Raw genomic sequence first — 57,671 nt, forward strand, 5'->3', positions numbered from 1 at the left:
AATTGGCTACGTGCACATCTGTGTGGTACAGCTGCTGAAGTGCGTGCGTGTTGATCCGGAACAGACCGCTGTCTTCTAGCAATTCAATGGTTTCGTAGCTCACCGCTTGCTCAGTATAGCCGCGAATAGAGACTAGTACTGCACCTACTGAGGAAAACCAGAAGGTCACTTCCCGATCTGCCCGCCGGGCGAAGGCCCGGGCAAGCCCCCGCTGCACCACGTAGATGTGCTGAGCAAGTTGGTCATCACGGAATAAGGTGGTGCCCTGCGGCAATTCTACATATTCTGCCAAGGCCAATACTTTGTCGAGAGAGGCAACCGGCAACGGATACGTGGTTTGCAGGATTTCTGAGAGGGTCATGGGCTGCAGTGCAAGGGCAAAAATTACCGAATATCCCACGAACAAGAGTGCCATTGGCAATTTACCCGATGAGTGTAGCTCAACTTCCTACCAGAACATATCATAACAACATGGAACATGTCTCCCTGCGAAAAGCCTCTCTGTGCGACGTTATTTCATTGCAACAGATTGGCCGTCAAACCTTCCAGGAAACATTTGCCGCCAGCAATTCAGAAGATAATATGAGGGCATATCTGGAAGAAGGATTTTCAGCCGCAAAGCTGACGGCCGAGCTGCAGAACCCTGAGTCAACGTTTTATCTAGCTGAGTTGAACAGCACGGTTATTGGCTACTTGAAAGTCAATACTGGGGCGGCGCAAACGGAGCAGCAAAGCGCTGCTAGCCTGGAAATTGAGCGTATTTATGTATTGCAGGCCTACCACGGCAAAAAGGTAGGGCAGGTGCTGTATGAGCAAGCAATGCAACTAGCTACGCAAGCCCAAGTTGACTTCGTGTGGTTGGGCGTGTGGGAGCAAAACGCACAAGCCATTCGGTTTTACCAGAAAAATGGTTTCGACGAGTTTGATAAGCACGTATTTCAGCTGGGTGACGACGCACAGATCGATATCTTAATGAAAAGAACCTTGACAAGTGCTGCTTGAGTAACCAGCCGGCAATTTCATGGCTCAACTCCGTTTTGCGCCCACCTCTACGGCACTACAAGCTTTCTTAAACCCCAGTTACTTAGCAATATACTGTAGCGCTACAATTCTAGGCTTATCCCTATCTTGAATAGGCATCAAGCCCAATCGTGGTGTTTCTCAGCTCAATATCCTTCAATGCCTCAGCAACCTACCTCCTGGCCAGCCTTGCCCGCGTCTGAATGGGCCGACACGATGGCTACTTTACACATGTGGACGCAGATTGTAGGCAAGATTCGGCTGGCGCAAACGCCGCTGGTAAACCATTGGTGGAACGTACCGCTCTACGTTACGGCCCGGGGCCTCACCACTTCGGCCATGCCATATGAGGAGCGCAGCTTTCAGATAGACTTCGACTTTCTCGCCCACGAGCTTGTCATCAGCTGCAGCGACGGCGCCGAGCGTCGTTTGGCCTTGCAGCCACGTTCCGTGGCGGCGTTCTATCGGGAGGTGATGGAGCTGCTAAGCCAGTTGGGTATCACTGTCAAGATTTGGCCCGTGCCGGTGGAGCTAGAACACCCCATTCCATTTTTGGAGGATGAGCAGCATGCCAGCTACGCCCCCGAGGCTGCTCAGCGGTTTTGGCGCAGCCTTACCCTGATTGCCCCAGTTTTGGAGTCGTTTCGGGCGCAGTTCATGGGCAAGTGCAGCCCCGTTCATTTCTTCTGGGGCAGCTTCGACTTAGCGGTTACGCGCTTTTCCGGCCGCTCTGCTCCACCCCGCGAGGGCGCCGATTCTATTACCCTAGAGGCCTACTCGCATGAGGTCATCAGCCACGGCTTTTGGCCGGGCGGCAATGGGCAGGAAGCCGCTTTCTATGCGTACTCGGCACCTGCCCCAGCTGGCTTCGCAGAAGCGCCGGTGCAGCCCGCGGAGGCCTATTATAGCCCGGAGCTGGGGGAGTTTTTACTGCCCTACGCTGCAGTACGCCAAGCGCCAGACCCGGCAGCATATCTCCGCCAGTTCCTGCAAAGCACATATGACGCCGGCGCCACGCTAGGTCACTGGAATCGGGCTGAGCTGGAGAGGCACTCGGCGTAAGGCTCGCCCTCGCTCCGGTTAAGAACTTGGGGCTGGCAGCGACTAGGAAATCAGGGCAATTGGCTGCAGGTTCTGTGCTAAAAAGTTTGCAACTAGCAGCCTAATCCTATCTATCCTTTCATGACCAAAGCTTTCCTGCTAGGCCTAGGCCTGCTGGGCGCAGTTCCGGCCTTTGCCCAAAGCCCGGCGGCCCGCCCCGACTCGGCTGCTCTGCTCCCCTACCGCGAATCAGCCCGTAAAATCAACGCCTTGGTGCACACCAAACTCGATGTGCGCTTTGACTACGCCAAGCGCTACCTCTACGGCCGCGAGTGGGTAACCCTGCAGCCAGTGGCCTACGCCACCGACTCTCTGCGCCTCGATGCCAAGGGCATGGATATTAAGTCGGTGACGATGGTAAATGGCAACGATGCCAAGACCCTGCGTTTCGACTATAACCAGGAGCAGATGCTCGTGCATCTGGACAAGCTTTACGCACCCGGCCAGCAGTACACCGTGTACATTGAGTACACGGCCAAGCCCGACGAGCTGAAAGTGAAAGGCAGCGCCGCCATCTCGGATGCCAAGGGCCTGTACTTCATCAACCCCGATAGCACGGAGGCCGGCAAGCCCCGCCAGATCTGGACCCAGGGCGAGACGGAAGGCTCATCGGCTTGGTTTCCGACCATTGACCGGCCCAACCAGAAAACCACGGCGGAAATTAGCATGACGGTGCCTGCGCGCTATGTCACGCTCAGCAACGGTCGCCTCGACTCGCAGAAGCCTAACAACGACGGCACCCGCACCGATACCTGGAAGCAGGAGCTGCCCCACTCGCCCTACCTGTTTATGATGGCGGTGGGCGATTTTAAAATTGCCAAAGACACGTGGCGCGGCAAGGAAGTGAGCTACTATCTCGAGCCCAAGTACGCCCCCTTCGCCAAGCAGATTTTCGGCAACACACCCGAAATGCTGGAGTTCTTCTCCCAGCGACTCGGTGTAGACTACGCCTGGAACAAGTACGCTCAAATTGTGGTGCGCGATTACGTGAGCGGCGCCATGGAGAACACCTCGGCTACGCTGCACGGCGACTTCCTGCAGAAGGACGCCCGTGAACTGCTAGATGCCGAGTACGCCAACGGAGAATCGGTTATTGCGCACGAGCTGTTTCACCAATGGTTTGGTGATTTGGTAACGGCCGAAAGCTGGAGCAACCTCACGGTGAACGAGTCATTCGCCGACTTCAGCGAGGCGCTCTGGGCCGAGCACAAATACGGTCAGGATGCTGCCGATGCGCACGCCTATATGAACATGCGCAACTACCTGCGCAGCCCGGCTGATGCGCAGAAAACCCTGGTGCGCTTCCATTATGCCGATAAGGAAGACATGTTCGATCTGGTAAGCTACCAGAAAGGTGGTCAGATTTTGAACATGCTCCGCAGCTACCTTGGCGACGACGTATTCTTCGCGGGCCTGAAAAAGTATCTCACCGATAACCGCTTTGGCAATGGTGAAGCGCACCAGCTACGCCTAGCATTAGAAGCCACCTCGGGCCAAGACCTGAACTGGTTCTTCAACCAGTGGTACTTCAGCCCGGGCCACCCAGTGGTAAGCATTGATTACGGTTGGGATGCCGCCCGCAAGGAGCAAACCGTAACCATCAAGCAAAACCAGCCCGGCCAGGTATTCCAGTTGCCGCTGACCGTTGATCTGTACGTGAACGGCAAGCCGCAGCGCCACACCGCCATGCTGCGCCAGCGCACCGAAACGCTCCGCTTTGCTGCGGCCAGCAAGCCTACTCTAGTGAACGTAGATGCTGAGAAGGTGCTGCTGTGGCAGAAAACAGATAATAAGCCTTTTGAGGAGTTCGTGTACCAGTACAAGAACGCGCCCCGCTTCGTTGACCGCCGCGAAGCAGTGGCTGCTGCCGCTACTCGCCCGACTACGGATGCTGCCGCTCGGGCCCTGCTTATTTCTGCCCTCAATGACAAGTACAGTGGCCTACGCCAGACGGCAATAGCGGGTCTTAAACTAGATGACAAAGCCGTGCAGAAAGCCGCCGCGCCGGTGCTTCGGCGTCAGCTAGCTCAAGAGAAGAACACCAATACGCAGGCCGCTATCCTGACTGCTCTCGCTCAGATGAAGGACAAGAAGGACGAGAAGCTGTTTACACAGTCACTCAACAGCCAGTCGTACTCGGTGCAGGGTGCTGCGCTGCGCGGCTTGGCCTCGGTGCAGCCTGCCAAGGCTCTGGCCCGCGCCAAAGCACTACAGAACGATACCCACGGCGCTATCAGCAACGCCGTGGCCAGCGTGTACGGCCAGTACGGCGATGCCAGCACCTGGACGTATTTGCGTGACCGGTTTGATGCGGCCGGCGTGCAAGGCAAATTCAACATGCTGGAGAGCATGGCCGATTTCATGACCCGTCTCAACGATGCTACGGTACTGCGCGAGGGTGTGGAGCGGATGCAAAAGCTAGCCGTAGAGTACAAGAAGTATGGCGTTGATGAGCCCATTCTTGGGCTACTCGATAAGGTAAGCAAAGGCAAGCCCGCTGATCAGCAAGCTACCGTTCAGCAAGCCATGCAAGCCATTAAGCAGGCCCCCTAGGCCAGTATACTTTCTTGGCTTTTTCAAAAGAGACCCAGCGTAGCCGGGTCTCTTTTTTTGTCTCTAATGCCCTAATAAGCGGCTGTTTGAGCCTTAACTAGCTTATTTGCGCTGCTACGGCAATTAAGCATATAGGTTTCACGCTATTGCGAAAAATTGAACTTTAAAAGTGAGTAGTGTGTCGGGCATAAATGAGAAAGACCATCCTGCTGACCGCCGCCGGGCTTACGCTCGCTGGCCCGGCCCGCACCCTGGCCCAGACCACTGACTATCGGTTGGATAATGGCGACTCGCCATTTGTGCGCTTGATTCGCCCGGACCGTCCGGGCCAGACCATCACCACGAACATGCTTTATCCGGGCCAGTTTCAGCTTGAAACCGGCCTAAACAGCTACGACCGAACTAGCAGCGTGGGCTACGCCGGTCGTTCTGCCTGGGGCAACACGCTACGGGTGGGCTTCTTCAATCACATTGAGCTGCGCGCCACGCAGAATTATTTGCTTACTCCCGGCGGCGCTAGGCCACTCTCTAGCGAAGGAGCCCCAACCACTTATACCGGGCCAACTGGCTTTGCTCCACTCAACGTAGGTGCAAAGTTTCTGGCCTCCACGGTGCAGAACAGCCGCTCGCAGGTAGTAGTGCTCCTCGATATGAACCTGCGCAACGGCGACGCGAGCTTCGGGGAGAAGCAGTACGAACCGGGCGGGCGTCTGCTGGTGTCGCAGCAGATTGGGCAGCGCTTCGGGCTGGAAGGCAACTTTGGTTTCCGGCAGCGAGGCTTTAAGGCTGAGGGCACCAAGCAAGGGCAATACCTGACCACGTTGGCTCTGAATGGCCCGCTTACCGCCTCTAACCACTTGGGCTTCTTCGCCGAAACGTACGCAACCTGGCAGCGGCAGCAAGGTTGGCTACCAGGCGTAACCTCCGGCCTCTACTGGCGGCCCCTACCCGGCTTGCGCTTTGACGTGACGGCGGGCCACGGTCTAACCGGTGCTGCGGGCGGCTTTAACATTGGTGGCGGGTTGAGTGCCCGCTTCGGCAAGTAATAACCTACCCTACTAAAAGCCCTAGGCCACTCTACACGCTTGCGGTAGAGTGGCCTAGGGCTTTTATAGACGCTTGAAGGAGAGGCTTATTGCTTCACTTGCTCGGGCGCAATACGAGTAGGGGTTTGCTTACCGGAAATAATGCCAGCAGCACTGCGGCCAATGGCTGATATTACCGCCGTCATGTTCGCTAAATCCAGCGACTCTACCTCATCGTTTACGCTGTGGTACAGTTTGTCGGTCGGAATCTGGTCGGTGCTGATGGTGTGCGCAGGCACTCCCAGCCGAGCCAATGTGGCATTGTCGGAGCGGTAAAACAGGTTTTGTTCTGGGTAAGGGTCAGGTTCAAAACGAAAGACTGCGCCTTTTGTGCTTTCCTGCAGCAGCTTGCCAAAATCCGACTTATCAAAGCCAGTGATGAATGCGGTATTGGGTCCAAACTTGGCTTGTTTACCAATCATCTCAATATTGAACATAGCAACCACTTGCTTCGGGTCGAGCTGCTGTGAGAAATAACGGGCCCCAAAGCCCCCAATTTCTTCGGCGGCAAAGGCTACGAACACCAACGTGCGGGCATTGTCAGCTTTTTTCTTGAAATACTCAGCCAGCGCAACCACGGCGGTAGTACCACTCGCATCATCATCAGCCCCGTTGGCAATAGAGTCACCTTGGACCGCCGGGATGATGCCCAAATGATCATAATGGCCACTGAATACTACCTGCTCGGCGGCCTTGCTAGCATCTTTGCCAGGTAATACGCCTACCACATTGCGCAACTCTACCGTCCGGATAGTGGTAGTAGCGGCCACCCGGAATTTTACGGGCGCAGGTGGCGGGGTTCCTAGCACAACCAGGGTTGTAAACTCAGCTGGCTTATCGACCCGCAAACCGCCCCGCTTCACGTACCCAGCCAGACGATTGAAGTTGGTAGCCTGGCTAGGATCCACGAACACAATGCTATTCTCGCGAGGATCTAGTAGTGGCCGTACTTCTCGCATGAGGTTGCCATCGGCAGCCACGGTAATAATTTTAGGGGCTGGTTCGTCAGAATCCGTCCAGTTCAGGTGAGGTTTGCCAGAAATCAACAACACCTTATCGGGGGTGATATTAGTGCCGTTTATGTTCACAAACGCCGCCGTACGCACTTCATACGTCGGAAACGATTGCGCATAACTACTAAGGCCTGAGATAGGCTCTAGGCCTATACGTTGAAATTCACTAGCCAGAAAATCCGCTGCCTTTTGGGCGCCTGGTTTTCCTGATGCTCTCCCTTGCATATCATCTGCGGCAAGGGTGCGTAACACCCGTTCAACGGTAGCCGGCGCTACTCCTGGAGCAGGCATAGCAACCGTTTTCCGCTGCCCCAGCGCAGTTTGCGTACAATAGAATAAAAGGGAGATAAAAAGGAAAGTTTTCATGGCCTAATGTAGCCATTTTGTCCTATTCCAAGCTAGTGCTACATGTGCTTCCCGCATCATTTTTCAGACCGGATTTGCATTTTTGTTGTACCCTACTCGCCCACCTTATGCAATTAGCTCGCTCTTTTCTCTTCACCGGCTTCATTCTCAGCTTTTTACTTGGCTCATGCCAGCCAAAGCTTACTCCTGCCATTTCAAGTCCTACTCCACCACCCGCCACTCTCCATACCACCCGCTGGATGCTCTACTGCCTAGAGGCTCAACCCGTAGCGGCTAATCCAGAACGGGAAATGTACCTGCAGCTGAGCGCCACTGAAACTCAGGCCGAAGGACAGGCAGGGTGTAACCAATTCCGAGGTTCTTTCACATTGCCCTCAGAGGGCAAACTCCATTTCGGATCGCTACTCTCTACCAAAATGGCCTGTCCCGAGCTAGCCCTGGAAAACCGATTTCTAAACATACTCAGCACTACCCGCTCCTACCGCATCAGTGGAGACACATTACGCTTTTACAGCGAAACCACTGTAGCTCCTGTGGCCGTTTTCTTGGCAAGCAAATAAGGAGAAAGCTGCTCCCTTCACAAGGGAGCAGCTTTCTCCTTATTTGCTTGCCAAGAAAACTATCTCCTTGCTATTAGTTGAAATGCTGAAACTAACTCTTTTTCTGAACTAACTATTACGCTATTAGATAGGCCTGTAATGTTTACTACTCCTACTTGCTCAAGTGCTTTTTCAAGGCCTTTTCGGCTAAGCTTTACTGTCCCAGCCTTGCCATTAGAAGCAAAAACGTAGTACTCCGTTTTTGCCAAAATCTGGTCTGCATTGCTTCCTGTATTGTAGCTAACCTCCTGGGTGGCACGTGTCATATTTTTTTTAACGCGCTTTAGCAGAACAACTTCCTTTCCTTCGGATAGAACTTCAAAATATGCATCAACTATTTTAGAATCTTGAACAAAGCTATATCGTCTATATAATTTGTCGACTGGTTCCATTAAGGGCTTAAAGGTCATATCATGTAGTATAAACTCTTTTACAAGCCCAGAAGCCAATATTATTGAATCGCCTTCCTTCCGTAATGCTACCAGCTTATTTTCCATAATGTTATACTTGATCGGAACGTCTTTCATTACCTTATCACTTTGCAAGCGCAGGTCTGCCTTTTGCCAATATTGTGATAAAAATGGCGTGCCTTTTACACCTGAATAACGGTGATTAAAAATGTAATAAGTATCGTCAGCAGCATTATTAGCTATACGAAGTTGATCTACTGCTTGCTGCTCTTTGTTAGCCACAGCTGTGGCTTGAGCTTGTCCATAGCAGCGGAGACTTGTAGTATATAAGCTGCAGAATAATACCAAGTATAACTTGCTTCTTTTCATCATAGTCAATTTTGTCTTCCTTGCAATTAGATGTTTGATATACCTGAAGTTCGCTTTCGTATTTTGAGCACTATTTTTCATACGCTCATATATTAGCAATAGCGATTTTATCTCGCCGTAATATATAAAATAGTAACTACAGATGAGTGCTTTGCGAAGCTATTATAGTCTATTCATTACTTAGTCAAATGTATGTATCCTATTTTAAGCTAACGTCAGGACTAAGTCATCAGAGTTTACCAGGGTGCCTTCGCCGAGGTGCACCCCCTTTACTATAGTGTCTTCATTGGCCGTGATGGTGGTTTCCATTTTCATAGCCTCAATGATGAAGAGCGGCGCGTTACGCTTCACCTCTTCGCCATCTTTCACCAGCACGCGAGAGAGCATGCCCTGGAGCGGCGCCCCAATTTGTTTGGGGTTGGCCTTATCCACTTTGGCATTGTGCACGCGCACTACCTCCACGCTGTTGTCGCGGACTTCTACGTTGCGGGTTTGGCCATTGAGGTTAAAGAAGATAGTGCGGTTGCCGTCTTCGTTTACTGGCCCGATGGACTGCAGGCCTACGATGATGCTCTTGCCCTTGGCGATATCGATGATGGTTTCCTCGCCGGGCTCTAGGCCATAGTAGAACACTTGGGTTGGGATAATACTTACCTCACCGTACTGCTGCAGGTGGGCCCAGTATTGCTCAAACACTTTAGGGTAGAGCAGCCAGGAGAGCAGATCGGTGAACTTGCTCCGTGTGCCAAACTTCTTCTCGAACTTCTGCCACTCGGCCTCGAAGTCGATGGGGGCCAGGTGTTCATTGGGGCGGTCGGTGAAAGGTTGCTCATCTTTCAGAATTGCTTTCTGCACGTCCGTAGGCCACCCTCCTTCCGGCTGGCCAATATCGCCGCGGAACAGTTCCCGCACAGATTCCGGGAAGTTTAGGCCCGGTCCCTTCTCCAGCACGTCGGCCGTAGTGAGGTTGTTGGAAACCAGGAACAGCGCCATATCGCCCACCACTTTCGAGGACGGCGTCACTTTCACGATGTCGCCGAAGAGTTGGTTTACATCAGCGAAGGTGCTCTTAATGGTTTCAAATTTATCGAGGAGGCCTAGGGCCGCCGCCTGGGGCCGCAGGTTAGAGTACTGCCCTCCGGGAATCTCGTGCTGAAACACCTCCGAGGTGCCCGCCTTCAAGTCTGACTCGAAGGGGTAGTAGTACTCGCGCACGGTTTCCCAGTAGTTGGAAAACTCGTTGAGAGAGTACTGGTCGTACTCGCGGTGGCGCGGCTGGCCCCGCAGCATTTCCACGATGCTGTTGAAGTTGGGCTGCGAGGTAAGACCCGAGAGGCTACCCAGGGCCACATCAATTACATCTACGCCGGCCTCTACTGCTTTCAGGTAAGTGGCTGCCTGCAGGCTGCTTGTGTCGTGGGTGTGCAAGTGAATGGGCATATCTACTGTGTCGCGCAGAGCCGTAATGAGCTCTTGGGCGGCGTAGGGCTTCAACAGGCCGGCCATATCCTTGATACAGAGAATGTGCGCGCCGGCATCTTCAATCTGCTTGGCCAGGCGCAGATAATACTCGAGGGAGTACTTGCGGTTGCGCTTGGGGTTGAGAATGTCGCCGGTATAGCAGATGCTGGCTTCGGCGAGCCGGTCGGTTTTGTTGCGCACGAAGTTGATGCAGGCCTCCATGCCTGGCATCCAGTTCAAGGAGTCAAAGATGCGGAACACGTCGATGCCAGTTTCCGCAGCCTGCTGCACAAAGCGTTCAGTCAAGTTGTCGGGGTACGCTTTGTAGCCCACACCGTTAGCTCCGCGAATAAGCATTTGGAGCAGAATATTTGGCACAGCTTTGCGCAGCTTGGCGAGACGGTCCCAGGGGTCTTCGTGCAGGAAACGCAGGGCTACATCGAAGGTGGCGCCGCCCCAACACTCCAGCGAGAAGGTTTGAGGGTGCTGCTTGGCGTAGCGCTCCGCCACCTTCAGCATATCGAAGGTGCGCATGCGGGTGGCCAGCAGGCTCTGGTGCGCGTCGCGCAGGGTGGTGTCGGTGTAATGAATGGCGTTATCGGCCCGCAGCCACTTGGCAAATTCATCGGGGCCTAGCTCCGTGAGCTTGTCTTTGGTGCCGGGCGTGTAGGCCGCTGCGGAATCATATTGGGGCAGGCGTGGCTTGCGCAACTCGTGCTTGGGGTCCACGTGGCCTTTCACGTCGGGGTTACCATTCACAATCACGTCGCCGAGGAAGCTGAGCACCTTGGTAGCACGATCTTGGCGGGCCTTGAACTTGAATAGCTCGGGGTGGTCTTTGATAAAGTCCACGTTGGCCTCCCCCGCCGCGAAAATCGGGTGGGCGATGATGTTCTGCAGAAACTGAATGTTGGTGCGCACCCCGCGCACCCGGAACTCATCAAGGGTCCGGGCCATCTTTTGGGCGGCATCGGCCAGGGTTGGCGCGTGGGTAGACACCTTCACCAGCAGGGAGTCGAAGAAAGGCGACACTTTTACACCCGTGTATACCGAGCCCTGATCGAGGCGAATGCCGAAGCCCCCCGCCGAGCGGTACGCCGTGATGGTGCCGTAGTCGGGCTTAAACTCGTTTTCGGGGTCCTCAGTCGTGATGCGGCACTGAATAGCGACGCCATTCTTCATAGGCTTCGTATCCGATCCTAGGCCTATTTCCTTGTCACTTAGCCGCCGCCCATCAGCAATGTGGATCTGTGTTTTAATCAGGTCGATGCCGGTAATCATTTCCGTCACGGTGTGCTCTACCTGAATACGGGGGTTCACCTCTATGAAGTAGATTCGGTCGTGCTCGGGGTTGACCAAGAATTCCACGGTACCCACGTTGTTGTAGTTCACGGCCCGGCCCAAGCGCAACGCGTACTCGTACAGCAAGTGGCGCATGTGGTCGGGAATGTTGAGCGAGGGTGCTACTTCCACCACCTTCTGGTAGCGGCGCTGCACGGAGCAGTCACGCTCGTAGAGGTGCACTAGGCCACCGTGGTTATCAGCAACGAGCTGCACTTCAATGTGCTTGGGCTGTTCCACAAACTTTTCCAGAAACACGGTATCATCGCCGAAAGCCTTGAGGGCCTCATTACGAGCCTCGAAGAACCCTCTTTCCAGCTGCTCATCGTCGCGGATTACGCGCATACCCCGGCCGCCGCCGCCGGAAGCAGCTTTGAGCATCACGGGGTAGCCAATGCGGTGGGCCTCCGTAAGAGCTACCTCTATATCCGTTAGGTCGGCTTCGCTGCTTTCGATAATGGGCACCTGGCACTGCACCGCCACGCGCTTGGCGGCTACCTTGTCGCCGAGGGCTTCCATCACCTCGGGGCGCGGCCCCACGAAGATGATGCCCTCCTCACGGCAGCGGCGAGCCAGCGTGGCATTTTCGCTCAGGAAACCGTAGCCGGGGTGAATGGCATCCACGCCGTTTTCCTTCGCCATCCGGATGATGCCTTCGATATCGAGATAGGGCTTCAGGGGCTCATCATCCCGACCAATCTGGTAGGCCTCATCAGCTTTATAGCGGTGCAGGGAGTAGCGGTCCTCGTAGGTGTAGATGGCCACGGTAGTAATGCCTAACTCAGTGGCAGCCCGAAGTACACGAATGGCAATCTCGCCCCGGTTGGCGACTAACAGCTTACGGATGTTCATACGAAACAGCAGAGTTTAAGGAAGTAGGGAGGTGATGCAAACTACGCAAAGCGAACCACAGAGTTAGCGAATTTTAGCTGAAACTTATTTTTTCGCAATATTACTTTTGAGTTATATGGTGCTACTCGGGTTAGTTTTCCTGATTGATTAGGTTTACCACAAGCTTCACCATTACGTCTTTATCCTCGGGCTTGCTCTCCGCAATCAGCAGCGTGAGAGCCACCAGCGCGTTGTCAGCCAGCCGGCGTGAGCCGTCTGGTTTGTAGAGGCACTTGTTCTTATCCATGAACCACACGAAGAGAAAAGCGGCAATGCGTTTGTTACCATCGGAGAAGGAATGATTTTTCACCACGAAATAGAGCAGGTTGGCGGCCTTCTCCTCGACGCTTGGGTAGAGTTCTTCACCGTCAAAGCTTTGATAAATAGTGCGCACTGAGCTTTGGAACGACTCATCTTTCTCGCGCCCGAACAGTACACTGCCACCAAATTGCTGGCGAAGGCCATTTACGGCCTGTATGGCGGCCTCGTAGGTAAGCTCGAACGGTGTATCGGGCGAGGTGCCCGTTATGCGCAGCCGCTGATGGTCGTACTGGTCCAGCACATCGAGGGCACGGGCGTAGTCACTGAGGACCCGCAGCAGAGCCGTAGTTTGATCGGGGGTTAGCTCCTGGCTTTCCAGCAGTTCGCCCTGTAGGCGCAATAACCGCTTGAGTTCGGTGAGTTGGCGTGCGTCTTCGCGCAGGCGCTTTTCATTGAGCGCGTAGCCTTGTACCAAGTACTGCCGCAGCACCTGTGTGGCCCACTGCCGGAACTGCGTGCCCTTTCTTGAGTTCACGCGGTACCCGACGGATATGATGACGTCGAGGTTGTAGTGCTTAACACGCCTAGTTACCTGACGCTTTCCTTCCAGCCGAACTACCGAGTATTCCTCGGTAGTTGACGCAGCCTCTAATTCTTCTGTGCGGAATATATTCCGAATGTGTAGGCCTATTGTATCTGAGTCCTTGTCAAACAGCTCAGCCATTTGCGCTTGAGTAAGCCAGATGGTCTCGTTTTGCAGCTGTACATCCAGCTGGGTTTGGCCATCGGCCGATTGGTAGAGGAGGATGTCCTGAGTGGGCTCCATGAAGGTAGGTTGGAAAAAAGAGGGCGACTTGGCAAGATGATGAATCAGAGCTTGTAAGGCAAACCGATCATCGGATTTGCTACAATGCCCACAGGCCTAAACTTTCTCTGAACGGTTCAGTTAGCATCTACTCCTTCTCACCTAAACTGCTCCATGAAGTTTGCTGACAAAAATATCCTCGTAGTAGGGGCTTCCTCCGGCATAGGCCTAGCCACCGCCCGCCTGCTCCACGACTTGGGTGCCACCCTCTACACCGCCTCACGCCACCTCTCGCCCGAATTAGCGGAACTCAACACCACCTTCCTGGAGGTAGACGTAACGCAGCCGCTAGGCCAGTTGCTAGATGGATTGCCCGAGGTGTTGCACGGCGTGGTCTACTGCCCCGGCAGCATCAAGCTGAGGCCCTTTGAGCGCATTCCGGCCGAGGATTTCCGCAGCGACTTTGAGCTGAATGTGATGGGTGCCGTACAAGTCCTGCAGGCATCTATGAAGCGCCTGAAAAAAGCCAACGGTGCCTCGGTGGTACTGTTTAGCACGGTGGCAGCCGAAACGGGCATGGCTTTTCACGCTAGCATTGCCACTGCCAAAGCTGCCGTAGAGGGCCTTACCCGCGCCTTAGCTGCTGAGTACGCTGCCAGTGGTATCCGGGTGAATGCGGTAGCTCCTTCCCTCACCAACACGCCGCTAGCTGCTGCCCTGCTCAGCACGCCCGAAAAGGTGGAAGCTGGCACCAAGCGCCACCCGCTACAGCGCATCGGTGAGCCTCAGGACCTGGCCTACATGGCGTCTTTCCTGCTCTCCGACCACAGCTCCTTCATCACAGGTCAGATTATGCCCGTAGATGGAGGCATGGGGCGGCTGAAGTAAGAGTTCTTCCGGCCCCAATCAACTGCTGGTTTCACCATCTGCTCACTGACTTACCAGATGAAAATCACCCTTTTTTGGCATCGGCGCGATTTACGGATACACGATAACGCTGGACTAACGGCGGCGCTAAACAGCGGCTATCCAGTAGTGCCTCTATTCATCTACGACCGGGAAATCCTGGATTTGCTGCCCAGCCGCCTCGATGCGCGCGTCACGTTTATCTATGATCAGGTGGAGCGCCTAGCTCAGGAAGCGGCGCAAGCAGGCGGCAGCTTCCTGGCAATGTATGGCCGCCCCCTTGAAACCTTCGAGTTGCTGCTCACGCGCTACGATGTGGCCGCCGTGTACACCAACGAAGACTATGAGCCATACGCTGCCGAGCGCGACACCGCCGTGGCTGAGCTATGCCAGCGCCATGGGGCGACCTTTCAAGCACATAAAGACCAGGTCGTTTTCGCCAAGCGCGAAATCCTGAGTAAGTCGGGCACCCCGAACCGCACCTTTAGCTCTTACCGCGATGCGTGGCTGGCCAAGCTGCGGGATGAGGACTTACAGCCCTACCCTTCTGCAGAGCTGTTCGCGGGTGAGCGGCTAGGCCACTTAACTGATGCTGAGCCTAGACCTAGTCTGGAAAGCATGGGCTTTGAGCGGTTTGAGCAGTTTGTGCCGGCGGCGGAGCTTCCGGCCGAGGCCGTGGTGCGCAACTACCATCTTACCCGCAACTCGCCGGGGCAGGTGAACAGCAGCACGCGCCGCTCGGTGCACCTGCGCTTTGGTACGCTCAGCGTACGGGAGCTCATGCGCCAGGCGCGCGACCTGAACCCCAAGCTGCTGGCGGAGCTAATCTGGCGCGACTACTTCATGATGCTGCTCTGGCACTTTCCCAACACCGCCACCGAAAGCTACGACCCCCGCCTGCGCCACGTGCCCTACCGCAACAACGAAGAGGAGTTTCGGGCATGGTGCGAGGGCCGCACGGGCTACCCACTGGTAGATGCGGGCATGCGCGAGCTAAACCAAACGGGCTACCTGCCCAACCGCGCCCGCATTGCGGCGGCGGACTTTCTGGTAAAGCACCTGCTCATCGATTGGCGCTGGGGCGACAAGTATTTCGCCGATAAGCTCCTCGACTACGACATGGCCCAAAACGTGGGCAACTGGCAATGGATGGCGGGCACCGGCGTAGTAGCCGCGCCCTGGTTTAGGGTATACAGCCCACAAAGTCAGCAAGAGCAGTACGACCCCACCTTTGCCTATGTGTGGCAATGGGTGCCCGAGTTTGGTACCTGTGAATACCCCAAGCCCATCGTGGAGCACAAGTTTGCCCGTCAGCGTGCCGTTGACACCTTGCGCGCTGCATATCAGGCGGCCGGCTAGGCTACTTTCTTTTCTGACCTACCGCTGAGGTAGCCGAACTACCCACCCCCTTCACCGGTTATACTTTTACTATGGAACAGCAACCTTCTCCCGCCGCCGAGCCCGAAATCACGGCCACTCCCGCCGACCGCATCAAGCAGGCTTACCTCGATTATGTGCTCCGCAAGGGCAAGCCGCCGGTATCGGTATACAAGCTCACCCAAAAGCTAGGCCTGCCGGAGCAGGAGTTCTACCGATACTACGCCAACTTCGCGGCCATCGAGCGGGAACTGTGGGCTGATTTTGGGCGGGAAGCCCGCATTACGGCCGCCAAAGAACCCGTGTGGGCGCAGTACGGGGCCCGCGAGAAGCTCCTGGGCTTTTATTACACCTTGCTGGAAGTGCTGAAGCGCAACCGCAGCTTTGCGCTCAACTCCTTGCATCGTTCTATGCCGGAGTTTCCGGGCCTGACGCCCCGCGTGCTCGACGATTTTCGCCAGGACTTTGAAGTATTTGTGGGCGAGATTCTGCGCGATGGCCGCCGTACCGAGGAAGTGGCTAGCCGCCCGCTAGTGCAAGACCAATACCCGCGTGCCTTCTGGCAACAAGCCTTGTTCGTGCTGGGTTTCTTCGCTAAAGACGACACCATTGATTTCGAACGCACGGATGCTGCCGTAGAGAAGGCTGTTACACTCAGCTTCGATCTGGTAGGCCGCAACACCCTCGATTCCGCTGTGGATTTCGTGCGCTTCCTGGTCCGCCGGAAATAGTCTCCATGCTCGATTAGCCCGGGTGGCCTACGCTGATGTAGGCCACTTTCTCTGCCGCAACCCCATCTAATGGAAGAATCCCAAAAGTCTCTCTCCTCCCTGCCTACTACCAAAGTGGCGCGGGCGGCTCGTTTTGCTAAAACCGGCTTAAACGTGGGCGCCAACTACGTGAAGCACTACGCCAAGCGCGCCGTGGGAGCCGACTCTACTTCCGAAGACCTGCACGCCGCCAACGCCGCGGAGCTCTACGGCGCCCTCAGCGAGATGAAAGGCTCGGTGCTGAAAGTGGCCCAGATGTTGGCCATGGAGAAGAACATTTTGCCTACTGCCTACGCCGACCAGTTTGCGCAGGCCCAGTACCAGACGCCTCCCCTTTCGGGCCCGCTGGTTGTGAAGGCCTTTCGGGATGCTTTTGGCAAGTCGCCGTTTGAGGTATTTGATGAGTTTGACTTGCAGGCCCGGCAAGCCGCCAGCATCGGGCAGGTGCATTTTGCCCGCAAGGGTGGCCTAGAGCTTGCCGTCAAGGTGCAGTACCCCGGCGTGGCCGACAGCATCCGCTCAGATATTCGGCTGGTGAAACCAATTGCCCTGCGCGTGCTAGGCCTCTCCGAAGACACGGTACGCCCGTATCTGCAGGAGGTGGAAACTCGCCTCATTGAAGAAACCGACTACGCACTGGAGCTGCGCCGAGGCCAGGAAATTGCCGCCGCCTGCGCAGGCCTAGGGCACCTCCAGTTTCCCAAGTACTATCCGGAGCTTTCTTCCGCTCGTATTCTTACCATGGACTGGCTGCCCGGCAAGCACCTGAAAGAGTTTCTAGCCACTGATCCACCCCAGGCCGTACGCAACCAGCTGGGCCAGGCGCTCTGGGACTTCTACATGTTCCAGCTCAACACCCTGCGCACCGTCCACGCCGACCCACACCCTGGCAACTTCCTGTTGCGCGACGAAGAGGGCGGTACGTTGGGTGTGCTGGATTTTGGCTGCGTAAAGGAGATTCCAGAAGATGTGCACCGACTTTTCACTGCCCTCCTCGCCCCAGAAACCCTGGCCGACACCGCACTGCTAACTACCCTGTTGGAAGAAGCAGGCGTGGTACGCCCCGAAGATGCGCCTGCCAAACGCACGTTCTACGTGAGCACCATGCAAGCCTCTCTGGAGCTAGTGGGTCGCCCTTTTCGCCAGGGCACTTTCGACTTCGGCGACCCAGCCTACATGCAAAGCCTCTACGCCCTCGGCGACGACCTGATGCAACAGCCAGAACTCCGGCAGCAGCGTGAGCCCCGTGGTTCTGAGCACTTTATCTACCTGAACCGCACCTACGTAGGCCTGTACGCGTTGCTCACTGAACTGCGCGCTTCCATCAGAACCGCAACCCTGGCCTAGAGCACACCAGGTAAGCTCTGAAAACCTAATTGCCTCTTACGAGTTTATGCTGCCAGTCCAGTTTCCTCATCGGGAAACTGGACTGGCTTTTTTCACTCCTTTCTTCCCCTCATGAAAAAAATCTGGACCCTTTTTGCAGTGCTCCTGAGCACTGTTACCATGGCCTCGGCGCAAAGCGCCATGAGCTGCTGCACTAAGCCAACTACCGCCACGGAAGCATTTGCCATGCTGGCTTCCAACGAAGACTTCTCCGGTGGCCACGATGCGCCCCTGCCTTATACTTATGCTGGTGAGGGCGAAACCATTGAGTTCAAAACGCCCGATGGGCAAAGCAGCAAAGCGTTTGAAATAAAGAGCAACGTCCGCTCCGATAAGTACCTGTTCGTGATTCACGAGTGGTGGGGCCTCAACGACTACATTAAGAAGGAAGCTGCCCAATACGCCAAGGACCTGCCCGGCGTGAACATCATCGCCCTCGACCTCTACGACGGCCAGGTAGCCACCGACCCCGACCAGGCCGGCAAGCTCATGCAAGGTGTAAAAACCGACCGTGCTCAGAATATCATCAAAGGTGCCTTGCTGTATGCGGGGCCCAATGCTAAAATAGCCAGCGTAGGCTGGTGCTTCGGTGGCGGCTGGAGCCTGCAAACGGCCCTGATAGCCGGTCCCAAGGCTGTTGGTTGCGTGATGTACTACGGCATGCCAGAAAAAGATGTAGCCAAGCTCAAGACCTTAAACACAGATGTGCTGGGCATTTTTGCTACGCAAGACAAGTGGATTAACCCCGAAGTAGTAGCCCAATTCCAGAAGGACATGGCTGCCGCCAAGAAGAAAGTAACCATCAAGAATTATGATGCCGACCACGCCTTCGCCAACCCCTCAAACCCCAAGTACAGCAAAGAGTACGCCGCCGACGCACACACTGCGGCCGTGGCATACCTGAAGAAAAACTTCAAGCTGAAAGGCTAAGCCTATCGTCTGCCGCAAGTCGTACTGACATAGCAAAAGGAGCTACCCGGGTGGGTAGCTCCTTTTCTTTTATGTGCATAAAAATGTATCTTTTCTCGAAGCCCTGATCCTCTACCAATTCCCCATCTTCTCCACCATGACTGCCCTGCCAGCTCTGCTTTCTGAATACGGAGAAAGCCACCAGAACCCCACTAACAAACTGGTACACTGGGTATGTGTGCCGCTAATCATGTTCTCGATTCTAGGCCTGCTCTGGTCGATTCCGGTACCGGATGCGTTGCGACAGATTAGCCCGTGGCTAAACTGGGGTACGCTAGTGATGGTGCTGGCAATTGTGTATTACCTGCGCCTATCGGTGCGCCTATCTATTGGGATGCTGTTCGTGTGGCTACTCATGGCCGGAGCGCTCCGGCTGGTAGATGCCGGCGCCGTGCTACCGCTCTGGGCCGTGTGCCTGATTGTGTTTGTGCTGGCCTGGGTTGGGCAGTTCTGGGGGCATAAGGTGGAAGGCAAGAAGCCCTCCTTCCTGAAAGACCTGCAGTTTCTGCTGATTGGTCCGCTCTGGCTCCTACACTTCGTGTACCGCCGCTTGGGCTGGCAGTATTAGTGCTACTCGCTTTATATCTATGCAAAGGCCCGACTTACTGCAGTAAGTCGGGCCTTCTAATTTGGACAAATGAGTATGCTACAGGTTATTCTACTGGCTTCAACTGCCAGTTAGAGGCCAGCAAAGCAGCCAACTCGGCTACGCTTTCAGTGAGCTGTTCCCAGCTGTTGAGCAGGAAATACTGGTCCTGCAGATGCGCTTCGCTGTAGGGTGTTTGAAGCACCGTGGCCAAGTCGAAAGGGTAGCGACGTGTAACGTCGCCGATGCAATGGTGAATCTCACCTGATGACGACAACAAGCCGGCCCCGTACATGCGAGTCTCACCCCGCTCCTGTACCAATCCAAACTGCACCGTGAAACCATACAGCCGCTCCAGCCGCGTCAGGGCCACTTCGTCGTCAAGGTGCTGAGCAGCTACCTGGCCTAGGAAATGTAAGAAATCGGCAAAGGCCTGGTCCATCAGCAGCGGCACGTGCCCGAACACCCCGTGGAACAAGTCGGGCTCCTCAATGAAGTCGAACTGCGCCATCGTCCGGATCCAAACGGTAGCCGGGAACTTGCGCTGGGCCAGCAGCCCAAAGAACTCCGCATCATTCAGCATGCCCTCCACTGGCTCCAGCTGCCAACCGGTGGCTTTGTACAACCGCTGGCTGACTTCCTCGAAGTTAGGAATAGCATTGCGGTGGAAGCCCACGGCCTCTAAACCCTTGGCGAAAGCCGAGCAGGCCCGCTTGTGCAGGAGAGCCGTCTGGCGGTCAAACAATACTTTCCAGACCAACTGGTCCTGCGTCGTGTACCGATCGTAGTGCTGCTGAAGCATGGCTGTAGACATAAAAAAAGGCCCGATTTCCTTTCGGAGTCGGGCCTTTACTGGTTTTCAGAGTTGAAGTAGCATGTTGCTCTTAGCTTCCGTACCGGCAATGCAGCCCGACTTCGTCCTGCATGGGACGAATATTGGTTAGGCAGACTTGCTTCGCGGAGTAGTTAAACATGATGGTTCAAATATAGAAAAGTTTGAAAACAATATACAAAACGCACCACCTTATTTTTTGAAGGCTTAAACATAAAACCAATCTAAACTCGACCGTTATGACCTCTTCGAACAAGGCCCATCCCGACTATTATCCATCAATTACCCATACCACCCCTAAAATATTAGCCTTGAATCACCATCTATGCTTTTAGAATAAATATCAACAAATAATCTAGATAGGTGAAACATCTAGCAGCGCCTTATCCACAGCCAACAACATTACTAAGGAGTAGCTCGATCATTAACAAGGCTACTTACAGTTTACCATTTGGTTCGTAGCCCATGCTAAGGTTGGTATCGCCCGTAACGCGAAGCAGCAGATTAGCCTTTTGATTTGAGGGGTTGAGTAATAAGGCGGATGAACCCGCCATATAGCGCAAGGTAGCTGACTGGCCGGGAGCTAATGTAGACCGTCCGAAGATGCCCCCACCGCGGGGCCGCTCTTTAAACTCCACCGGAACTTTGCCTACATTCTTGGCCACTACTTTGAAGGCTCCTGGCTGGCTGCCGCCTAACACAAACTGCTTGCCCGGCTCAATAAACAGGTTGGAGTTAAGGCTAGCCCAGCACACCGAAACGGCGGTGCACAACGTGAGCAATGTCAGGAGGAAAAACTGGGGGCGAAATGAAATTACCGTACGCATATTACTAGAGGTTGAAGTGAAACAATGTCCCAAAGGAACAGGCTCCATTTACCCCAAACGCCTCATTTTACGATCTGAGGCGTCCCATTTCATATCATGCGCCCTACGTATTGCTGCCCTCCCGTGCCACCTCACTAGGGGTGATACCTCGGAGCTTCTTGAATACCCTATTAAAGGTAGACTTGGAGTTAAAGCCCGATTCTAACGCCACAGCCAGCAATGTGTAGTGCCGAAAGCGCGGGTTACGCAGGCGTTGTTCCGCTTCTCGCACGCGGTACTCATTAATGAAGTCGTTGAAGTTTTGGCCACAGCCGGCGTTAATGACCTTAGACAACCAGGAAGTGTTGGTACGGAGCTGGGCAGCTAGTTCTGCCAAGGTTAGCTCCGGTGCGAGGTAGGGCCGCTGGCTTTCCATATGGCCTAGCAGGCGAGTAGTCCACCGGGCCAACTCAGCCGCGTCGGGAGCCGGGGCTGCGACGGTAACCTGCAATGGTGCTTCAGACAATAAGGTGATGGCCTTATCAGCAGTAGCCACAACTACCGGAGTGGTCATTATCTGCGATTCTGCCTCCTGCGTTACCACTGGCGCCAATGCATCTGCAGCTATGGCTGGGGGCTGAAAGCGGAGGCTGGCCAGCCGGTGGCCGGTGAGCAGCCCGGCAATGCTGAGGTAGTAGATTAGGAGGCCCGTAAATAAGTAGTCGTACCAGGCCTCGTAGTAGCTAAGTGGATTAATGAAGGTATCGGTAAGAGTGAATACCAGCGTTACTCCCGCGCTTATAGACACGGCCACCAGCACGTTCCGTAACCATCGAAACCGGATTCGGTCGGTATCGGAAAAGTTGTCGTTGAGGTAATGCGCGTAGGCCCGGTACTCTCGCAGCGCCCAGACACTGTAGGCCAGTACTAGCAGATTCCCCAGCACATCAAGCCAGTAGCCGTACGGAGTTTGGTCGGCCCACGCGGCCAAAGGACCTTTGGTACCGAAGTGTGCCGGCAGAGGATGCCCCCGCAACAGGTGCCACCACCCTATATCGCCAACCAACAGGCACAGGCGCGCCGCTAGGTAGGCCAGTGCCGGCGCAAAATGCCACCAGTGCGAGCCTCGAAACCGAAACTCCTCGTTGGTAAGGCTCCGGAAGTAGAAGTACAGCACAGGCCCCACCGCCAGCCAGTTGCTGAACGGAAAGTAAAACATGAAGGTGGAGTAGGCATTGTGCGCGTCGTACCAGCCCGCAAAGCCTAGCATCCACTGCGCCAAGCGCAATGTTTCCAGCAATAGTAGTAATGCCAGCCAACCATCCGCAGTTACCTCTTCACGCCGGCGCCTCACCCACAACACCCCGCTCACCACGAGGCCCTGCACGAAAAACGGCAGCAGCAGTCCGCTGTATACGCTGAAGGTGAATAGCATGAGCGGAAGGTACAAACCCTGCGCTGCCAGACAATAAAAAGCCGCTTAGTGCGCCACAACACTAGCTGTGACGCACCAAGCGGCTCTCTAGGCCACTCTTAGCAGCTATTCCAGCTCCTGGCGCACGGCGTACACCTTGCGCAGGTTCCGGATCAAGCGCTCCGACTCCTGAAAGTTCAGGGTTTGAGCGCCATCTGAAGCAGCTTCCTCCGGCTTCTCATGGGCTTCATAGATGATGCCATCGGCACCGGCCATTACGCCGGCCAGCGCCATGGTGGGTACGTACTCCCGAATACCAATGCCGTGGGACGGATCCACGATGACGGGCAGGTGCGTTTTCTCCTTGAGGATAGGAACCGCGTTCAAATCAAGGGTATTGCGCGAGGCGGTTTCGAACGTACGGATGCCCCGCTCGCAGAGAATCAGCTTCTCATTGCCACCCGAGAATACATATTCCGCCGACGACAGCAGCTCTTCCAGTGTGCCGGAAATGCCGCGCTTGATCATCACGGGCTTATCCACGCCACCAAGAGCATCGAGCAGGTTGAAGTTTTGGGTGTTGCGGGCGCCCACCTGGAACACGTCCACGTAGTCGTGCATCTCCTCAACCTGCGACACTTGCATCACCTCCGTGATAATCTTGATGCCGTGCGCCTGCGCCATTTGATGAAACAGCTTCAGGCCTTCCATGCCCAGGCCCCGGAACGAATAGGGCGAAGAGCGGGGCTTGAACACGCCGCCCCGCATAATGCGCACATCATTATCCACGAGGTGCTGCATGATGAGCTCCATCTGCTGCTCGCTCTCAATGCTGCAGGGGCCGGCAGCTAGCGTGAGGTTGCCCTCCCCTATCCGCACGCCGTCGCCGAGGTCGAGCACGGTGGGCCGCACGCGCCACTTGCGCGATACCAGCTTATAGTCATCGGACACGCGGTGAATGTCCAGAATGCCGGGCAGCTGGCCAATGGCGCGCAGATCAATATCCGCTTTGCCAATGGCTACCAGGTAGTGCGCCCGCTGGGTTTTCACCTCCGTGGCTTTGTACTTCAGGTCTTTGATGCGTGCCAGAATATCCGCTTTAGCGGTTTCGGCAATGGTGGGTTCAAGTTGAATTATCATATCAGGAACGGGTTCCGGCGGAGGAATGCAGAGGGGAAACAGCGGTTTCACAGAGCCTGATTGCTACAAGCCCACCGCTGTTGAAGTTTTACTTTAGAACTGAGGAAATGAACCGGGTGGCAGCGGCGGGGGCATCTTCTACGCCTTCAAGTGCTCGGATGAGAGCCGAGCCGATAATGGCGCCCTCCGCATGCTGACAGGCGTTCTGGAAAGAAGCCTTGTCGCCGATACCGAAGCCGATGAGGCGGGGGTTGCGCAGGTTCATGGCTTCAATGCGCTGGAAGTAAGCCTCCTGTACGCCCTCGGCTTGGGTATTTTGCCCACCCGTAGTGCCGGGGCCCGATACCAGATATAGGAAAGAATCCGTCAGCTCGTCGATCCGGCGAATACGCTCGGGAGCGGTTTGGGGCGTGATGAGGAACACCGGCCGCAGGTTGTACTTGCGGAAAGTCTCCTGGTACTCAGCCACGTAATCATCCAGGGGCAAGTCAGGTAGAATGATGCCATCTACGCCGGCCGCAGCGGCTTCGCGGCAGAAGTTCTCCACCCCAAACTGCATCACGGGGTTCAGGTAGCCCATCAGCAGAATCGGCGTGTCGGTTACTTCCTGCCGGATGCCTTCTAGTTGGCGAAACAACACCCGCATGTTCATGCCATTGGCCAGGGCCACGGTGCTGCTCTGCTGAATCACGGGGCCATCGGCCAGGGGGTCCGAAAACGGCATCCCTATCTCAATAAGGTCGGCGCCAGCGGCCGAAATGGCCTTAATGAGGGGCACCGTGGCGTCGAGCGTGGGGTAACCAGCGGTGAAGTAAATATTCAGGAGGTCCTTTCCTTTTTTCTGGAAAGCCTGTTGGATTCGGTTTTGCATGAGGGGTTCTCGCTGGGGCCCGCAGTAGAAGCGCAACTTCGTGCAGCTGCACTTCTACTGCGTAAGGTCATTACATAATAGCGTCGGCGTACTTGATGTACGTTTCCAGGTCTTTGTCGCCGCGGCCGGAGAGGTTTACTACTACTACATCGTCGGGGCCGGCGCCCAGCTGGCCTAGGGCCGCCAGGGCGTGGGCCGTTTCCAAGGCCGGAATAATTCCTTCCAAGCGACTGCACTCGGCTACGGCTTTCAGAGCTGGCTCGTCCTCAATGCTGATGAACCGGGCCCGGCCGGAATCGGCCAAGAACGCGTGCAGCGGCCCGATGCCGGGATAGTCTAGGCCTGCCGACAACGAATAAGGCTCCGTAATCTGCCCATCCTCGTCCTGCATGAGCAGGGTGCGGGAGCCGTGAATAATGCCCGGCTTACCCAGCACCGAAGTAGCCGCCGAATGGCCCGAGTTAACGCCATGCCCGGCTGCTTCTACCGCCACCAGCTTCACCGAAGGCTCCTCCAGGAAATGATAGAATGCTCCTGCCGCATTAGACCCCCCGCCTACACAGGCCACCACGTATTGCGGCAGCTCAGAACCGGTTTTCTCTAATAGTTGCTTGCGCATTTCTTCGCTGATAACCGCCTGCAGGCGCGCTACCAGATCGGGGTACGGGTGCGGACCCACCACCGAGCCGATGATGTAGTGTGTATCCACGGGGTTGCTGATCCAGTCCCGGATGGCTTCGTTGGTGGCATCTTTCAGGGTGCGGCTGCCACTCATGGCAGCGCGCACTTCAGCTCCCAACAGGCGCATGCGGTACACGTTAGGCTTCTGGCGCTCCATATCGATTTCGCCCATGTATACTATGCATTGCATGCCCATGAGGGCACACACTGTGGCCGTGGCCACGCCGTGCTGACCAGCGCCTGTTTCGGCAATGATGCGGGTTTTGCCCAGCCGCTTGGCCAGCAAGATCTGGCCTACGGTGTTGTTTACCTTGTGCGCCCCGGTGTGGCAGAGGTCTTCGCGCTTCAGAAATACGCGCGTGTTATACTTCTCCGACAGCCGCTTAGCTTCAAACAGCGGCGTGGGCCGGCCCACGTAATCGCGCAGCAGCTGCTGGTACTCCTCCTGAAACGCCGGCTCGGCCATGATGTCCAGGTAGTTCTGGCGCAGCTCTTCTACGTTCGGGTAGAGCATCTCGGGAATAAAAGCCCCGCCGAATTGGCCATAATAGCCGCGCTCCGTTGGTTTTTGGTAGGTAGTGCTCATGATGAGGTTGATTGCTTATTGATGCCGCCGGGCATTAGCCGCGGGGCCGGAGTTCGTTAAACATTTGCCGGAGTAAGGTGGCGTCCTTCACCCCGGGTGCCGTTTCAAACCGGCTATTCAGGTCTAGCGCAAACAGGCCGGGCAGGCGCAGGTTGCGTAAACCCTCGGCGTGGGCGAGGCCTAGGCCACCCGCCAGGAAGTAGGGCACGTTCAGCGGGTAACGCGCTAACAGGTTCCAGTCGAAAGTGGTGCCGTTGCCGCCGGGTTGCTCGCCCTTTGTATCGAAGAGAAAGTAATCGACGTGGCCTACGTAGGGTGTAAGCTGGTCGAAATCAAAGTCGGCTCCCACTGAGAAAGCCTTCACCACCGCTAGGCCACTCTCCCGTAATTCTTGGCACTGAGCTGGGGCCTCGTGGCCGTGCATCTGCACTAGATCAAGCCCCAGCTCCCGCACGCGCCGCTGTATTTCCTGGCTGGACTCATTCACAAACACTCCCACTTTCCGGATACCCGCAGGCAGAGCAGCCAGCGTTTCAGCGCTCAACTCCTCTCCCACATAACGGCTGGATTTTGGGTAGAAAATGAACCCCAGGAAATCGGGCTGTAGAGCGGATACGGCGGCCAGGCTTGCGGGCTCACGCATGCCACACACCTTTATATAGGGACTACCAGCGGGCGCAGACATAGCAGGAGCAGATGACATGAGTGCTAGGCCTATAAAAGCGTAATAGCTTCCGTGGCGCGCAGTTGCTGCACCAAAGCGGCGCAGGCTTTCTCGGGCCGGCTGTGGCGCATGAAGGTTTCGCCCATTAGAAAGCCCCGATAGCCCACAGCTCGCAGGGCTTCAATGTCGGCGGCGGTTTGTAGGCCACTCTCCGTCACTTTCACAAACTCATTAGGGATGCGCTGAGCCAGTTCACCGGAGGTATCCAGGCTCACGGAGAAATCGTGGAGGTTGCGGTTGTTTACGCCTACCAGTGTCACGGCGTCGGGGTGCAGCGTTTTGTCGAGCTCCTCAGCGTTGTGGATTTCAAGCAGCACCTCCAGGCCTAGGCTCTTGGCAAATCGACCCAGGCGCAGCACTTCTTCGCTCGAAAGCACGGCTGCAATCAGCAAAATGGCATCGGCGCCAATGCTCTTGGCTTCCAGAATCTGGTACTCATCCACGGTGAAGTCCTTGCGCAGGATTGGGCAGAAGTTGTAACGCCGGGCGATGGTCAGGTCCTCATTCTTACCGCCGAAAAACTCCGTATCCGTCAGCACCGACAGTGCCGAAGCTCCGGCCTGCATGTAGCCAAGCGTGGTCCGCTCTACGGGGGCGTGCGGGTTAATGAAGCCTTTGCTCGGCGACTTACGCTTGAATTCGGCAATGATGCCGCTCAGGTCGTCGCGCAGCAGGTACCGGCGCAAGCTCAGCGGCTGCGAATCCATGTACAAGCTTTGCTCCAGTTTCTTGGCTGGCACCAAGTCGCGGCGGGCTGCTACTTCCTGGCGCTTATGAGCAATGATTTTCTCCAGAATGGTGGGGGTACTCATGATTTCTAAGGTATAGCCCACTTAAAGTCGGGGCTTAAATGAGGATTGCAGCGTCGTGGTATGGTTAGAAACCAACACTGGCCTAGAATGCTTCCGCTTTCGCAAAAATGGGTCGTGGCCTGGCCTAGGCCAGTAAGTTGCGGAGCGCTTCCCGCGCCCGGCCCGAGTCCAGGGATTCCTGAGCTGCGGCCAAGGCCTCTGCGAAGCTAAAGTCTGGTTTCACGCATTGAATGGCCAGCGCGGCGTTGGCCGTTACTACGGCCCGCTGAGGAGTTGTGGCCCGTCCTTCCAGCACGTCCAGGAACATATTGGCCGACTCTTCTACGTTGCGGCCGCCTGCCAGCTCGGCAGCGGTGGTAGCGGCCAAGCCAAAGTCGGCGGCGGTTACAATTTGCTCACCGGCAGCGGAGGCAACTTTGGCAGCACCGGTCAAGGAAAGCTCATCGTAGCCATCTAGGGCGTGCACTACCGCATACTGGGTGCTGGTTTGCTGGAGCAGGTAATGGTAGAGTCGCAACAACTCCAGGCTAAACGTGCCCGCCAATTGGTAGCGCGGCCGCACGGGGTTCACCAAAGGCCCCAGAATGTTAAAGAAGGTGCGCACCCCCAATTCCCGGCGCACTGGCCCCGCGTGGCGCATAGCCGGATGGAACGACGGTGCGTGCAGAAAGCAGATGTTGGCTCGCTCCAGCTGCCGCTTCAGCACATCATTCGGCACGGCGAAATCTACGCCCAGCTTGGCCAGTACATCCGAGGAGCCGCATACCGAGGAAACACCAATGTTCCCGTGCTTGGCCACCTTATAGCCAGCCCCAGCCACCACAAAGCAGGCCAGCGTGCTGATATTCAGTGTGTCTTTGCCGTCGCCGCCTGTACCCACAATGTCCACTACTTCATCGGTACCCAGCTCGGGGTTGCGCGATAAATCTAGCAGTGCATCGCGGAAGCCCGACAGCTCCGGCACTGTAATGGGCCGCATGCGGTACACGGTCATGAAGGCGGCCATTTCGGAAGGGTTAGCCTGCCCCTGCCCGATGCTATACATGGCCTCGCGCGCTTCGGCGTGCGTCAGGGCTTGCTGGTCAAATAATTGATTGAGAATCTGTTTCACGAGGGGAGCCTCTGCGGTGGGGTACCGAGGCAATTGAATGAGAGATGCGAAGAAACGGGCAATGTCAGACGACACTAAACAGGCCCAGCGGCCTAGTGGCTATCAAGACAGCCAGTTCTTTAGCATCTGGTGCCCGTGCTCCGTCAGGATAGACTCTGGGTGGAACTGCACCCCGCGCACATCATATTCCCGGTGGCGGAAGGCCAGCACCTGTCCGTTGGCATCGAGCGCAGTTACCTCTAGCTCGGCGGGCATGCTTTCCGGTTGCACACTCCAAGAGTGGTAGCGCCCCACCCGAAACTGCCGAGGCAGCCCCTGAAATAGCTTATCCTCTTCGTCCGTGGTCAGGCTGGCATCGGTGGCAATGCCGTGCAGCACGTCGGGCAGATTATACAGCTCTCCGCCGAAGCTCTCGGCAATACCCTGGTGGCCTAGGCACACGCCCAGCATCCGCTTGGTGGGTGCGTAACGCCGGATAACTTCCGGCATCAGCCCCGCTTCGGAAGGCAGGCCCGGACCAGGCGACAGGAGCACGGCATCGTAGGCCTCTACATCTTCCAGCGTCAGCTTATCATTGCGGATGACGGTGGTATCGGCTCCATACCCTAACTCACGCAGAACTTGCACGAGGTTGTAGGTGAAGGAGTCGTAGTTATCGATAACGAGAATTTTCATGGCAATGTGGGCACAAGGTGGGCGTTGCGCGCAGTTTAAAGGCAATAGATTCGGCTACGTGAGAACGTTCAGACTAACGGTTGGGAGTAGCGAGCTTCTCCCCGATCTGCTCAGCCTCTTTCAAGGCTTTGCGCAACGCCGCCAGTTTATGGTGCACTTCGTTGAGCTCGGAGTTGATGTCAGAGGCCGCTACCACGCCGGCACCAGCCTGGAAGTACAGCTGCCCTGCCGTGCTGAGGAAGGAGCGAATCATGATGGCGTGGTTGAAGTCGCCGTTGAACCCCAGGTGACCAATGGCCCCGCCGTAATACCCACGGCCGGTAGGCTCTAGGCCATCAATGAGCTGCATGGCGCGGTGCTTGGGTGCCCCCGAAAGCGTACCGGCCGGGAAGGTATCAGCCACTACCTGCAGGGAGTTGGCCTCGGGGGCCAGCGTGGCATTCACCTCACTTACCAGGTGAATAACGTGCGAGTAAAATTGGATTTCGCGGAACACCTTCACCTGCACTTCGTCCCCGTGGCGGGCCAGGTCGTTGCGGGCCAAGTCCACGAGCATGGTGTGCTCAGCGTTTTCCTTGGGGTCGTCGGCCAGCTTCTGGGCTAAGGCTGCGTCTTCGGCATCGTGGCCGGTGCGGCGGAACGTGCCCGCAATCGGGAATAGACTGGCTTTGCGCCCTTTAATCAGCAGTTGGGTCTCGGGCGAGGAGCCGAAGATCTTAAAATTGCCGTAGTCGAAGTAAAACAGGTACGGCGATGGATTGATAGAGCGTAATGCCCGGTACACGTTAAACTCATCCCCCACAAAGCCCTGCTGAAAGCGGCGCGAGAGCACAATCTGAAACACATCGCCGCGGCGGCAGTGCTGCTGCCCTTGCGCCAGCACTTTCAAAAACTCCTCGTCGGTCTGGTTGGTCTGCTCCGACCCGCTGGTCTGGAAGCCAAACTCCGGCAGCGAAGGGTTCCGAATCAGGTTCACCAACCGGCCTAGGCCATCTTGGTCTACGGCCTCCCCTTCCAGCGTGTGCTCAAACACGTACAGCTCGTTGCGGAAGTGGTTCAGCGCAATCACGTAGCGGTAGGTGCCGTAGATAATATCCGGAATTTGCCCGGCGGCCTCCTTTTGCTCGTTCAGCGTCAGGTCCTCGAAGTATTGTACCGCCTCATAGCCCAAATACCCAAACAGGCCACCCGTAATGAAGTCGAAGCCCTGGTCCTCCGTCTCGAAGCAGTTGGCAAACTCCCGCAGCCGGTCCAGGGCCTGCCGGGGCTCGGCCAGCGTTTCAGTAGTAACGGAGTCATCGGGAAATGTCTGCTTTACCACGCCGCGCTGCACTTCAAAGCGAGCCAATGGGTCGCAGACCAAGTAGCTAAACGCGTTCTGCTGACCGTGGTAATCGGAGCTTTCCAGCAGCAGGCAGTTTGGGTACCGGTCGCGCAGCCGTAGGTACAGGCCTACAGGAGTCACGGTGTCGGCCAATACGCGCAGATGACGGGTAGTTAAGCGAAAGGATTTCATACGGGGCGAAGAACTGGTTGTGGAGGCATTTCGCGCCGGGCAATAAAAAAAGCCCGGCGGGGCGGCCGGGCTTTCTGTAGTTGAATGCGAAGAGGTTGTCACTTAAACTCTAACGCACGCACAGGTTGTCCCGTCCGGAATTTCCGAGGGGCCACCACCAAGCTTGCAGAGTCATGTGAGAAGTCATTGCCGATTATTAAAGGCGTTGAATGCTGCAAATGTACAGCGGGCTTTTTACGGAACAAGTATTTTTTTGGTTTTCTAATTGGAAACTTTGCAACGCAGCTTGCTTCTACTAAAGGCCATTAAACACCCCACTATTCTTTATCGAACAGTTGCGTGCTGGACTGCTTACTCGCCGACACGCGGAGCACATACTCCCCCTGAGCTAACTGGCCTACCGAGACTTCACTCCCGCTTTTCACCTTTATACGCAACCGAGAGCGGCCAGTACTATCAACAATTTCCAGTTGAGCCGTGCGCACTCCTACGGGCAAATCAACCTGCAGCTTGTCTGCTGCTAGGCCAGTATGAATGCTACAGGCTAATGCCGTAGGCTCTTGGCCTTCCTTGTAGAGCATCTGGTAAGCCGCCAAAAATTCTCGTTTCCAAAACCACTCTGCATGTTTACCATCTTGAAGGGCGGCGTAGGCCAGGTTTTGGGTGGGCACCCTTTGTTGCCGTAGTGTAGTGTACATAGTCTGCATTAAAGGCGCCATTGTCTCGCTCTCGGTAGTACCGCTTACGAAGTAAAACCGAGTGGCGGTATTAGCCGGATTCTGGCCTACATACTGAAATAAGGAGTCTTTGGCGAACCAGAAGGCCGGAGAGAATACGCCTACTTTACTGTACACCAGCGGATATTTAAGCGCGGCATAGGTTGAAATTAGTCCACCCATGCTACTGCCCGCTATGCCGGTGAACTCCCGACCAGTTAAGGTCCGGTAATGGACATCTATGTAGGGCTTGAGTGTGTGCACCAGAAAGTCAATGTATTGCTTGCCTTGGCCACCGCCGTACTCAGTATTACGCCACGGAGATAATTCATTGAGGCGCTCTGCTCCTCCATTATCAACAGCCACTACAATGCAGCCGGCAGCATCCAGCCCTTGTTGCTGCAGTTGGCTCAACGTTTCATCTACTCCCCACTCTCCCGAGAAGCTCGTGCAAGCATCAAATACATTCTGCCCATCGTGCATATAAAGTACGGGGTAGTGCTTCTTTGCCGCCGTATTGTAATCATTAGGCAAGTATATCCAGATACGCCGCTGGCGCTGGAGTTGCGGCATCTGAAAGGCCGTATCCAGAATTTGCACCTGAGGCTGTAGCGCGGTGCTACGGCAAGCTGCTAGGCCACTGTTTTGACCCGCATCCTTCCAGCCCGCCACCTGTAGTTCAACAATTGCTGGCTTACTCCCTATAGTGAGCTGGCGATTTGCTATATCCTGATGGTGGGCATCCGTTTCGACGGTAGCCCAACTTCCTTTAGTGATTTTGAATTCTACGCTGCCCGCAATAGAAGCCGGCAATGTAAGCTTGTAGCCCTCGTCTGCTGTGCGGGTAAAGGCATATGCTGGATCGGCAGCAGACCAGCTATTAAATGAGCCCGCCGCATAAAGCACAGCTCCCTTCGGGGTTTGCTCCGGTATCTTGGTTAGCTGTATAACAACCTGTGCTTGTGCATGTGTGGTGAGCAGCAAGAGGATGCTCAGAAGCAAGAAGCGTTTCACAGTAGCAAGCAGTTAGGATATAGGGGCAAAGGTAGAAAGCAGAGGAAGCATGTAGCAGGTACGTAACCTAGCTGTAGGTAGTGATACTAGTGTAGACGCTTACTATTTCCAGTAATTATTACTTAAATCCAACCTGTATTTTTCCCAGAAAATGTCTTTCCCCTTCTTTTAACGGCAATCGTTTTATCGGCCCGAATATTTTTTAAAACCGGGCTTTTACTTTCTAATAGTCTGATGCTAAAGCCAGGTCTCAATAGCTACTAGACAAAGCAAGAGCAAGCCTAAGATATATGCAAAAAACAAGTCCTCCGATAGTTCAATAAGCCAGATTTCAAGCACGCTTATATTGACATAGGCTACTGTTGCTAAATAGCCTGATTTAGCTAAAAGGTATAAGCAACCAGCCTGATTCTAGCTAGTGAATTCGCTCAAATCAGGTCAAAAACTCTGTTTATAAATAGAGCATTCCCAAAATAGCTGTCATACGAGCCACAAATGCTGTATTTACTCACAAAAAATAGGCTGTTCAATACAGCATCATACTTTGCTAACACAGCACCACCCATATTTCTCCCTCTCGAACCCGCATTTTTATCCTTTAACAAGGAGCATTGGCACTATTTAAAATATAGAGCTGGGTTTAAGGTAACAAATTCCTCCAAACTCAGTCCCAAGCGTCTACTTTTTACATCAACCAGTAAGTGAGTCTTTAGTCACCTACCAAGCAGTAGCAAACAAAATGCAATTATTGCTATTCCCAGAGCGGCACTTTACCCATTGTTTTTGTCCTGATCAACACTTTAACTTGCGCTGTTTCCGAAAGGATTGGTGAGCTCAAAGTTTCAAGAAGCGGTTACAAAATTTTACCGCTGGCCACACTCTAGCCTCTGGGCCTGAAGCTTGAGCTCACTATAAATTCCCACTCCGGCAAGTCCGGAATAATCCAGTTCAACCCCTAAACTCTTTTCAATGAAACACCCTTATCTAGCGAAACTAGTGTTTCCGCTATTGTGCGCTGGCGTTAGCGTCAGCAGCGCCTACGCGCAGGGGGTCGGCACGGTAAGCGGCCGCATCCTAGACGAGAAAAACGAAGGGATGCCCGGTGTAACCGTCCTGATTGAGGGCACCACGTTCGGCGGCTCTACTAACTCCGATGGTACATTCTCTATCCAAGGAGTTCCTGCTGGTCAGCATACATTAGTCATGTCCTTCGTGGGCTACACCACTCGCCGGCAAACGATTGCAGTGACTGCCGGCCAGAACACAACAGTAGCTCCTACGGCCCTTGCGGAGAACACCACTTTGCTTAATGAAGCAGTGGTAGTAGGTTACGGCACACAGCGCCGTCAAGACCTGACAGGTGCTGTGGAGCAAATCAGCGAGAAGCAGTTTGTTAAAGGCCAAGTAACTAACCCCGAGCAGTTAGTACAGGGCAAAGTAGCAGGTGTTCAAATCACAACTGGTGGTGGTGCACCCGGGGCTGGCTCTCAAATCTTGATTCGTGGTGGCTCGTCGCTCTCAGCCTCTAATAGCCCCCTCATTATTATTGATGGGGTGCCAGTAGACAATACTGGCTTAGCAGGAGCTTCAAATCCTCTGTCTCTGATTAACCCCAATGATATTGAGAGCATCACTGTACTAAAGGATGCGTCTTCGACAGCCATTTATGGGGTTCGCGCATCTAATGGTGTAATCTTGGTCACCACTAAAAAAGGCGTTCAGGGTGATACATTTCACGTAAATGTTTCTACTCAGCAGTCTTTGGCCACGGTGGCAAAATATGCTGATGTTCTTTCAGCAGATGAGTTCCGTAGACTCACGCAAGAGCGTGGCACAGCTAGTCAATTATCTACGCTAGGCACAGCTAATACCGATTGGCAGAAGGAAATTTACCGCACTGCATACACTGCTGATAACAACGTAAGCATCAGTGGTTCAGCCGGACCCGTTCCTTACCGTGTTTCAGGTGGTTACCTGGCACAGCAAGGCTTGCTGAAGAACAACGATTTGAAGCGTTACAGTGGTGCTATTAGCCTAACACCGGTTTTGCTTAACGGTAACCTACGTGCTACTATTAACCTAAAAGGTTCTTGGATTGATAACAACTTCTCTAACCAAGGAGCAGTAGGAGCCGCAGTTGCGTTCGACCCCACACAACCAGTTCGAGTTAACGGTTCTGAAGGCAACCCTTCCGGCCTTTCGCCTGGTCAACTTGGGACCTACGGTGGGTACACCGAATTTGCCAACCTAGATAAGGATGGTAATCTCGTACTGAATACTTTGGCGCCGCGTAACCCGGTTGGCTTGATCAATCAGCGTCGTGACCGCAGCACTGTAAAGCGTAGCATAGGTAACATTCAGCTTGATTACAAGCTGCCCTTCCTCACCGGGTTGAGCGCAAACGTGAACCTAGGCTATGATATTCAGCGTGGCGATGGGACTACTTTTGTACCAGCTAACGCCGGATCTGACTTCAACCGCCAGGGTTTAAATAATAACTACTCACAGGACCTCAATAACTCTCTGCTAGAAGCGTATGCCAAGTACGAGCGCACGCTGGGAATCGGTCGTTTGGAATTACTAGCTGGTTACTCTTACCAGAAATTCGAGAACCGGACCTACGTGTTCAACAATTATCGCGCAGACCGCTCAATTTTTGAACCTGTTTCACTAAGCTATACTGGTCAAGATACATACCTGAATAGAAACGTACTGGTAGGCTTTTATGGTCGTTTAAACTATAACATAGCCGATAAGTATCTCTTCACTGGCACGTTCCGAGCTGATGGCACTTCTCGCTTTAGCCCAGACCACTTTGGCTACTTCCCATCAGGTGCTTTTGCTTGGCGCGTAAAGGGCGAGGATTTCCTGAAAAACTCAGAGGCGATTTCAGAGTTGAAAGTACGTCTGGGCTACGGTCAGACTGGTCAGCAGGACTTGGGAGGCAACTACTATCCCTTCTTAGCTAACCTAACATATGGTTCGCTAACGGCTCAGTACCAGCTGGGCGATACCTTCTACCGTACGTTGCGTTCGGATCAGTACAACCCTAACATTACTTGGGAAACTACCACCACATACAACGCAGGTATTGATTACGGCTTCTTCGGAGGACGTTTCTATGGCTCGGTAGACGTATACAAGCGCGATACACGAGATCTGCTGAACTTCGTGAACATACCCGCTCTATCTGGCCTTTCTAACGCTGGCACTTTCAACGTAGGCTCCCTCACCAATAAGGGGATAGAAGTAATTGCCAACGTAGATGCTGTTAAAGGAGATGACTTTAACGTCACAGTCAATGGTAACCTTACTTATAACCAGAACCGCATCACCAAGCTTAACACTGTAAGTTCTGCCAACGATGTAGGCAACCTGACAGGAGGTATTGCAGGCGGCGCCGGTAACACTATTCAGGTAAACAGTGTGGGGTATGCAGCCCAATCGTTCTATGTAAACCAACAAGTGTATGGCGCTAATGGCAAGCCACTTGAAGGAGTTTATGTAGATCGTAATGGTGATGGCTCTATTAATAGCTCAGACCGGTACCGGTACAAGTCAGCTCGTCCCGACTATATCATCGGTGGAGGTGCTAACCTGTCTTACAGGGGCGCTAACCTAGCCTTCACGCTGCGCTCTAACATTGGCAACTACGTGTATAACAACCGTGCCTCGGAGGCATTCTATGATCAGAGCACTACTGGCTTTGTCGTGAATCGTAACCGTGAGGTATTGCGGTCTAACTTCAACTCAGCACAGTACTTCTCTGACTACTTCGTAGAGAATGCTTCTTTCCTGAGAATGGAGAACGTCACCCTGGGTTATAATTTCGGTGAGCTCGTGCGTAAGGGAACGAACTTAAGCCTCTCATTCGCAGTTCAGAACGTATTCCTGATCACCAAGTACAACGGTATTGATCCGGAGATTTATAATGCCGGCACTGCTGGTGCACCTGCAACAGTGGGCATTGATAACGCCATCTATCCGCGTCCTCGCACGTTCACTGTTGGACTTAATCTCGGTATCTAACCCTTCCCACCCCCTAGTATCATGAATAACAAATTCACTCGCACGTTGGGAATGCTGGTTATGGCTGGCAGCTTACTATCCCTAGCGTCTTCGTGCACTAAAGACCTGGATCAGCTTCCGGACTATTCTGCTAACGCAGAGGTAGTATACCGTGACCCCGCTCAGATCCAGCAAGTACTGGCCCGCTTATATGCCACCTTCGCAATCAGCGGTCAAACAGGTCCTGCTGGCTTGCCCGATATTACGGGCATTGACGAAGGGTTCTCTAATTACCTACGCCAATATTGGCAGCTTCAGGAAATCACAACTGACGAGGCTGTTTTGGGCTGGAACGACGGTAACCTGCCTAGCGTGAATACGCTACAGTGGAACGCCGACAACGAGTTTGTGCGGGCTACATACGACCGTATTTACTACGAAATAGCTCTCTGCAATGAGTTCATTCGTCAGACATCGGATGCCAAACTTTCAGACCGTGGAATTAGTGGTGCAGAAGCTGGCAACGTGCGTACTTACCGTGCCGAAGCTCGCCTGTTGCGTGCTTTATGCTATTGGCATGCGATTGACCTCTTTGGAGGTGGCCCATTTGCTACGGAAGAGGCCGCTATTGGCACTTATCCAACCTATAAGACCCGGGCAGAAATCTTCTCTTATGTAGATACGGAGTTGAAAGCGCTGGACACTGAAGGTTTGCTGTTAGCTCCACGTTCTGTGTACGCTCGCGCTGATAAAGGTGTGCTTTGGACGCTTATGACCAAGCTTTACCTTAACGCACAGGTATATACCGGCACTGAGCGCTACACAGACGCAATTACTTACGCCAATAAAGTATTGCAAGCTGGCTATACGTTGAGCCCTAGCTACGCTAATCTGTTCTTGGCTGATAACAACAAGACAGCTGCTCGCAACGAGATTATTCTCCCGATTACCTTTGACGGCACTCGGACCAAAACCTACGGGGGCATGACGTTCTTAGTGCATGCAGCTGTTGGTCGTGCTGTAACGCCGGTTAGCGCTGGCATCAATGGTGGTTGGAGTGGAACGCGCGCCAAACAAAATCTCCCTTCGCTGTTTACATCGGCCACTGATACACGCCGAAACCTGTTTTTCACTACAGCACAAAATCCCAACGTGGATACCTTAACTGCTTTCAGCAGTGGGACGCTGGTGACAAAGTATCGGAACGTTACATCAACTGGCGTAGCAGGCTCGGATACTGAAGGCAACTTCCCGGATACCGATTTCCCTATGTTCCGACTGCCTGATGTGCAGTTGATGTACGCTGAGGCAGTGTTACGTGGTGGTGCAGGTGGTAGCAACAGTCAAGCTTTGACTTATGTTAATGCTGTACGGGCTCGCTCAAGTGCTACTCCGTTAACCACTCTTACGCTGAACGACATCTTGGATGAGCGTGGTCGCGAACTGTTTTGGGAGGGGCATCGTCGTACGGACCTGATCCGTTTTGGTAAATACACTACTGGTTACAACTGGCCCTTCAAAGGTGGTGTGCGCGCCGGGCGCGATGTGGAAACTACGCGAGTGCTATTCCCTCTTCCCAACACGGACATCGTAGCTAACCCAAACCTAGCAGGTCGTCAAAACCCTGGTTATTAAGTTACTTGGTATAATCCGGAGGCTGGCACCTATCAGCCTCCGGTTTGTGCACCAACCACAAACATCTCTAAAGCCATGAATAGCTTTTCTACTAAAATAATGGGCTTGGCACTAGCTGCTACCGTTCTTTTCTCCTCTTGTGAAAAGGACGAAACGCGGGTTAAAGCTAACATAAATGCCACTCCACAGTTGACTTCTAGTGCCACTTCTGCTACGCTTGTCAGAACATCGGCTACGAATAATGCTGTCACTTACACTTGGACTGCAGCCGATTTTGGTTACCCAGCAGCAGTAACTTATGCACTGCAGTTTGCTAAAAAGGGTGCAGGCTTTGATAGCAACGTGTACGAGGTCAACGTAGGCAGTGCTTTGTCAAAGACCTTTACTGTTGGAGAACTAAACTCTGCTTTTCAAGGTGCCGACTGTAAATCAGCGAGTATTCCATCCAACATGGATGTGCGCGTGAAAGCTACCATAGGTGCAACTGCTGAGCCGGCTTATTCAGGCCTTGGCTCTATTGCAGCTACTCCTTATGCAGATGCTCCCGCTGATAGATGGGCAATGATCGGATCAGCTACACCTGGTGGTTGGGATCGGGACACATACATGACGTATGATGTGTGCGCGAGAGCATACAAAGTTACAATTGCTCTGAAGCCAGGTGCTTTCAAATTCCGCCCTAATGGTGATTGGCCTGGTAATTTGGGCGATACTGGCGGAGATAAAATGCTTGAGGCTGACGGCTCAGACATTGTAGCTCCTAATGAAGCAGGCACATACGAAGTGTCTCTTAATATAAGTAGCACTCCGAAGCCCACTTACACAATCACTAAAAAGTAACTTAGTAAGCCTTCAAAAGAAAAGCCTCACAAGTTGTGAGGCTTTTCTTTTGAAGGCTTATTCTTAATGCCTATCTGTGTTCAATAAGATAAACTATCACAGCCAATAGCTAGCTTATTTTACAACTACCTGTCTCGCAGCTACTCGCTCTCCCACCTGCACTCTCACTATGTACATACCGGCAGTGAGTCGTCCTCGTTTAATTTCAGCTTGATACTGGCCTACCGCTCTTTGAGCATCTATAACCGTATGTACTTGGCGGCCCATCATGTCTAGTAAGGATATAGTCACTGTCTGAACACGATCGGTTACAAAGTACTTAATTAGTAAGGCATCAGTAACAGGGTTAGGATAGGCACTCATAGCTACAGCTAGCTCATCTGCTTTCTTCGCACCGAGTACAGTACCTCCAGCTGCGCCAATAGTAAGAGTGGCAGCTTGTATACCGGGAATATTGGCAAAGTCTACCACGTTGGGTGGGTTGTTGCCGGCGCCCCCAAGGTTTGGAGCACCTGAGCCGGGAAGCGGATAACCGGCATCAGTGGGGAGCGGAGCCGTGTTTTGCGGAATGAAGTCGCTGGAAATGTAGCCACCATCTGAATTGCTTTGGAGAGCAAAGATTCGGATGGTGCCACCAGTAGCCGGAATATTCATGGCGGCGCGGTCTACTTCTATTTCCCAACCGTAGGAACCAGCCCCTCCCGTTGTGTTACCTGGGTTAGAAGAGAGCTTACCATCTGGAGTATTACGGTAGGCCATACGGGCACCAGCTAGTGCAGTAAAACTGCCGGCTGCATCAGACGCTGAAATAGTTGTAACGGCTCCCGAAGTACCATTAATGAAGTCTGCACCCAGAGTTTTATCAGTTGCAGCGGTGGCAGACGTATACACAATAGCCTGTGGAACAAGCTGGCCACCGGTGCCCGTGCCAGTTACAGCAATAGCTAAATCGGTATCCATATCCAGCTTAGCGCTCATTTTTTGAAAGGCGGTACGCGACCCAATTACAACGGGTAAGGGTGCTGCACTGCTAGCTCCGGCCAAGTCAGGACGATCGATAAAGAGTTGAAATGAGCTATTGCTACCAACGGTAGTTCCTGTAGCAGCATTACTTTCTAGCGTTCCAGCCAGGAAGAAATACAACTTGTTAGCATCGGCAGCTGAGTATAGACTTACTATGCCCATGTCGCCGAACCCGTGCGAACCGGTGTAGCGGCCTACTAGCTGATAATTAGTTGAGCTAATTTCTGCCGTATTCAACACCCCATCTACAGTTATCTGGGCTTGGGAAGTGAGTGCAGTCAAGGCAAAAGCCCCGGAGAGGGCAAGAGTAGAAACTTTGAGCATGTGGCAATCTTAAATATGAGGTAGTAGGAAAGGGCAATTTCCGCGAAGAATACAATAAGTATGCTCGCCAAAATAGCACCTTATACTTAGCTACGTACTATTTAGATATAAGCTCAGCGATATAATTCTGATAAAACGTTATAGCACAGTCATAGGCGACGCGGAGGTACATGTCAGAAAAATACCGGCATTCGTCAATTCAGCATTTTTATCTGCCAAAATCTTTTCCGTGTTTCGTCTTTCTTATCCCCTTACTTTACCTTTTGCTCGCCCACAGTAGGCGACTACACTGTTTTCTCACCTTTCTGACCTGATATGATTCTTATTGCCGACGGTGGCTCAACGAAGAGCAGCTGGTGCCAGCTTGATGAAGCTGGTAACCGAGTGTATTTCAACACCGAGGGGTACAACCCCGATTTTATTACTACCGCGGCCGTAATAGCCTCGCTGGATAAGAATTTGCCAGAAACGCTGCCGCGCCAGAAAGTAACGGAAGTGTACTATTACGGCGCAGGCGTATCGTCGGAAAAGAAGGCAGAAATCATAGCGAAAGCCATGCGCCAGATTTTCACCGAGGCAAAGGTGATTGTTGACCACGACTTGCTGGCTTCAGCGCGGGCGCTACTGGGGCGCAAGCCTGGCTTTGCAGCCATTTTGGGCACGGGCACCAACTCGTGCCTCTATGATGGCAACAAAATCACCTATAACGTTGACTCGCTCGGCTATTTCCTCGGGGATGAAGGTAGCGGCTCCTTTATTGGCAAGCGCCTGCTGCGCGACTACCTGCGCGGGTTGCTGCCAGATGGCCTACAAGAGATTTTCCGTGAGGAGTTCAACCTCACTCGCGAGGACATTCTGGACCGTCTCTACAACCAGCCGCTCCCAAACCGCTTCCTGGCCAGCTTCGCTAAGTTTACTTACGACCATAACAATATCAGCTACTGCCGCGAGATTGTGCTGCAGGGCTTTGAAACGTTCTTCGCGAACATCGTGCGGCACTATCCGCGCTATCAAGACTACACGTTCAACTGCATCGGGTCAGTAGGCTACAATTTCCGAGATGCTCTCTCGCAGGTAGCTCGCGACAACGGTATGGAGGTTGGCAAGATCATCCGCTCCCCTATCGACGATCTGGTAACCTTCCACGAGGAGGCCCTGATCAAATAGACGAATAGCCTAATCAAAAAAGCCCGCTCTCCATGGAGAGCGGGCTTTTTTAGTGGCTTAGGCCAATAGGTTGGCTGGCGGCTTAGTGCTGCACAACCAACCGCACACTTTGCTGTTGTGCGCCAGCATTGAGGCGAACGATGTATACACCATTGGCTAGGTTGTGCACAGGCAATTGCAGATCGTGCGCGCCAGCTGCTTGGCGAGTAGCTACGCTCGCTTTGTGCACAGTAGCTCCCAACAGGTTAGTCACGGTTACGCTAACGGGGGCAGACTGGCCTAGCTCATACCGAAGGGTAGCCGTAGTGCCGGCAGGGTTTGGTAAAGCCACTAGCTGTAAGGCAGCGGCATCGTGCTGACGCTTGCTTGAAAGCACAATACCGGCTGGCCGGGCTACCTTCTTCGACAAGTACACCATATACTGGCCAGGAGCCAAAGTAAAGGCGCTGTCTGTTTTGTTAATCTTAAGGCTGCTTCCCTCGAGGTAGTTATACCAGGTACCAGTTTTCTGGAACCGGGGGTTCACCGTGGCCGATGTTACATCGAAGTTACCGATGACAGTTACATCCTGATCGGCATTATTGAGGTGAATGGTTTTTACTCCGCCGCTAAGGTCCTGGGTAAAGGAAGTAAAGTTCTCAAACACCGGCTCGTCCTTTTTCAATTGAATTAGGCTGCGGTACACATCATAGAGATGACGGCGGTTCGCCTCCTTGTAGTAGTTCCACTCAGGGAGTTTGTTGGCCAGTTTGCAGTCATCTTTGGGATAAGGCTGGGGAACGGTGCCATCGGTGCAAGAGAAGATAGATTTATCGTAGCCTACTTCCTGGAATTCCCAAACCATTTTGGGGCCAGGCACCGTGAAGAAGAATGCAGCAGCTAGTTCCTGACGGGCTAGAGCTGTAGCCAGGTTCTTCGTGTTGTAGGAGCCAGAAGCATTACCAAATGCAAGGTTCTTGTACATCAGGCGCTCCTCGTCGTGGCTCTCCATGTAGGTCACTAGGTTAGGCTTGCTCCAGCCGCGGCCGCCTTGGGTAGTGCTGCCGTAATAGCCATAGCTCAAATTAGCCTTGCTGTTCACGTAGCCCATAGTAGCCTCGTTGTAGTTATCGGTCATTTTGCCCCACAGCATCAGACCGATATCTGAGAGAGCCTTTTCCTCGTCGTTGTTGCCGAGGTGCTCTAGGATAGGATACACGTTGGGGTCAACGCTTACCAGGAAGTCGTGGTAGTCTTTCCAGATGTCCACTCGCGACTGATCGTACTGTGACCAGGCGTCAGTGGAGGTGCTTACTTTCTGAGTGAAGCCTTTGCTAAGGTCGAAGCGGTAGCCATCAATGTTGTACTCCTTGAGCCAGAACTCCATCACGCGCTTGGAGAAGTACTTCGTGTAAGCGCTTTCGTGGTTGAAATCGTAGCCTACATTGAAGGGGTGCGTAGCATCGCGGTTAAACCAGGGGTTGGTGGCGGAAGGCTTGTCGCCGTCGAAGTACATCTGTACCATTGGGCTCTGGCCGAACGACTGATTCAGCACCATGTCTAGCACCACCGCGATTCCGCGCTTGTGGCACTCGTCAATGAAGCGCTTCAGCTCATTCTTGGGGCCGTAGTATTTGTCGGGGGCGAAATAGAACGACACGTTATAGCCCCAGCTTTCATTGCCCTCAAACTCATTCACGGGCATCAACTCAATCACATTGACACCCAGGCGCTGCATGTACTTGAGCGTATCGGTGAGGGTTTGGTAGTCGTGACGGGCAATGAAGTCGCGGGGAAGCAGCTCATATACCACCATATCTTCGCGCTTAGGGCGTTGGAAGTTGGTAGCCTGGAACGCGTAGCTGGGCGCGTTGCTTTGCAACACCGACGCAATGCCGCTGGAGGTTTGGGTAGGATACGCCTTAAGGTTTGGGTAGGTAATGGCGGGGATAAACTTGTCGTTCTCCGAGTCTAACTGCTTTTCAGCATAGGGGTCAGCCACGCGCAGATTCTCGTTTACCAAAAACTGGTAAGCATACTCCTGTCCGGCGGTCAGGCCGTCAATCTGTACCCACCAGCGGCCATTAGCAGCATCGGTGGCACTCGTTTTCTTCAGTTGATAAGCAACATCCGGCTGCCAGTTGTTGAAGTCGCCGATAACGTACACTGACTCTTTACCGGGCGCCGTGAGGGTTACTACCGCCGACGTACCGCCGTTCAGATAGGTAACGCCGTCTTTGCGGGCAGCAGTTGGTAGCTCAGCGGTAACCGTTGCCGCGCGCACAATCACGGAAAGTGTGGTTGCTACCGTGGTAGTACCATTGTTAGCCGTCAGGCGCAACTCGTTACGGCCCGGCTGAGTAACCGGTACACTTGCCGTGAGGGTAGTAGCGTTGGTTTGCTGGGCTACCTGCGTTCCGTTGAGCGTGAGGGTTAGAGTAGAAGCCACCGAGGCAGCTCCGCTTACACTTACACTGGTACCACTGTTGACGAAGATAGGGTTGCCGTTGGAAGATACCGGACTGGTGAAAGCCACCGAGAAATCGGTTTGCGATACGTCCACAAAAATGTCACCGCCGGTTGCAGAGCGGCCTACCTTGCTACCAGTGGCATCTTTGAAGATCATGCCTAGCTTCTGGATCTGCTCGCCGGCTGGCACCCCGTACCACGCCCGTACGTTGGGCGTAAGGGTAATAGTGTAGCGGTTGGGGTTGGTGGCGTCGCGCGTTAGCTTAGCGGCGGGGTCAGCCTGCCCAAAATTAGGGCTCTTTACATACTTCCAATCAGAGTTGGAGGTGCTGCGGTTGGTGATAACGCCGGTCCAGACATAGACGTCACCAGTAAAATTGGCTAATGCTCCATTGCCCTGAGAGGCGTCATAAATAAGCGTAACCGCATCCGTTTCGCGGAAGAACGTGGGCTGAGTCGTCACGACCTGCGCCTGTAAAAAGGGCATTCCGAGTAGAAAAGCCACTAGACTCCATGCTAGTCGAAGTGTTTTCATGAAAAGTTGGGGTTGGGAATTTTAGAAAGAGAATCGGACAACTAATACTCCATTGACCAGTTGAAACCTCTAGCAAGTTTCTCATAGTGCAAGGGAGCATTAAAGATACTCTTCTAGGCCAGTCTGCCCAAGGTCACTGCACCATTTATTGTAGCTTTGAACCTATTCTACTGTTCCGGCTGCCCCTTTTCCCAATGACTATCTGCTACTTCTATTTCCGGCCCGTAAAAAGCTTGGCCTGGCGATGGTTGGCAGCAGTTTACTTGGGCCTGCTAGGCCAGGTAGCAGCTCAAGCCCCTACTCTAGCCGCTACGCAGGCAGTGCCCTTAGCATCCCTAAGTCAGGAAGGATCAACCGCTTCCGTGCTTAGCTCTTCTGATACAAGTCGCCTTAGCCGCCGCTTGCCGGTAGTGGCGGGTGGCCTAGCGCTCGGCTACACGGGTACCATCTACCTACTAGGCCAGGCGTGGTACACTGGCGAGCGGACAAAGTTTCATTGGTTCAATGACTTGCCGGAGTGGAAGCAGCTAGACAAGGCTGGCCATTTCTGGGGCGCTTTCCACGAAAGCCGGGCCGCGGTGGATATGCTGCGCTGGGCCGGAATGCCCGACCGCAAGGCTATCTGGTATGGGGGCTTTGTGGGCTTTCTGCTCCAGAGCCCCATTGAATTGCTTGATGGCCGCGACCCAGAGTATGGAGCCTCCGCCACCGACTTGGCGGCCAACTTTCTTGGCTCGGTAGGCCTCATTGGGCAGCAGCTAGCTTGGAACGAAGTGCGGCTGATGCCGAAATACTCCTTCCATACCACGCGCTACGCTAAACTCCGCCCCAACGTGCTCGGCAAGAGCCTCGGCGAGCAATACCTGAAAGACTACAACGGCCACACCTATTGGCTGTGCGCCGATGTAGGCGCCTGGCTACCGGCTACCAGCCGTTGGCCACGCTGGCTGCAGCCGGCGCTGGGCTACGGCGCCCAGCAAATGGTGTATAATGACCGAGACGCCAATGCTGCGCTAGGCCTCTCTGCTTACCGTCAGTTCTACCTCAGCCTCGACGTAGACCTCCGCCAGATTCCGACCAACAGCAAGCTGCTGCGCCGGGTGTTTTACGTGGCCAGCATTTTCCATTTGCCAGCACCCGCCCTAGAGTGGAATTCACGTCGGGGCTTTGTGGCACACGGCCTGTACTACTAAAGTAAAGGGTGAATTTCCTGCCCGCAGTTCGGGCTCTGTTATCTGGTGTGAACAGTGTCAGAGCTGCATGTTAATCGAATCCTTTACTGCAATTGTGCCGCTGTAGCACCGCCCAGGCAAAAGCTAGCCATCTGATACTCAGCAAAGCGCAGTTGCCTGACTCATTAGTCTCTTCTTCCAGGCAAGACCACTACGTGGCCTAGCGCAAGATTTCACCATTTCATTGCCGAACTTTACCCATTCCACGTTATAGTGTGGACGTGCTGAAAAAATCAGCGAAATCACGATTGCTCAGCGAAAATCATCGATTTATGAACGTAGGAGATAGAGTTCGGCTGCTCACAGGCCGCGAGGAAGGCATCATTACCCGCCTCCTCGACAACGACCTGGTAGAAGTAGCTATTGATAACGACTTCACCATTCCGGTTCTGCGCCGGGAAGTGGTGGTAGTTGCCGCCGAAGAAACCAAAGCCTTCGGGCAAAGCGCGGCCTCTGTAGCGGCCGAGAAGAAAGCTGCCTCCAGCGGAGCAGCCCGGGCGGCTAAAACGGCGGGGGTAGCTCCAGTAGCGGCGCCCGCAGTGCCCAAGAAGTCAGAAGGGCCCGCCGGACTGCCTAGCGCGAAGAACGCCCCTTCCACCGTGCAAAAAGGCGTGTACCTGGCCCTAACGCACCAGTCGCCGGAGCTGCTGGCGCTGCAGCTTATCAATCACACCGACCGTGACGTGCTCTATACCTTCGGGGAGGAGCGCAACGGGCAGTACCGCGGCCTAACGTCGGATAAGCTGGCAGCTAAGTCCGTCAGCAAGCCCCTAGGCCACTGGCACCTCAAGGATTTTGACAATTGGGCTGCCCCCGTAACGCAACTACTCCCCTTCCAAACGAACGGAACCACAGCATTTGATCTGATTACCAAGCGTATTCAGTTTAAAGCCGCCAGTTTCTATACCAGCCGCCAGCCCAATGTGCCGGTGCTGCAACGCGAGGCCTATCTGTTTCAACTAGATGAAAAACCTGCTGCGCCCGTTGCCATTGCCCCCGAGAAACTAGCCGAGACGCTCAAGGCCCAACTTTCCGGCAATGCTCCTGCTAAGCCAGCCGCCGTAGCGCCTGCCCCTGAGCCCGCCAAGGCTATTGTAGCTCCGCCCCACGAGGTGGATCTGCACTTAGAAGCCCTGATGCCAGAAGGCGCCGAAGGCCTCAGCAACACCGCCATTCTGAAGCTACAACTGGAGGCGTTTGAGGATACACTGAGCCGCGCATTGGCCACTAACATGCACGAAATCGTGTTCATTCATGGTTCCGGCAACGGCACCCTGCGCAAAGAGCTACACAAGCTGCTGAGCCGCAACCGCGACATCAAGTTCTTCGAGGACTCAAAGAAGGAGAAGTTCGGCTACGGCGCTACCCTGGTACGACTGAAGTAGGTACCTGCTGCTAGTATCTTCTTTCATTGATTGCTGCCCCTCTGGCTTTCCAGAGGGGCATTTCTTGTTTAGCAAGGGGTTACAGATGACTATTCCAGTTGAAGAACCTACCATGGCCGGGCTTTTCTGTTCCTGATACTCGGCTCGCCATCTGTGGGTATGGTAACCCTATAGGCAACTCTTCGGTAGTGCAAGAAGCAAGTACCTCTTTGGTCGTCTTTCTTCGGCTATGCTTTCGTCATCAGAGTTTGTTACAATTTCTCTCCCCGACCAGCGTACACTAAGCCTACGACGCTACGGCAACCCTAAGCATCCGGCGGTTCTGTTTTTTCATGGGTATGCATCCTCCTGCCTGGGGGTGCCCGATGTACCAGCGGTGCTTTCCCGCCTAGGCCTGCAGGTACTGGCCCCCGACCGCCCTGGTGTGGGCCAGTCGACAGCGCCCGAGCATACTACTCTGGAGTTGGTGGCTGCTGATGCGGTAGCCGCGCTGGATGCACTGGATGTACCCATCCCTTTGGCAGTGGCCGCATGGTCGGGCGGGGGGCCATATGCTATGGCGCTGGCTGCCTTATATCCTCAGCGCGTCGCGTCCTTGCACTTGCTGAGCACCGTACTCCCCCTCGGCGACCCGCACGCTTACCCTCGCCTGACTCTACCTTGGAAAGCCACCCGGTTTGCCAATGATTACCTGTCGGCTCTGGGGAGGGTAGCATTGGCAGCCGTGAGCCGCAAGTGGGAGAAAGAGCCCGAAAAAACTATTGATGAGTACCTAATGCTACTAGGTCCCGCCGAGCGTGCTGTTCGTTTTCAGCACCCTACCCGGGAAATTCTGCGCGATGCGGCTGTGCGTGGGTTTGCTCAAAACGGCCTGGGTGTGTTTCTGGATGGGCAAGCATTATGCCGCGCGCCAACCTTCCAGCTTTCCGCTATTCAGGCCACCACTACCCTTTGGCACGGCTCCAATGATGGGGTATGGGCACCCGATAACATCACCTATCTTACCACTCATATCCCGCAAGCTCACCTTCGGCTAATACCCGGTGAAAGCCACATGCTCTACCTAAACCACTGGGAAGCCATTCTTAACGATATCCGCGCTGACTTACCTCCTTACGTGTAGTGGAGTACATAGCGCTGCTGTTGCATACTTGGTGTGGTTCGCTCGTATGTTCTAAACAAGCCCACCATTGAAAACCAGTTTACTACCTAAGAAAGAAGCATTTTAGCTGTCCCGCAGCCTGTGCACAGCCCAAATTAGCGTCAAGCTCAGGCAACCGTCGGGCAGCATGTGGTTACTTTGCGGCAGAAACTCATTCTGCTGCATGAAACTCCCCGCGCTCCTCGTCGCCTCTCTCCTATCTCTATCCGCGCTGGCTCAGCAGCCACTGTCGGTGCCACGCAACTTACAGGCCACCTACACCAAAGGCACTCGCGCTGAAAGTGGCCTACCGGGCCCTAACTACTGGCAAAACTCAGCCGACTACAAGCTCAATGTCTCCTTCGACCCCGCCACGAGGCGTTTAGCGGGCACCGCTACCATTGCCTACCACAACCAGAGTCCTGACTCATTGCGGCAGATCTGGTTTAAGCTTTACCCCAACCTGTACCAAAAAGGCGCAGCACGCGCTTCTTCCATCAAGCCGGAAGATGTGGGTGATGGTATGCAGATCGAGAAGATGACCATCAATGGCCAGACCATTGATGTGGCCAAGCTGCGGGGCGATGCTACGAACCTACCGGTGCCCGTGCAGCGGGCCATTGGGCCCAAGCAAACGGCCCAGGTATCGGTAACGTATTCCTACATCCTGAACAAAGGCTCGCACACCCGCACCGGAGAGGTAGAGCCCAATGCAGACTTTGTAGCCTACTTCTTCCCGCGCATTGCCGTGTACGATGATATTGACGGCTGGAACCGCAACCCTTACCTCGGCTCGCAGGAGTTTTACAACGACTTCGCCAACTTCTCCGCCGACATTTCCGTGCCCAAAGATTTTGTGGTGTGGGCCACTGGCGACCTGACCAACGCCGATAAGGTTCTCACGAAAAAGTACGTTCAGCGTCTCCGCGACGCGGAAAAGAAGGATGCTGTCACGAGCATTATTACGGAAGCAGACCTGCAACGCCGCGACATTACGGCCTCCAACGCCCAAAACACCTGGCATTTTGAGGCCAAGAATGTAACTGACTTTGTGTTTGCGACTACAGACCATTACGTGTGGCAGTCGAGCAGCTTAGTAGTTGACCCCGCCACCAAGCGCCGCACCCGCGTAGATGCCGTGTACAACACCAAGCACAAGGACTACGAAGAGGTGATTCAGTTTGCCCGCAAGACGGTGGAGGCCATGTCGTACACCTTCCCCAAGTGGCCCTTCCCCTACTCCCACGAAACCATCTTCGATGGCCTAGACCAGATGGAGTACCCCATGATGGTGAACGACAACCCAACAGAAAGCCGCCAGGACGCCATCACGCTCACCGACCACGAGATATTCCACACGATGTTCCCGTTCTACATGGGCATCAACGAAACCAAGTACGGCTGGATGGACGAAGGCTGGGCTACTATTGGGGAGTGGATTATCTCCGGTATCATCGACCCTAAGCTGGATGACGACTACGGCATTGCCCCCTACGCCCGTGGCGCGGCCACCGAAGACGATGTGCCCATCGTAACGCTCAGCACCCAGCAAACCGGCACGGCCTTCTACCTCAACTCCTACCCCAAACCTGGCCTAGGATACCTCTACGTGAAGGATATGCTCGGCGACGAACTGTTCACCAAGGCGCTGCATACCTACATCCGCAATTGGAATGGTAAACACCCCATGCCCTACGATTTCTTCAACTCGATGAATGCTGGAGCGGGTCGCAACCTCAATTGGTTCTGGCAGCGCTGGTTCTTCGACAATGGCTACCCTGACCTCGCCATCCAAACCGTCACGAAATCCGGCACTGGCTACGATGTAATAGTGGAATCTAAAGGTACCAAACCCGTTCCCGTAGACCTTACCATCACTTTTGCTGACAACTCCACGCAGAAAGTACACCGCACCGTGGCCGTCTGGGAATCTGGCGCCAAAACCGTGACAGTGCCTGTTTCCTCTACCAAAGCCGTAAAGCAGGTGAAGCTAGGCGCAACCCTTGTACCTGACAGTTACCCAAAGGATAATGTCTGGGAGGGCAAGTAGAATATTATTTAATATGAGCCGTTCAGGATGACCAAAAAGGTTGCTCGGAGCAAAAATGGGTTTGGGTTTATTGACTATGTAATCCTAACCATGATGCTAGGTATATTTTACCTATTTGCAAGCAAACTTGTTGAGGGCTCACGCATTACTCAAAAGTTAGACAGTGAGCAAACATCTATGGTTATTGGCCATATAAATAGCGATAAAGGTTTCTTTGGCAATAGTCCAGTTAGTCGTCAGTTCTATTATCGTTACTTTTTTACAATAGGCACCAATACTTATTGGGGGGACAGTCGCAATGCAGATAAAAGGCCAGGTGATACGCTTCTAGTACGATATTACATTCCAGACCCAACAATCAATGAGCCAGCTAATTAAAAAGCACTATACATTGAAATTTGAAGCGTTTGAATACTAAGAAATAGCGCTAAGTAAAAAAGCCAGCCCATACGGGCTGGCTTTTTTACTTAGCGCTATTTCTTTTTCACGATTAGAACGTCCTTGACGTATGCATATCTTCTATGTGGATGCTGTACGGCGAAGGTCACTGTAGCCGCACATGCATGATGTGCCGGGCGGGAGCTTGGAAGTGGTAGTTGAGCAGAAAGCCATAGGTTTCGCAGATCTGGCGAGCAATGGCTAGGCCTAGGCCTACACTGCCGGGTGGGCGCTCAGGACCCGGCCGAAAGCGCACGAATAGTTGATCGGCGGGTAACGCCTGGGCCCGGCCGGTGTTCTGCACGGTAAACTCCTCGGCAGTCAGCGTTACAATCAGCTCACCGCCTGGTACATTATGGCGAATGGCATTGCTAAGCAGATTGCTCACCAAAATTTCCAGCAACGAGCGGTTAGCCGCGAGCGGCAGCGTTTCCAGCACTGCAATAGTCAGGGTAAGGTTGTTTACGCTAAGCTGCTCCCGCATCTGGCCTAGCTGGGTGCGCACGGCGGCGGCTAGGTCCACCGTTTCAGTGGGAAAGAATAGCTGCTGGTCGAGGTGGGCTAAGAGCAGTAGGCTGCGGCTTAGGTGCGTCAGGCGCTGCGTCACCTCCAGCAGGGCCTCAATATGGCCGGCTTGCTCTTCCGTTAGGTCAGGGGCCTGCACTAATAAATCGAGCTTGGTGCGGAGGATGGCTAAGGGCGTTTGAAGCTCATGGGCAGCGTTTTCAGTAAACTCTCTTTGCCGATGATAAATGCGTTGGTTCCGGTTCAACACGCGGCTCAGCGCTGAGTTCAGCTCCTTAAACTCCGGAATGCGCGTGCTAGCTAAGCGCACAGGCTGATGCTGATCAAGCTTATACCTCTGCAACTCACCCAGAGTATGATAGAACGGCGCCCACATGCGGCGGGCCAAAAAATGCTGCAGCACTAATAGGCCTACCAGCAGCGCCCCAAATAAAAGGGCACCGGCCAACACAATGCGCGCCAGTAGCTCCTGGCTATCGAGCATGGTGGTGCGTAGCTCTAGCCGATAGGGCCGCCCCTGAAACTCCACCGGTGCGGCCAGTTGCCGGTAGGGCACTATCTGCCCCGTGAGCTCATTGTACATCATGCGCTGGCTGAAGGAAACCGGCGGCCCCGGCGCCGACAGGGCTTTGAACTCCACGTTATGATCGAGTTGATGCCAGAAGGCAAGGTCGGCGGGAGTACGCAGGTGCAGGCGCAGCGCTTTTTCTACACGCAGCTTACGACGGCTCAGCGTACGGTCAACATAGGCGTAGTAGATTTTGCTGATGAAACCATAGTACACAAACGTGCCGCCCACAGCCACTATGCTGGCGTAAATCAGAAAGAAAACAGTAGTGCGGGCCAGCAGCTTCATGGCAAACAGCAGAGTATGGAAGCGGCTACGTCTCGGAACTTGTGTCGAACCGGTACCCTAGGCCATATACCATGCGGATATAGTTGGATGCTCCGGCTTCTGTGAGCTTGCGCTTGAGGTTTTTTACGTGCGCATATACGCTCTCGAAGGTATCAAACTGCTCTGCCGCATCGCCGGAGAGGTGTTCGGCAATAGCGCCTTTGGTGATAACGCGCCCCTGGTTGGCCAGCAACAGCAGCAGCAGATCAAACTCTGTGCGCGTGAGCGTGACGGGATGCCCTTCTACGGTAGCCCGGCGGGCGGGCACGTCTACGCTGAGCTTGCCGGCCTGCAGCAGGTTGGTGCCTTGGTAATGACGGCGGCGCACCAGCGCCGAAATGCGGGCGCTAAGCTCCGGCAGATAGAATGGCTTGGGCAGATAATCGTCGGCCCCAAGCTCTAGGCCAGTTATGCGGTCATCTACGGCAGCGCGGGCACTGGTAATAATAACGCCCGCCGCTTTTTGGTGACGCTGCAACTCGCGCAGCAGCTCTAGCCCGTCGCCACCAGGCAGGGTCAGGTCCAGCACAATGCACTCGTAGTTGTAGAGCAGCATTTTCTCCTGTGCCTGGGCATAGGTGATGGCCACTTCGCATATATAATGCTGGGCTTGCAGATAGCTTACCAGACTGGCCAGCAACTCCGGCTCATCTTCCACCAGAAGCAGCTTCATGTGGGAACGGAACAAATAAAAGGTGGGAGGAGCAGAAAGATAGCGGCATTAGCTCGTGAAACTGGCCTAGCGCACAAATTTTTATGGCTGAGCTCCTTTCTTCTAAATGTCTTCTAAATCAATATGCTACTTGGCTGACATAATACGCTGCTCTCATTTCCAACCTACTTAAAAATTCCCCCATGACCGTACTGCTACCTTCCCTTTACCGGGCTGGTTGCGCTGGGCTGGTATTAGCCGCGCACGTAACGGCCAGCTCAGCTGCCGCCGCCCCAACCCCCAGTATTCCTACATCCATCGAACAGCGTGCGAACCGTCGCGCGCTTACGGGCCGCGTGCTCGATGGAGCCGACCAAGCCCCTCTGGGCTTCTGCTCAGTAGGCATCAAAGGTTCTAACCGAGGCACAACTACTGATGCCAACGGCGCTTTTAAGCTCGACGTGGAAGATGGGGACATTCTGGTGATTTCGTACGTGGGCTACGAGCCACGAGAATATCCGGTGCCCGCCGGCGAAACATCGGTTACTATCAGCCTGAAATCAACCACACACACCATGGCCGATGTGGTAGTTGTGGGCAACCGTGCTTCTGAAGCCCGCACCAACGTGGAGCTACCAGTGCCCGTAGACGTGCTCAGCGCCAAGGAAATTACGAAAACCGGCCAGACGGAGCTAGGTCAGATGATTCATTTCCTGGCGCCCTCCTTTAACTCTACGAAGCACGCCATTAGCAACGTGACGTCGTACGTGGACCCCGCCACGCTACGCGGCCTGGGCCCCGACCAAACGCTGGTACTCGTGAACGGCAAGCGTCGGCACCAGTCGTCGGCGCTCAACGTGAATAACGTGGTGGGCAGGGGTTCCGTGGGCACCGATTTGAACGCCATTCCGACGGCGGCCATTGAGCGGGTAGAAATCCTACGCGACGGCGCAGCGGCACAATACGGCTCCGATGCCATTGCCGGCATTGTGAACTTGGTACTGAAAAAAGCGCCCCGGGGCGGTACCGTCACAGGCAACTATGGCATTACCAAGCTCGGCGACGGCGACACCTACGATGCGGGGGTAAATTTTGGGCTGCCCGTGGGCAAGCGCGATGGATTTTTCAACACCACCGTGCAGCTTCACCACAACAAGCCCACCGACCGCTCCGGCGACTACACCGGTGCCGTGTACAGCACCAAGCCCGAGGAAGACGCGGCCTTGGTAGCCCAGAACAACTTTAACCGCCACGTTACTACGTACGGCACGGCCAAGAACACCATGGGCCAGCTGTTCTACAATGCGGAGACAAAGCTTGGAGAGGCCTGGACGCTATATTCCTTCGGCGGATACTCGCGCAAGGACATGACGGCCTACGGCTTCTACCGCCAGCCTAGCAACAAACGGCGGGCAGTACTCTCGCTGTTCCCCAATGGCTACAACCCCGTATTCCCGGCCAAAGTGCAGGACCTGGCCTCTACGCTAGGCGTGCGCCGCACCACGAGCGGTGACTGGAACCTCGACTTCAGCGCCGGATTTGGCGGCAATACCATTGAAACGTTCGCCAACCATACGGTCAACCCTTCGTACGGCAGCAACTCGCCCACTAGCTTCTACACGGGCACCAACAAGTTTGCGCAGGGCCTGATTAACGTGAACGTGTCGAAATCATTTAAGGAAATTGGTAGCCTGAAGTCCTTAAGTGTGGCCTACGGCAGTGAGCTGCGGGTGGAGCGCTACCAGCTAGTAGCCGGCGACGATGCCTCCTGGATGAAAGGCCCGGTTACGGCTAACTCGCCCGATGTTGGCTCTAGTGGCCGCGAGGGAATTGGCGCCCAAAATGCCGTGAAGCGCACTCGTAATAACGTAGGCCTGTACGCCGATGTGCTCAGCGACATAACCGAAAACCTACTGGTAGATGTGGCCGCTCGGGTAGAGCGCTACAGCGACTTTGGCACCAACGTATCAGGCAAAATCTCAACGCGCTACAAGTTCTCGAACCTGTTCTCCGTGCGGGGTTCCCTCAACCGGGGTTTCCGGGCGCCTTCCATGCACCAGCTCTACTACTCCAACAATGCTGATGCACAGTGGCTGACCATCAACGGCGTGTTCGACTCCTACCCCATTGCTCACCTGCGCAACGATAATTCCTACGTGCGGGCTTTGGGTGTTGAAAAACTGAAAGCAGAAACCACCCTCGACTACAACCTTGGCTTTACGGCCCAGATTGGCCCCAACCTGCAGGTAACGGCCGATATGTACCAGATTGATATTAAGGATAGGATTGTGATTTCGGGCCAGCTTGATGCTACCAAAGAGTCCTTGGCTCCCGTATTCCAGGGCTCCGGTATTGCGCAGGTACAGTTCTTCTCCAACGCCCTCGATACCCGCACCCGTGGCCTTGACGTGGTTGCTGCCTACCGCCAAAACTTTAGCAAAGAGCAAGAGCTGAGCCTGAGTGCCTCCATGATGCTGAACTCCACGAAAGTACGCGGCGCTGTACGCACTCCGTCGCAGCTTGCCAGCCTCAGCAGCGGCCTGATTGACAGAGTAATGATTGGCTTGATTGAGGTGGCTCAGCCCCGTTCAAAGGCCATCGTATCTGGCAGTTACCGCTACAAGAAGCTTGAGGGCATGTTACGCGCCACCCGTTTCGGGGAGGTAACCGCCATTCAGACCTCATCTGAGCTAGACCAGACGTTTGGGGCCAAGACCATTGCCGACGCTTCCTTGTCGTATAGCTTCAACCCTCGCATCAACCTGACCGTCGGAGCGAACAACATCTTTGATGTGTATCCCGACAAAATTGCCTTCCCCTCCCTCACGGCCTCGGGCCAGACGCCTTACACGCGCTTCACCTCGCAGTTCGGCTTCATGGGCGCTTACTACTTCACCACTGTGCGCTACAGTTTCTAAACAACGCAGCAAGCGGTGCTCAAAAGTCAGCTAGGCCACTCTCCTGCGCCGCTAACAGTGAGGCTGCAACCTCAAGCGACGCTGGGAATGGCCTAGCCGGCAACAATGCGCAGTCCCTTCTATTCACGAGGCGTTCCAAGCTGTGCGGGCGCAGAGTATAGAGAGGACGGAGGCGTTGTTTGGCACCGTAGACTGGTTTCCATGCTGCGCGGAAACCAGCCTGCACTGCTCCCATTTGGGCGCCGCTGCTGCGTTGTTTAGCACTCTGCATACTACCACCCACTTACCACCCCTGCCTTATGCTCGCACTTGCTGGCTTTGCCATGATTCTCACCTTCATGGTGCTGATCATGACGAACCGACTTTCGGCCATTACGGCGCTGCTACTGGTGCCCGTGGCGTTTGCGGTACTCACGGGCTTCAGCGCCCAAATGGGCACCATGATGCTGGATGGCATCCGCAATATTGCCCCCACTGGCATCATGCTGGTATTTGCCATTCTGTACTTTGGGCTAATGACGGATGCTGGGCTGTTTGACCCCGTCATTGGCCGAATACAGCGTGTAGCCCACGGCGACCCACTGAAAATTATCGTTGGCACGGCGCTGCTGGCTTTGCTGGTTTCGCTGGATGGCGACGGCGCTACTACCTACATTATTGTGGTTACGGCCATGCTCCCGCTTTATCGACGCCTGGGTATCAACCCCTTGATTCTTACATGCATGAACATGCTGGTGGGAGGTGTGATGAACATTTTGCCTTGGGGCGGCCCCACGGCTCGGGTCATGAGCGTGCTTCGCTTGGATAGTACTCAACTCTTCAACCCGCTTATTCCGGCCATGTTGGTTGGGTTGGCATGGGTGTTTTTTGTGGCTTGGCGCTTTGGCAAGCAGGAACGCAAGCGCTTAGGCCTGCACCAAGAGCCCCGCCCCGCTAAACACCCACTGGTGCTTGGCTTTGCAGCTGGCCTTCCTACGCCCTTATCCACCACCGACGAGGCCACCGACCTGGCTCTCTCACCCGAGGATCAGGCCTTACGCCGCCCCCGCCTGCTGTGGGTAAATGCCTTACTTACCATTGGCCTGATGGTGGCGCTGGTGCGTGAGCTACTGCCGCTGCCAGTGCTCTTTATGCTGGCATTTGCGCTGGCTGCCCTGCTCAACTACCCCAATCTAGCGCAGCAACGGCAGCGGTTTGCGGCACATGCCAGCAATGCCCTGTCGGTGGCCGCCATGGTGTTTGCAGCGGGCATCTTTACTGGTATTCTCAGCGGCACGCACATGGTAGATGCCATGGCGCACACCTTTGTGCAACTGGTACCCACCGAGTTGGGCCCGCGCTTCCCCGTACTGACTGGCCTAGCCAGTGCGCCGCTCACCTTCTTTATGTCGAATGATGCCTTTTACTTTGGTATCCTGCCCTTTTTCACAAAAGCCGCGGCCCAGTTTGGGGTAGCTACTGCCACCATGGGAAAGGCCTCTCTGCTAGGCCAGCCGGTACATCTGCTTAGCCCGCTGGTACCTTCTACCTATTTGCTGGTAGGCCTGGCCGGTGTTGATTTTGCCGCCCATCAGCGCTTCACACTTAAATGGGCGTGTGGCACGGTGCTCGTGATGCTACTAACGGCCCTTGTACTAGGTATTGTGCCGTGGTAGCGGCTCTAAGACCACCTGTATACTGATGCCCCGGTGCCCTCGCTAGCCTCCTTTCTCCACTTCAGGCCCCACATTCTGTTCATCTATGAATCAATACGTTCAGCATATTCTCGACAACCCGGCGGCATCGCTAGCCATCATCGGCAATCTTGTTATCATTGAGAGCCTGCTTTCCGTTGATAACGCGGCAGTGCTGGCTACCATGGTCGGCGATTTGCCCCGAGAACAGCGCAAAAAGGCATTGCGTTACGGCATTTTCGGGGCTTACATTTTCCGGGGCCTGTGCATTCTGTTTGCGTCCTTCCTGATCAAGTTCTGGTATTTGAAACCGCTGGGTGGCATGTATTTGCTGTACCTGGTATACGACCATTTCAAGGCTCGCCGCTCTGATGAGGACGAAACTATAGACAAACAGCAAAGCTGGTTCTACCGCAACACCCTAGGCCTGTTTGGGAAGTTTTGGGCCACGGTGGCCCTGATTGAGCTCATGGATCTGGCCTTTTCTATTGATAACGTTTTTGCGGTAGTGGCATTTACCGATAACCTGATTCTGATATGTGCAGGAGTGTTTATTGGCATTCTGGCCATGCGGTTGGTGGCACAGGCCTTTGTGCTGCTGATGGGCAAATACCC

General features: G+C 54.5%; 43 protein-coding genes (2 of these 43 only partly in view). 22 read left to right on the top strand and 21 right to left on the bottom strand.

Annotated features, from left to right (window positions below; all coding sequences use genetic code 11):
* Positions 1–361 carry the 5' portion of a Crp/Fnr family transcriptional regulator gene (locus tag EU557_RS00655; RefSeq protein ID WP_167855040.1) on the bottom strand. The gene continues 203 nt to the left of window position 1, outside the view, so only the first 361 of its 564 coding nucleotides appear in the window; the start codon lies at positions 359–361; the stop codon falls past the left edge of the window.
* Between the two features lie 110 nt (positions 362–471).
* Here EU557_RS00655 and EU557_RS00660 point away from each other — a divergent pair, with 110 nt between their 5' ends.
* The 4 genes from EU557_RS00660 (at position 472) to EU557_RS00675 (ending at position 5,720) form a co-directional block, all read left to right on the top strand.
* Entirely contained in the window at positions 472–1,002 is a 531-nt protein-coding gene (locus EU557_RS00660) for a GNAT family N-acetyltransferase (RefSeq protein WP_135528497.1), read from the top strand.
* 177 nt (positions 1,003–1,179) lie between these two features.
* The gene (locus EU557_RS00665; protein WP_135528498.1) at positions 1,180–2,082 is read left to right on the top strand and encodes a DUF5996 family protein; all 903 of its coding nucleotides are present in this window, start codon (positions 1,180–1,182) and stop codon (positions 2,080–2,082) included.
* 120 nt (positions 2,083–2,202) lie between these two features.
* Entirely contained in the window at positions 2,203–4,674 is a 2,472-nt protein-coding gene (locus EU557_RS00670; protein WP_135528499.1) for a M1 family aminopeptidase, read from the top strand.
* Between the two features lie 191 nt (positions 4,675–4,865).
* Positions 4,866–5,720 carry a transporter gene (locus tag EU557_RS00675; RefSeq protein ID WP_135528500.1) on the top strand — a complete coding sequence of 285 codons (855 nt, stop codon included), beginning with the start codon at positions 4,866–4,868 and terminating at the stop codon, positions 5,718–5,720.
* Between the two features lie 86 nt (positions 5,721–5,806).
* On the opposite strand, the gene EU557_RS00680 is transcribed toward EU557_RS00675, so the two are convergent.
* Entirely contained in the window at positions 5,807–7,063 is a 1,257-nt protein-coding gene (locus EU557_RS00680) for a M20/M25/M40 family metallo-hydrolase (protein WP_167855041.1), read from the bottom strand.
* Between the two features lie 182 nt (positions 7,064–7,245).
* Between EU557_RS00680 and EU557_RS00685 the strand changes: the two genes are divergently transcribed.
* Complete coding sequence (locus EU557_RS00685; protein ID WP_135528502.1) at positions 7,246–7,698, top strand: META domain-containing protein; 453 nt, start codon at positions 7,246–7,248, stop codon at positions 7,696–7,698.
* A 59-nt stretch (positions 7,699–7,757) separates the two neighbouring features.
* On the opposite strand, the gene EU557_RS00690 is transcribed toward EU557_RS00685, so the two are convergent.
* The 3 genes from EU557_RS00690 to EU557_RS00700 form a co-directional block, all read right to left on the bottom strand.
* Positions 7,758–8,597 carry a hypothetical protein gene (locus EU557_RS00690; RefSeq protein WP_135528503.1) on the bottom strand — a complete coding sequence of 280 codons (840 nt, stop codon included), beginning with the start codon at positions 8,595–8,597 and terminating at the stop codon, positions 7,758–7,760.
* Positions 8,598–8,720: 123 nt separating this feature from the next.
* Complete coding sequence (locus EU557_RS00695) at positions 8,721–12,170, bottom strand: pyruvate carboxylase (protein ID WP_135528504.1); 3,450 nt, start codon at positions 12,168–12,170, stop codon at positions 8,721–8,723.
* 130 nt (positions 12,171–12,300) lie between these two features.
* Positions 12,301–13,296 (bottom strand): virulence RhuM family protein/type II toxin-antitoxin system death-on-curing family toxin, encoded by a 996-nt coding sequence (locus EU557_RS00700; protein WP_135528505.1) that lies wholly within the window; start codon positions 13,294–13,296, stop codon positions 12,301–12,303.
* A 153-nt stretch (positions 13,297–13,449) separates the two neighbouring features.
* Here EU557_RS00700 and EU557_RS00705 point away from each other — a divergent pair, with 153 nt between their 5' ends.
* The 6 genes from EU557_RS00705 to EU557_RS00730 all read left to right on the top strand — a co-directional run bounded on the left by EU557_RS00705 (position 13,450) and on the right by EU557_RS00730 (position 19,251).
* Positions 13,450–14,163, top strand: coding sequence for an SDR family NAD(P)-dependent oxidoreductase (locus EU557_RS00705; protein ID WP_135528506.1), 714 nt, complete (start codon positions 13,450–13,452; stop codon positions 14,161–14,163).
* A gap of 57 nt (positions 14,164–14,220) precedes the next feature.
* On the top strand, positions 14,221–15,540 hold the full coding sequence (locus EU557_RS00710; protein ID WP_135528507.1) for a cryptochrome/photolyase family protein: 1,320 nt from the start codon (positions 14,221–14,223) through the stop codon (positions 15,538–15,540).
* 71 nt (positions 15,541–15,611) lie between these two features.
* The gene (locus EU557_RS00715) at positions 15,612–16,289 is read left to right on the top strand and encodes a TetR/AcrR family transcriptional regulator (protein WP_135528508.1); all 678 of its coding nucleotides are present in this window, start codon (positions 15,612–15,614) and stop codon (positions 16,287–16,289) included.
* Positions 16,290–16,358: 69 nt separating this feature from the next.
* Positions 16,359–17,675 carry an ABC1 kinase family protein gene (locus EU557_RS00720; RefSeq protein WP_135528509.1) on the top strand — a complete coding sequence of 439 codons (1,317 nt, stop codon included), beginning with the start codon at positions 16,359–16,361 and terminating at the stop codon, positions 17,673–17,675.
* Positions 17,676–17,786: 111 nt separating this feature from the next.
* Entirely contained in the window at positions 17,787–18,644 is an 858-nt protein-coding gene (locus EU557_RS00725) for a dienelactone hydrolase family protein (RefSeq protein WP_245326134.1), read from the top strand.
* A 136-nt stretch (positions 18,645–18,780) separates the two neighbouring features.
* Complete coding sequence (locus EU557_RS00730) at positions 18,781–19,251, top strand: Mpo1 family 2-hydroxy fatty acid dioxygenase (RefSeq protein WP_135528510.1); 471 nt, start codon at positions 18,781–18,783, stop codon at positions 19,249–19,251.
* Between the two features lie 85 nt (positions 19,252–19,336).
* Here the strand turns inward: EU557_RS00730 and EU557_RS00735 are convergent, their stop codons facing one another.
* From EU557_RS00735 to EU557_RS00790, 12 genes are all read right to left on the bottom strand, one after another.
* On the bottom strand, positions 19,337–20,071 hold the full coding sequence (locus tag EU557_RS00735; protein ID WP_245326135.1) for a phenylalanine 4-monooxygenase: 735 nt from the start codon (positions 20,069–20,071) through the stop codon (positions 19,337–19,339).
* Between the two features lie 467 nt (positions 20,072–20,538).
* Positions 20,539–20,928 (bottom strand): hypothetical protein, encoded by a 390-nt coding sequence (locus EU557_RS00740; RefSeq protein WP_135528512.1) that lies wholly within the window; start codon positions 20,926–20,928, stop codon positions 20,539–20,541.
* A 103-nt stretch (positions 20,929–21,031) separates the two neighbouring features.
* Complete coding sequence (locus EU557_RS00745) at positions 21,032–22,342, bottom strand: helix-turn-helix domain-containing protein (protein ID WP_135528513.1); 1,311 nt, start codon at positions 22,340–22,342, stop codon at positions 21,032–21,034.
* Between the two features lie 105 nt (positions 22,343–22,447).
* Positions 22,448–23,461 (bottom strand): 3-deoxy-7-phosphoheptulonate synthase, encoded by a 1,014-nt coding sequence (aroF, locus tag EU557_RS00750; RefSeq protein ID WP_135528514.1) that lies wholly within the window; start codon positions 23,459–23,461, stop codon positions 22,448–22,450.
* 88 nt (positions 23,462–23,549) lie between these two features.
* A complete protein-coding gene (gene trpA / locus EU557_RS00755; protein ID WP_135528515.1) occupies positions 23,550–24,332 on the bottom strand; it encodes a tryptophan synthase subunit alpha in 783 nt (260 codons plus the stop codon).
* A gap of 70 nt (positions 24,333–24,402) precedes the next feature.
* On the bottom strand, positions 24,403–25,599 hold the full coding sequence (trpB, locus tag EU557_RS00760; RefSeq protein ID WP_135528516.1) for a tryptophan synthase subunit beta: 1,197 nt from the start codon (positions 25,597–25,599) through the stop codon (positions 24,403–24,405).
* A gap of 34 nt (positions 25,600–25,633) precedes the next feature.
* Positions 25,634–26,284 carry a phosphoribosylanthranilate isomerase gene (locus tag EU557_RS00765; protein ID WP_135528517.1) on the bottom strand — a complete coding sequence of 217 codons (651 nt, stop codon included), beginning with the start codon at positions 26,282–26,284 and terminating at the stop codon, positions 25,634–25,636.
* Positions 26,285–26,313: 29 nt separating this feature from the next.
* Positions 26,314–27,135 carry an indole-3-glycerol phosphate synthase TrpC gene (gene trpC, locus EU557_RS00770; protein WP_135528518.1) on the bottom strand — a complete coding sequence of 274 codons (822 nt, stop codon included), beginning with the start codon at positions 27,133–27,135 and terminating at the stop codon, positions 26,314–26,316.
* A gap of 124 nt (positions 27,136–27,259) precedes the next feature.
* A complete protein-coding gene (trpD, locus tag EU557_RS00775) occupies positions 27,260–28,246 on the bottom strand; it encodes an anthranilate phosphoribosyltransferase (protein WP_135528519.1) in 987 nt (328 codons plus the stop codon).
* 102 nt (positions 28,247–28,348) lie between these two features.
* A complete protein-coding gene (locus EU557_RS00780; RefSeq protein WP_135528520.1) occupies positions 28,349–28,921 on the bottom strand; it encodes an anthranilate synthase component II in 573 nt (190 codons plus the stop codon).
* A 73-nt stretch (positions 28,922–28,994) separates the two neighbouring features.
* A complete protein-coding gene (locus EU557_RS00785) occupies positions 28,995–30,437 on the bottom strand; it encodes an anthranilate synthase component I family protein (protein WP_135528521.1) in 1,443 nt (480 codons plus the stop codon).
* 317 nt (positions 30,438–30,754) lie between these two features.
* On the bottom strand, positions 30,755–32,167 hold the full coding sequence (locus EU557_RS00790; RefSeq protein WP_135528522.1) for an alpha/beta hydrolase-fold protein: 1,413 nt from the start codon (positions 32,165–32,167) through the stop codon (positions 30,755–30,757).
* A 969-nt stretch (positions 32,168–33,136) separates the two neighbouring features.
* Here EU557_RS00790 and EU557_RS00795 point away from each other — a divergent pair.
* The 3 genes from EU557_RS00795 (at position 33,137) to EU557_RS00805 (ending at position 38,650) form a co-directional block, all read left to right on the top strand.
* The gene (locus EU557_RS00795; RefSeq protein ID WP_135528523.1) at positions 33,137–36,196 is read left to right on the top strand and encodes a SusC/RagA family TonB-linked outer membrane protein; all 3,060 of its coding nucleotides are present in this window, start codon (positions 33,137–33,139) and stop codon (positions 36,194–36,196) included.
* A gap of 21 nt (positions 36,197–36,217) precedes the next feature.
* Complete coding sequence (locus EU557_RS00800) at positions 36,218–37,810, top strand: RagB/SusD family nutrient uptake outer membrane protein (protein ID WP_135528524.1); 1,593 nt, start codon at positions 36,218–36,220, stop codon at positions 37,808–37,810.
* A 75-nt stretch (positions 37,811–37,885) separates the two neighbouring features.
* Positions 37,886–38,650, top strand: coding sequence for a SusE domain-containing protein (locus tag EU557_RS00805; RefSeq protein WP_135528525.1), 765 nt, complete (start codon positions 37,886–37,888; stop codon positions 38,648–38,650).
* Between the two features lie 114 nt (positions 38,651–38,764).
* Here the strand turns inward: EU557_RS00805 and EU557_RS00810 are convergent, their stop codons facing one another.
* The gene (locus tag EU557_RS00810) at positions 38,765–39,997 is read right to left on the bottom strand and encodes a T9SS type A sorting domain-containing protein (protein ID WP_135528526.1); all 1,233 of its coding nucleotides are present in this window, start codon (positions 39,995–39,997) and stop codon (positions 38,765–38,767) included.
* A gap of 315 nt (positions 39,998–40,312) precedes the next feature.
* On the opposite strand from EU557_RS00810, the gene EU557_RS00815 reads away from it, so the two are divergent.
* The gene (locus EU557_RS00815; protein WP_135528527.1) at positions 40,313–41,164 is read left to right on the top strand and encodes an N-acetylglucosamine kinase; all 852 of its coding nucleotides are present in this window, start codon (positions 40,313–40,315) and stop codon (positions 41,162–41,164) included.
* An 82-nt stretch (positions 41,165–41,246) separates the two neighbouring features.
* Here the strand turns inward: EU557_RS00815 and EU557_RS00820 are convergent, their stop codons facing one another.
* Positions 41,247–44,099, bottom strand: coding sequence for a DUF4961 domain-containing protein (locus EU557_RS00820; RefSeq protein WP_135528528.1), 2,853 nt, complete (start codon positions 44,097–44,099; stop codon positions 41,247–41,249).
* Positions 44,100–44,341: 242 nt separating this feature from the next.
* On the opposite strand from EU557_RS00820, the gene EU557_RS00825 reads away from it, so the two are divergent.
* The 4 genes from EU557_RS00825 to EU557_RS00840 all read left to right on the top strand — a co-directional run bounded on the left by EU557_RS00825 (position 44,342) and on the right by EU557_RS00840 (position 49,955).
* Entirely contained in the window at positions 44,342–45,340 is a 999-nt protein-coding gene (locus EU557_RS00825) for a YfiM family protein (protein WP_245326136.1), read from the top strand.
* A 311-nt stretch (positions 45,341–45,651) separates the two neighbouring features.
* A complete protein-coding gene (locus EU557_RS00830) occupies positions 45,652–46,764 on the top strand; it encodes a Smr/MutS family protein (RefSeq protein WP_135528529.1) in 1,113 nt (370 codons plus the stop codon).
* Positions 46,765–46,993: 229 nt separating this feature from the next.
* On the top strand, positions 46,994–47,887 hold the full coding sequence (locus EU557_RS00835) for an alpha/beta fold hydrolase (RefSeq protein ID WP_135528530.1): 894 nt from the start codon (positions 46,994–46,996) through the stop codon (positions 47,885–47,887).
* Between the two features lie 202 nt (positions 47,888–48,089).
* Entirely contained in the window at positions 48,090–49,955 is a 1,866-nt protein-coding gene (locus tag EU557_RS00840) for a M1 family metallopeptidase (RefSeq protein WP_135528531.1), read from the top strand.
* A 544-nt stretch (positions 49,956–50,499) separates the two neighbouring features.
* Here the strand turns inward: EU557_RS00840 and EU557_RS00850 are convergent.
* Together EU557_RS00850 and EU557_RS00855 are read right to left on the bottom strand one after the other, a co-directional pair.
* Complete coding sequence (locus tag EU557_RS00850; protein ID WP_135528533.1) at positions 50,500–51,774, bottom strand: sensor histidine kinase; 1,275 nt, start codon at positions 51,772–51,774, stop codon at positions 50,500–50,502.
* Between the two features lie 25 nt (positions 51,775–51,799).
* Positions 51,800–52,486 (bottom strand): response regulator transcription factor, encoded by a 687-nt coding sequence (locus tag EU557_RS00855; protein WP_135528534.1) that lies wholly within the window; start codon positions 52,484–52,486, stop codon positions 51,800–51,802.
* 182 nt (positions 52,487–52,668) lie between these two features.
* On the opposite strand from EU557_RS00855, the gene EU557_RS00860 reads away from it, so the two are divergent.
* The 3 genes from EU557_RS00860 to EU557_RS00870 all read left to right on the top strand — a co-directional run.
* Positions 52,669–55,383 carry a TonB-dependent receptor gene (locus EU557_RS00860; RefSeq protein ID WP_135528535.1) on the top strand — a complete coding sequence of 905 codons (2,715 nt, stop codon included), beginning with the start codon at positions 52,669–52,671 and terminating at the stop codon, positions 55,381–55,383.
* A gap of 299 nt (positions 55,384–55,682) precedes the next feature.
* A complete protein-coding gene (locus EU557_RS00865) occupies positions 55,683–57,038 on the top strand; it encodes a CitMHS family transporter (protein ID WP_135528536.1) in 1,356 nt (451 codons plus the stop codon).
* 85 nt (positions 57,039–57,123) lie between these two features.
* Positions 57,124–57,671, top strand: partial view of a TerC family protein gene (locus EU557_RS00870; RefSeq protein WP_135528537.1) — the 5' portion only. It continues 244 nt past the right edge of the window; the window shows 548 of its 792 coding nt (coding positions 1–548); it begins with the start codon at positions 57,124–57,126; its stop codon lies beyond the right edge, outside the window.

The organism is Hymenobacter wooponensis (assembly GCF_004745865.1).
GTDB classification, from domain to species: Bacteria; Bacteroidota; Bacteroidia; order Cytophagales; family Hymenobacteraceae; genus Hymenobacter; species Hymenobacter wooponensis.

Bases quoted from the DNA above. Each gene is read 5' to 3' on its own strand.
- EU557_RS00855 (WP_135528534.1), bottom strand. From the start codon at position 52,486: ATGAAGCTGCTTCTGGTGGAAGATGAGCCGGAGTTGCTGGCCAGTCTG.
- EU557_RS00810 (WP_135528526.1), bottom strand. From the start codon at position 39,997: ATGCTCAAAGTTTCTACTCTTGCCCTCTCCGGGGCTTTTGCCTTGACT.
- EU557_RS00660 (WP_135528497.1), top strand. From the start codon at position 472: ATGGAACATGTCTCCCTGCGAAAAGCCTCTCTGTGCGACGTTATTTCA.
- trpC (WP_135528518.1), bottom strand. From the start codon at position 27,135: ATGAGTACCCCCACCATTCTGGAGAAAATCATTGCTCATAAGCGCCAG.
- EU557_RS00670 (WP_135528499.1), top strand. From the start codon at position 2,203: ATGACCAAAGCTTTCCTGCTAGGCCTAGGCCTGCTGGGCGCAGTTCCG.
- EU557_RS00840 (WP_135528531.1), top strand. From the start codon at position 48,090: ATGAAACTCCCCGCGCTCCTCGTCGCCTCTCTCCTATCTCTATCCGCG.
- EU557_RS00725 (WP_245326134.1), top strand. From the start codon at position 17,787: ATGAAAAAAATCTGGACCCTTTTTGCAGTGCTCCTGAGCACTGTTACC.
- EU557_RS00675 (WP_135528500.1), top strand. From the start codon at position 4,866: ATGAGAAAGACCATCCTGCTGACCGCCGCCGGGCTTACGCTCGCTGGC.
- EU557_RS00715 (WP_135528508.1), top strand. From the start codon at position 15,612: ATGGAACAGCAACCTTCTCCCGCCGCCGAGCCCGAAATCACGGCCACT.
- EU557_RS00685 (WP_135528502.1), top strand. From the start codon at position 7,246: ATGCAATTAGCTCGCTCTTTTCTCTTCACCGGCTTCATTCTCAGCTTT.
- EU557_RS00745 (WP_135528513.1), bottom strand. From the start codon at position 22,342: ATGCTATTCACCTTCAGCGTATACAGCGGACTGCTGCTGCCGTTTTTC.
- EU557_RS00785 (WP_135528521.1), bottom strand. From the start codon at position 30,437: ATGAAATCCTTTCGCTTAACTACCCGTCATCTGCGCGTATTGGCCGAC.
- EU557_RS00800 (WP_135528524.1), top strand. From the start codon at position 36,218: ATGAATAACAAATTCACTCGCACGTTGGGAATGCTGGTTATGGCTGGC.
- EU557_RS00780 (WP_135528520.1), bottom strand. From the start codon at position 28,921: ATGAAAATTCTCGTTATCGATAACTACGACTCCTTCACCTACAACCTC.
- EU557_RS00705 (WP_135528506.1), top strand. From the start codon at position 13,450: ATGAAGTTTGCTGACAAAAATATCCTCGTAGTAGGGGCTTCCTCCGGC.
- EU557_RS00735 (WP_245326135.1), bottom strand. From the start codon at position 20,071: ATGCTTCAGCAGCACTACGATCGGTACACGACGCAGGACCAGTTGGTC.
- EU557_RS00680 (WP_167855041.1), bottom strand. From the start codon at position 7,063: ATGCCTGCTCCAGGAGTAGCGCCGGCTACCGTTGAACGGGTGTTACGC.
- EU557_RS00720 (WP_135528509.1), top strand. From the start codon at position 16,359: ATGGAAGAATCCCAAAAGTCTCTCTCCTCCCTGCCTACTACCAAAGTG.
- aroF (WP_135528514.1), bottom strand. From the start codon at position 23,461: ATGATAATTCAACTTGAACCCACCATTGCCGAAACCGCTAAAGCGGAT.
- EU557_RS00830 (WP_135528529.1), top strand. From the start codon at position 45,652: ATGAACGTAGGAGATAGAGTTCGGCTGCTCACAGGCCGCGAGGAAGGC.
- EU557_RS00825 (WP_245326136.1), top strand. From the start codon at position 44,342: ATGACTATCTGCTACTTCTATTTCCGGCCCGTAAAAAGCTTGGCCTGG.
- EU557_RS00695 (WP_135528504.1), bottom strand. From the start codon at position 12,170: ATGAACATCCGTAAGCTGTTAGTCGCCAACCGGGGCGAGATTGCCATT.
- EU557_RS00795 (WP_135528523.1), top strand. From the start codon at position 33,137: ATGAAACACCCTTATCTAGCGAAACTAGTGTTTCCGCTATTGTGCGCT.
- EU557_RS00740 (WP_135528512.1), bottom strand. From the start codon at position 20,928: ATGCGTACGGTAATTTCATTTCGCCCCCAGTTTTTCCTCCTGACATTG.
- EU557_RS00850 (WP_135528533.1), bottom strand. From the start codon at position 51,774: ATGAAGCTGCTGGCCCGCACTACTGTTTTCTTTCTGATTTACGCCAGC.
- EU557_RS00815 (WP_135528527.1), top strand. From the start codon at position 40,313: ATGATTCTTATTGCCGACGGTGGCTCAACGAAGAGCAGCTGGTGCCAG.
- EU557_RS00835 (WP_135528530.1), top strand. From the start codon at position 46,994: ATGCTTTCGTCATCAGAGTTTGTTACAATTTCTCTCCCCGACCAGCGT.
- trpB (WP_135528516.1), bottom strand. From the start codon at position 25,599: ATGAGCACTACCTACCAAAAACCAACGGAGCGCGGCTATTATGGCCAA.
- EU557_RS00665 (WP_135528498.1), top strand. From the start codon at position 1,180: ATGCCTCAGCAACCTACCTCCTGGCCAGCCTTGCCCGCGTCTGAATGG.
- EU557_RS00730 (WP_135528510.1), top strand. From the start codon at position 18,781: ATGACTGCCCTGCCAGCTCTGCTTTCTGAATACGGAGAAAGCCACCAG.
- EU557_RS00820 (WP_135528528.1), bottom strand. From the start codon at position 44,099: ATGCCCTTTTTACAGGCGCAGGTCGTGACGACTCAGCCCACGTTCTTC.
- EU557_RS00765 (WP_135528517.1), bottom strand. From the start codon at position 26,284: ATGTCTGCGCCCGCTGGTAGTCCCTATATAAAGGTGTGTGGCATGCGT.
- EU557_RS00690 (WP_135528503.1), bottom strand. From the start codon at position 8,597: ATGAAAAATAGTGCTCAAAATACGAAAGCGAACTTCAGGTATATCAAA.
- EU557_RS00860 (WP_135528535.1), top strand. From the start codon at position 52,669: ATGACCGTACTGCTACCTTCCCTTTACCGGGCTGGTTGCGCTGGGCTG.
- trpA (WP_135528515.1), bottom strand. From the start codon at position 24,332: ATGCAAAACCGAATCCAACAGGCTTTCCAGAAAAAAGGAAAGGACCTC.
- EU557_RS00865 (WP_135528536.1), top strand. From the start codon at position 55,683: ATGCTCGCACTTGCTGGCTTTGCCATGATTCTCACCTTCATGGTGCTG.
- EU557_RS00700 (WP_135528505.1), bottom strand. From the start codon at position 13,296: ATGGAGCCCACTCAGGACATCCTCCTCTACCAATCGGCCGATGGCCAA.
- EU557_RS00710 (WP_135528507.1), top strand. From the start codon at position 14,221: ATGAAAATCACCCTTTTTTGGCATCGGCGCGATTTACGGATACACGAT.
- EU557_RS00805 (WP_135528525.1), top strand. From the start codon at position 37,886: ATGAATAGCTTTTCTACTAAAATAATGGGCTTGGCACTAGCTGCTACC.